The organism is Actinoplanes sp. NPDC021490, assembly GCF_055562135.1.
On record NZ_JBVHFW010000020.1, the window covers coordinates 75,951 to 131,207 of the forward strand.

At 70.2% G+C, this 55,257-nt stretch carries 57 protein-coding genes and 1 tRNA gene (1 of these 58 cut by a window edge); 33 read left to right on the top strand and 25 right to left on the bottom strand.

The window, feature by feature from the left end:
- Positions 1-734: DedA family protein (locus tag ACZ3I4_RS39010; protein WP_465387147.1), on the bottom strand; the 734-nt coding region annotated here is incomplete at its 3' end.
- An 87-nt stretch (positions 735-821) separates the two neighbouring features.
- On the opposite strand from ACZ3I4_RS39010, the gene ACZ3I4_RS39015 reads away from it, so the two are divergent.
- The 6 genes from ACZ3I4_RS39015 to ACZ3I4_RS39040 all read left to right on the top strand — a co-directional run bounded on the left by ACZ3I4_RS39015 (position 822) and on the right by ACZ3I4_RS39040 (position 6,506).
- Positions 822-1,154: a PadR family transcriptional regulator gene (locus tag ACZ3I4_RS39015; protein WP_465387148.1), complete on the top strand. Its 333-nt coding sequence runs from the start codon at positions 822-824 to the stop codon at positions 1,152-1,154.
- On the top strand, positions 1,151-2,059 hold the full coding sequence (locus ACZ3I4_RS39020) for a hypothetical protein (protein ID WP_465387149.1): 909 nt from the start codon (positions 1,151-1,153) through the stop codon (positions 2,057-2,059). The genes ACZ3I4_RS39015 and ACZ3I4_RS39020 overlap by 4 nt, the downstream gene beginning before the upstream one ends.
- A 52-nt stretch (positions 2,060-2,111) precedes the next feature.
- Entirely contained in the window at positions 2,112-3,758 is a 1,647-nt protein-coding gene (locus tag ACZ3I4_RS39025; RefSeq protein ID WP_465387150.1) for an alpha-amylase family protein, read from the top strand.
- A gap of 63 nt (positions 3,759-3,821) precedes the next feature.
- Positions 3,822-4,586 (top strand): 3-oxoacyl-ACP reductase FabG, encoded by a 765-nt coding sequence (gene fabG / locus ACZ3I4_RS39030; RefSeq protein WP_465387151.1) that lies wholly within the window; start codon positions 3,822-3,824, stop codon positions 4,584-4,586.
- 49 nt (positions 4,587-4,635) lie between these two features.
- Positions 4,636-5,040: a hypothetical protein gene (locus tag ACZ3I4_RS39035; RefSeq protein ID WP_465387152.1), complete on the top strand. Its 405-nt coding sequence runs from the start codon at positions 4,636-4,638 to the stop codon at positions 5,038-5,040.
- Between the two features lie 2 nt (positions 5,041-5,042).
- Positions 5,043-6,506, top strand: a complete 1,464-nt coding sequence (locus tag ACZ3I4_RS39040; protein WP_465387153.1) for a glutathionylspermidine synthase family protein — start codon at positions 5,043-5,045, stop codon at positions 6,504-6,506.
- On the opposite strand, the gene ACZ3I4_RS39045 is transcribed toward ACZ3I4_RS39040, so the two are convergent.
- Both ACZ3I4_RS39045 and ACZ3I4_RS39050 read right to left on the bottom strand, forming a co-directional pair.
- Entirely contained in the window at positions 6,503-6,922 is a 420-nt protein-coding gene (locus ACZ3I4_RS39045; RefSeq protein WP_465387154.1) for a hypothetical protein, read from the bottom strand. The two genes, ACZ3I4_RS39040 and ACZ3I4_RS39045, sit on opposite strands and share 4 nt — an antisense overlap.
- Positions 6,915-7,280 carry a hypothetical protein gene (locus ACZ3I4_RS39050; RefSeq protein WP_465387155.1) on the bottom strand — a complete coding sequence of 122 codons (366 nt, stop codon included), beginning with the start codon at positions 7,278-7,280 and terminating at the stop codon, positions 6,915-6,917. Before ACZ3I4_RS39050 ends, ACZ3I4_RS39045 begins: the two co-directional genes overlap by 8 nt.
- 70 nt (positions 7,281-7,350) lie before the next feature.
- On the opposite strand from ACZ3I4_RS39050, the gene ACZ3I4_RS39055 reads away from it, so the two are divergent.
- The 5 genes from ACZ3I4_RS39055 (at position 7,351) to ACZ3I4_RS39075 (ending at position 11,895) form a co-directional block, all read left to right on the top strand.
- Complete coding sequence (locus tag ACZ3I4_RS39055; protein WP_465387156.1) at positions 7,351-8,256, top strand: Gfo/Idh/MocA family protein; 906 nt, start codon at positions 7,351-7,353, stop codon at positions 8,254-8,256.
- A gap of 100 nt (positions 8,257-8,356) precedes the next feature.
- Positions 8,357-8,977, top strand: a complete 621-nt coding sequence (locus ACZ3I4_RS39060; protein WP_465387157.1) for a sigma-70 family RNA polymerase sigma factor — start codon at positions 8,357-8,359, stop codon at positions 8,975-8,977.
- A complete protein-coding gene (locus tag ACZ3I4_RS39065) occupies positions 8,974-9,717 on the top strand; it encodes an anti-sigma factor (RefSeq protein ID WP_465387158.1) in 744 nt (247 codons plus the stop codon). The genes ACZ3I4_RS39060 and ACZ3I4_RS39065 overlap by 4 nt, the downstream gene beginning before the upstream one ends.
- A 73-nt stretch (positions 9,718-9,790) precedes the next feature.
- A complete protein-coding gene (locus tag ACZ3I4_RS39070) occupies positions 9,791-10,432 on the top strand; it encodes a fasciclin domain-containing protein (protein WP_465387159.1) in 642 nt (213 codons plus the stop codon).
- Complete coding sequence (locus tag ACZ3I4_RS39075; protein WP_465387160.1) at positions 10,432-11,895, top strand: molybdopterin-dependent oxidoreductase; 1,464 nt, start codon at positions 10,432-10,434, stop codon at positions 11,893-11,895. Before ACZ3I4_RS39070 ends, ACZ3I4_RS39075 begins: the two co-directional genes overlap by 1 nt.
- Positions 11,896-11,898: 3 nt before the next feature.
- Here the strand turns inward: ACZ3I4_RS39075 and ACZ3I4_RS39080 are convergent, their stop codons facing one another.
- Positions 11,899-12,189, bottom strand: a complete 291-nt coding sequence (locus ACZ3I4_RS39080) for a hypothetical protein (RefSeq protein WP_465387161.1) — start codon at positions 12,187-12,189, stop codon at positions 11,899-11,901.
- Positions 12,190-12,457: 268 nt separating this feature from the next.
- On the opposite strand from ACZ3I4_RS39080, the gene ACZ3I4_RS39085 reads away from it, so the two are divergent.
- Positions 12,458-12,826, top strand: coding sequence for a hypothetical protein (locus ACZ3I4_RS39085; protein ID WP_465387162.1), 369 nt, complete (start codon positions 12,458-12,460; stop codon positions 12,824-12,826).
- Between the two features lie 13 nt (positions 12,827-12,839).
- Here ACZ3I4_RS39085 and ACZ3I4_RS39090 read toward each other — a convergent pair whose 3' ends face one another.
- Positions 12,840-13,844, bottom strand: a complete 1,005-nt coding sequence (locus ACZ3I4_RS39090; protein ID WP_465387163.1) for an AraC family transcriptional regulator — start codon at positions 13,842-13,844, stop codon at positions 12,840-12,842.
- Positions 13,845-14,128: 284 nt separating this feature from the next.
- Between ACZ3I4_RS39090 and ACZ3I4_RS39095 the strand changes: the two genes are divergently transcribed.
- Positions 14,129-14,479 (top strand): STAS domain-containing protein, encoded by a 351-nt coding sequence (locus ACZ3I4_RS39095; RefSeq protein ID WP_133874633.1) that lies wholly within the window; start codon positions 14,129-14,131, stop codon positions 14,477-14,479.
- 51 nt (positions 14,480-14,530) lie between these two features.
- Here ACZ3I4_RS39095 and ACZ3I4_RS39100 read toward each other — a convergent pair whose 3' ends face one another.
- The 3 genes from ACZ3I4_RS39100 to ACZ3I4_RS39110 all read right to left on the bottom strand — a co-directional run bounded on the left by ACZ3I4_RS39100 (position 14,531) and on the right by ACZ3I4_RS39110 (position 17,831).
- A complete protein-coding gene (locus ACZ3I4_RS39100) occupies positions 14,531-16,174 on the bottom strand; it encodes an MDR family MFS transporter (RefSeq protein WP_465387164.1) in 1,644 nt (547 codons plus the stop codon).
- Positions 16,171-16,806, bottom strand: coding sequence for an acyl-CoA-like ligand-binding transcription factor (locus tag ACZ3I4_RS39105; RefSeq protein WP_465387165.1), 636 nt, complete (start codon positions 16,804-16,806; stop codon positions 16,171-16,173). The genes ACZ3I4_RS39100 and ACZ3I4_RS39105 overlap by 4 nt, the downstream gene beginning before the upstream one ends.
- 62 nt (positions 16,807-16,868) lie before the next feature.
- Positions 16,869-17,831, bottom strand: coding sequence for an ArsR/SmtB family transcription factor (locus ACZ3I4_RS39110; RefSeq protein WP_465387166.1), 963 nt, complete (start codon positions 17,829-17,831; stop codon positions 16,869-16,871).
- Positions 17,832-17,901: 70 nt separating this feature from the next.
- On the opposite strand from ACZ3I4_RS39110, the gene ACZ3I4_RS39115 reads away from it, so the two are divergent.
- Positions 17,902-18,678: an isocitrate lyase/PEP mutase family protein gene (locus tag ACZ3I4_RS39115; protein WP_465387167.1), complete on the top strand. Its 777-nt coding sequence runs from the start codon at positions 17,902-17,904 to the stop codon at positions 18,676-18,678.
- Here the strand turns inward: ACZ3I4_RS39115 and ACZ3I4_RS39120 are convergent.
- Positions 18,666-18,977, bottom strand: a complete 312-nt coding sequence (locus ACZ3I4_RS39120; protein ID WP_465387168.1) for a hypothetical protein — start codon at positions 18,975-18,977, stop codon at positions 18,666-18,668. The genes ACZ3I4_RS39115 and ACZ3I4_RS39120 overlap by 13 nt on opposite strands.
- A 138-nt stretch (positions 18,978-19,115) precedes the next feature.
- Here ACZ3I4_RS39120 and ACZ3I4_RS39125 point away from each other — a divergent pair, with 138 nt between their 5' ends.
- A complete protein-coding gene (locus ACZ3I4_RS39125) occupies positions 19,116-20,087 on the top strand; it encodes a helix-turn-helix domain-containing protein (protein ID WP_465387169.1) in 972 nt (323 codons plus the stop codon).
- Between the two features lie 8 nt (positions 20,088-20,095).
- Here ACZ3I4_RS39125 and ACZ3I4_RS39130 read toward each other — a convergent pair whose 3' ends face one another.
- Complete coding sequence (locus ACZ3I4_RS39130; RefSeq protein WP_465387170.1) at positions 20,096-21,769, bottom strand: serine/threonine-protein kinase; 1,674 nt, start codon at positions 21,767-21,769, stop codon at positions 20,096-20,098.
- Positions 21,770-22,010: 241 nt separating this feature from the next.
- On the opposite strand from ACZ3I4_RS39130, the gene ACZ3I4_RS39135 reads away from it, so the two are divergent.
- A complete protein-coding gene (locus ACZ3I4_RS39135) occupies positions 22,011-24,197 on the top strand; it encodes a CocE/NonD family hydrolase (protein WP_465387171.1) in 2,187 nt (728 codons plus the stop codon).
- Here ACZ3I4_RS39135 and ACZ3I4_RS39140 read toward each other — a convergent pair whose 3' ends face one another.
- Complete coding sequence (locus ACZ3I4_RS39140) at positions 24,198-24,554, bottom strand: YybH family protein (protein ID WP_465387172.1); 357 nt, start codon at positions 24,552-24,554, stop codon at positions 24,198-24,200. It abuts the gene before it with no gap.
- A 53-nt stretch (positions 24,555-24,607) separates the two neighbouring features.
- The gene (locus ACZ3I4_RS39145; protein WP_465387173.1) at positions 24,608-25,777 is read right to left on the bottom strand and encodes a serine hydrolase domain-containing protein; all 1,170 of its coding nucleotides are present in this window, start codon (positions 25,775-25,777) and stop codon (positions 24,608-24,610) included.
- A 68-nt stretch (positions 25,778-25,845) separates the two neighbouring features.
- Between ACZ3I4_RS39145 and ACZ3I4_RS39150 the strand changes: the two genes are divergently transcribed.
- Positions 25,846-26,343 (top strand): hypothetical protein, encoded by a 498-nt coding sequence (locus ACZ3I4_RS39150; protein WP_465387174.1) that lies wholly within the window; start codon positions 25,846-25,848, stop codon positions 26,341-26,343.
- A gap of 46 nt (positions 26,344-26,389) precedes the next feature.
- Positions 26,390-26,764 (top strand): VOC family protein, encoded by a 375-nt coding sequence (locus tag ACZ3I4_RS39155; protein WP_465387175.1) that lies wholly within the window; start codon positions 26,390-26,392, stop codon positions 26,762-26,764.
- Here the strand turns inward: ACZ3I4_RS39155 and ACZ3I4_RS39160 are convergent.
- Positions 26,742-27,089, bottom strand: a complete 348-nt coding sequence (locus ACZ3I4_RS39160; protein WP_465387176.1) for a winged helix-turn-helix transcriptional regulator — start codon at positions 27,087-27,089, stop codon at positions 26,742-26,744. The genes ACZ3I4_RS39155 and ACZ3I4_RS39160 overlap by 23 nt on opposite strands.
- A gap of 67 nt (positions 27,090-27,156) precedes the next feature.
- Here ACZ3I4_RS39160 and ACZ3I4_RS39165 point away from each other — a divergent pair, with 67 nt between their 5' ends.
- The gene (locus tag ACZ3I4_RS39165) at positions 27,157-27,972 is read left to right on the top strand and encodes an alpha/beta hydrolase (protein ID WP_465387177.1); all 816 of its coding nucleotides are present in this window, start codon (positions 27,157-27,159) and stop codon (positions 27,970-27,972) included.
- Positions 27,973-28,052: 80 nt separating this feature from the next.
- Here the strand turns inward: ACZ3I4_RS39165 and ACZ3I4_RS39170 are convergent, their stop codons facing one another.
- The 4 genes from ACZ3I4_RS39170 to ACZ3I4_RS39185 form a co-directional block, all read right to left on the bottom strand.
- Positions 28,053-28,475 (bottom strand): nucleotidyl transferase AbiEii/AbiGii toxin family protein, encoded by a 423-nt coding sequence (locus ACZ3I4_RS39170; RefSeq protein WP_465387292.1) that lies wholly within the window; start codon positions 28,473-28,475, stop codon positions 28,053-28,055.
- A gap of 97 nt (positions 28,476-28,572) precedes the next feature.
- Positions 28,573-28,749, bottom strand: a complete 177-nt coding sequence (locus tag ACZ3I4_RS39175; RefSeq protein ID WP_465387178.1) for a hypothetical protein — start codon at positions 28,747-28,749, stop codon at positions 28,573-28,575.
- Entirely contained in the window at positions 28,746-29,351 is a 606-nt protein-coding gene (locus tag ACZ3I4_RS39180) for a type IV toxin-antitoxin system AbiEi family antitoxin domain-containing protein (protein ID WP_465387179.1), read from the bottom strand. The genes ACZ3I4_RS39175 and ACZ3I4_RS39180 overlap by 4 nt, the downstream gene beginning before the upstream one ends.
- A gap of 287 nt (positions 29,352-29,638) precedes the next feature.
- Positions 29,639-29,710, bottom strand: a tRNA-Arg gene (locus ACZ3I4_RS39185).
- A 187-nt stretch (positions 29,711-29,897) separates the two neighbouring features.
- Between ACZ3I4_RS39185 and ACZ3I4_RS39190 the strand changes: the two genes are divergently transcribed.
- Both ACZ3I4_RS39190 and ACZ3I4_RS39195 read left to right on the top strand, forming a co-directional pair.
- Positions 29,898-30,761: a helix-turn-helix domain-containing protein gene (locus ACZ3I4_RS39190; protein ID WP_465387180.1), complete on the top strand. Its 864-nt coding sequence runs from the start codon at positions 29,898-29,900 to the stop codon at positions 30,759-30,761.
- A 230-nt stretch (positions 30,762-30,991) separates the two neighbouring features.
- Positions 30,992-31,405, top strand: a complete 414-nt coding sequence (locus tag ACZ3I4_RS39195; protein WP_465387181.1) for a hypothetical protein — start codon at positions 30,992-30,994, stop codon at positions 31,403-31,405.
- A 59-nt stretch (positions 31,406-31,464) separates the two neighbouring features.
- Here ACZ3I4_RS39195 and ACZ3I4_RS39200 read toward each other — a convergent pair whose 3' ends face one another.
- Positions 31,465-32,130: a DUF305 domain-containing protein gene (locus tag ACZ3I4_RS39200; RefSeq protein WP_465387182.1), complete on the bottom strand. Its 666-nt coding sequence runs from the start codon at positions 32,128-32,130 to the stop codon at positions 31,465-31,467.
- Positions 32,130-32,936: a DUF3105 domain-containing protein gene (locus ACZ3I4_RS39205; protein ID WP_465387183.1), complete on the bottom strand. Its 807-nt coding sequence runs from the start codon at positions 32,934-32,936 to the stop codon at positions 32,130-32,132. Before ACZ3I4_RS39205 ends, ACZ3I4_RS39200 begins: the two co-directional genes overlap by 1 nt.
- Positions 32,937-33,021: 85 nt before the next feature.
- On the opposite strand from ACZ3I4_RS39205, the gene argS reads away from it, so the two are divergent.
- From argS to thrC, 4 genes are all read left to right on the top strand, one after another.
- Entirely contained in the window at positions 33,022-34,686 is a 1,665-nt protein-coding gene (argS, locus tag ACZ3I4_RS39210; RefSeq protein WP_465387184.1) for an arginine--tRNA ligase, read from the top strand.
- Positions 34,687-34,688: 2 nt separating this feature from the next.
- The gene (lysA, locus tag ACZ3I4_RS39215; RefSeq protein WP_465387185.1) at positions 34,689-36,074 is read left to right on the top strand and encodes a diaminopimelate decarboxylase; all 1,386 of its coding nucleotides are present in this window, start codon (positions 34,689-34,691) and stop codon (positions 36,072-36,074) included.
- A complete protein-coding gene (locus ACZ3I4_RS39220) occupies positions 36,071-37,384 on the top strand; it encodes a homoserine dehydrogenase (RefSeq protein WP_465387186.1) in 1,314 nt (437 codons plus the stop codon). The genes lysA and ACZ3I4_RS39220 overlap by 4 nt, the downstream gene beginning before the upstream one ends.
- Before the next feature lie 96 nt (positions 37,385-37,480).
- A complete protein-coding gene (gene thrC / locus ACZ3I4_RS39225; protein WP_465387187.1) occupies positions 37,481-38,530 on the top strand; it encodes a threonine synthase in 1,050 nt (349 codons plus the stop codon).
- Here thrC and ACZ3I4_RS39230 read toward each other — a convergent pair.
- Complete coding sequence (locus ACZ3I4_RS39230) at positions 38,522-38,959, bottom strand: MarR family winged helix-turn-helix transcriptional regulator (protein WP_465387188.1); 438 nt, start codon at positions 38,957-38,959, stop codon at positions 38,522-38,524. The genes thrC and ACZ3I4_RS39230 overlap by 9 nt on opposite strands.
- Before the next feature lie 145 nt (positions 38,960-39,104).
- Here ACZ3I4_RS39230 and ACZ3I4_RS39235 point away from each other — a divergent pair, with 145 nt between their 5' ends.
- The gene (locus ACZ3I4_RS39235) at positions 39,105-42,329 is read left to right on the top strand and encodes an efflux RND transporter permease subunit (RefSeq protein WP_465387189.1); all 3,225 of its coding nucleotides are present in this window, start codon (positions 39,105-39,107) and stop codon (positions 42,327-42,329) included.
- Between the two features lie 51 nt (positions 42,330-42,380).
- On the top strand, positions 42,381-43,613 hold the full coding sequence (locus tag ACZ3I4_RS39240) for an MFS transporter (RefSeq protein WP_465387190.1): 1,233 nt from the start codon (positions 42,381-42,383) through the stop codon (positions 43,611-43,613).
- Here ACZ3I4_RS39240 and ACZ3I4_RS39245 read toward each other — a convergent pair.
- Positions 43,593-43,967: a hypothetical protein gene (locus tag ACZ3I4_RS39245; protein ID WP_465387191.1), complete on the bottom strand. Its 375-nt coding sequence runs from the start codon at positions 43,965-43,967 to the stop codon at positions 43,593-43,595. The two genes, ACZ3I4_RS39240 and ACZ3I4_RS39245, sit on opposite strands and share 21 nt — an antisense overlap.
- Before the next feature lie 54 nt (positions 43,968-44,021).
- Between ACZ3I4_RS39245 and thrB the strand changes: the two genes are divergently transcribed.
- The 3 genes from thrB to ACZ3I4_RS39260 all read left to right on the top strand — a co-directional run bounded on the left by thrB (position 44,022) and on the right by ACZ3I4_RS39260 (position 48,679).
- The gene (gene thrB / locus ACZ3I4_RS39250; protein WP_465387192.1) at positions 44,022-44,933 is read left to right on the top strand and encodes a homoserine kinase; all 912 of its coding nucleotides are present in this window, start codon (positions 44,022-44,024) and stop codon (positions 44,931-44,933) included.
- A gap of 331 nt (positions 44,934-45,264) precedes the next feature.
- Positions 45,265-47,382, top strand: a complete 2,118-nt coding sequence (gene rho / locus ACZ3I4_RS39255; protein WP_465387193.1) for a transcription termination factor Rho — start codon at positions 45,265-45,267, stop codon at positions 47,380-47,382.
- Between the two features lie 130 nt (positions 47,383-47,512).
- Positions 47,513-48,679, top strand: a complete 1,167-nt coding sequence (locus ACZ3I4_RS39260) for a nitric oxide synthase oxygenase (protein ID WP_465387194.1) — start codon at positions 47,513-47,515, stop codon at positions 48,677-48,679.
- Here ACZ3I4_RS39260 and ACZ3I4_RS39265 read toward each other — a convergent pair.
- Together ACZ3I4_RS39265 and ACZ3I4_RS39270 are read right to left on the bottom strand one after the other, a co-directional pair.
- Positions 48,663-49,280, bottom strand: coding sequence for an RNA ligase family protein (locus ACZ3I4_RS39265; protein ID WP_465387195.1), 618 nt, complete (start codon positions 49,278-49,280; stop codon positions 48,663-48,665). The genes ACZ3I4_RS39260 and ACZ3I4_RS39265 overlap by 17 nt on opposite strands.
- 3 nt (positions 49,281-49,283) lie before the next feature.
- Positions 49,284-50,180, bottom strand: coding sequence for a phosphatase domain-containing protein (locus tag ACZ3I4_RS39270; RefSeq protein ID WP_465387196.1), 897 nt, complete (start codon positions 50,178-50,180; stop codon positions 49,284-49,286).
- 200 nt (positions 50,181-50,380) lie between these two features.
- Between ACZ3I4_RS39270 and rpmE the strand changes: the two genes are divergently transcribed.
- On the top strand, positions 50,381-50,605 hold the full coding sequence (rpmE, locus tag ACZ3I4_RS39275) for a 50S ribosomal protein L31 (protein WP_465387197.1): 225 nt from the start codon (positions 50,381-50,383) through the stop codon (positions 50,603-50,605).
- 78 nt (positions 50,606-50,683) lie between these two features.
- Entirely contained in the window at positions 50,684-51,775 is a 1,092-nt protein-coding gene (prfA, locus tag ACZ3I4_RS39280; RefSeq protein ID WP_465387198.1) for a peptide chain release factor 1, read from the top strand.
- 3 nt (positions 51,776-51,778) lie between these two features.
- Here the strand turns inward: prfA and ACZ3I4_RS39285 are convergent, their stop codons facing one another.
- On the bottom strand, positions 51,779-53,116 hold the full coding sequence (locus tag ACZ3I4_RS39285) for an outer membrane protein assembly factor BamB family protein (RefSeq protein ID WP_465387199.1): 1,338 nt from the start codon (positions 53,114-53,116) through the stop codon (positions 51,779-51,781).
- 8 nt (positions 53,117-53,124) lie between these two features.
- Entirely contained in the window at positions 53,125-54,648 is a 1,524-nt protein-coding gene (locus tag ACZ3I4_RS39290; RefSeq protein ID WP_465387200.1) for a GGDEF domain-containing protein, read from the bottom strand.
- 80 nt (positions 54,649-54,728) lie between these two features.
- On the opposite strand from ACZ3I4_RS39290, the gene prmC reads away from it, so the two are divergent.
- On the top strand, positions 54,729-55,257 hold the 5' portion of the coding sequence (gene prmC / locus ACZ3I4_RS39295; protein WP_465387201.1) for a peptide chain release factor N(5)-glutamine methyltransferase. Its footprint extends 344 nt past the window's final position; 529 of the gene's 873 nt are visible here — the first part of the coding sequence; it begins with the start codon at positions 54,729-54,731; the stop codon falls past the right edge of the window.

Below are 55,257 nucleotides of genomic sequence, written 5' to 3' on the forward strand. Positions count from 1 at the left end.
CCGGGTCGGCCCCGGCCGCGGCCCGGCCCGCGGGGCACAACCCCCCCACCCCCGGTGTTTTCAACCCCCCCCCCCCCCCCCCCCGCGCCCCCCCCCCCCCCCCCCCCGCGTCGCCGTTTGCGCACCTTCTTGGTGACCCAGCTCGCGATCGTGACGATGAAGAAAGCCCAGATCGCGTAGTCGAAGTACTGGCTGTACGTCTCGAGATCCTGGAAGCGCGAGCCCAGCAGGTAGCCACCGCCGACGAACAGGGCGTTCCAGACGCCGCTGCCGATCGCGGTGAAGATCGTGAACTGGGCCAGGTTCATGTGGTTGGCGCCGGCCGGGATCGACACCAAGCTGCGGACCACCGGGGCGCAGCGTCCGAACAGGACGGCTGCCTTCTCGTGCTTCTCGAACCAGCGGTCGGCCTGGTCGAGGTCGTCGGCGTCGACCAGCGGGATGCGGTCGAGCCAGCGGCGCAACCTTTCCTCGCCCAGGCCGTAACCCAGCCAGTAGAGCAGCAGCGCGCCGCCGACCGAGCCGGCCGTGGCCGCCAGGAAGACCAGGATCAGGTTGACCCGGCCCTCACTGGCCAGGTAGCCGCCCATCGAGAGCACGATCTCGCTGGGAATCGGCGGGACGAGGTTTTCCAGGGCGACAAGCAGGCCCACCCCCACTTCGCCCCACGACTCGATGACGGACGCCACCCACCCTGTCAGCCCACCTTGCTGACTCAGACCCGCTTCAGCCATCGCACCTTCATACCCGCCGCACCTGAAACCAACCTGAAGCGTGGTACGGCGGTTTGCATATGCCGACCGCCGGTATATGCTCCCGGCATGAACGAGCCGACCTTCCTCATCCTCACGGCGCTGGCCGGCGAGCCGATGCACGGCTATGCCGTGATCGAGGACGTCGAGCGCATGACCGGCGGCCGCGTTCGGCTGCGCACCGGCACGCTCTACGCCGCGCTCGACCGCCTGCGCGGCGAGGGTCTGATCGAGGTCGACCGGGAAGAGGTCGTCCAGTCCCGGCTCCGGCGTTATTACCGGCTCACGGGGGCCGGCGAGCAGAGCTTCGAGGCCCAGACCAGCCGCCTGCGCGAGCAGGCCACGATCGCGGAGGGCCGGCTGCGTGCCCGCCGCACCAACTTCGGGGGAGCCACCGCATGAGCGAGATCCGCTATCGGCGCCTGCTCGCGCTCTATCCGCGCGACTTCCGGCGCGAATACGGCGACGAGATGCTCGGCGTCCTGATGGCCGACCCGCGACCGGGCCCGGCCCAGGCGTTCGACGTCGTGTGCGGGGCGATCGCCGCCCACCTGCGTCTGATGGTCACCGGCCAGAGCCGGGTGGCCCGCACCGTGCAGGTCTTCGGCGCGATGCTGCTGTTCGCCGTCGCGCTGGGCCGGGTCGCGGTCGAGGTCCGGGCGATGCTGATCTATCCCGAGTTCGCGCCGCCGGTCGAGACGGTTCACTGGGCGCGGCTGGCCGGCTGGGGTGTCGCGCTGATCGCGGCCTTCGTGGGGTGGCGCCTGCTCGGAGCGGCCGGAGCGACGGTCGGGCTGGCCGGCGAGATCGCCGCCCCCGCGCGGTCCTATCTGGACACTCCGGCCACCCTGCTGTACGCATACTGGCTGATCGTCGCGGCGGCGATCGTGCTGATCGCGGGCCTGGTCGCCGATCGTGGCGGCCGACAGTTACGCGGTCTGCCCTGGGTGATTGCGGCGAGCGTGCTACTGCTGGCCGAGGTCACGGTGTTCCCCCATTGGCTCGGCCCGGCCGGCACGATCCTCGTGCTGGTCGCAGCGGTGCTCGTCGCCGTGGCCGTCCTGCGGCAAGAGCCCGAGACCCGCGCCCGGCTGCTGTGCTGGGCCGCGCCGGTGATCGTGACCGTGCCGCTGGTGCAGTGGGGCTTCGGTGGCCTCATCAAATACAACATGGGCCACCCCGAGTCGCTGCAGCTGATCAGCCCGCTGCAGTGGGTCGTCCTCGTGCTGGTGCCGCTGGCCGCCTTCGCCGGTGTCTCGGCCCTGAGCCGCCGCGACATCCCCGGTCTGACTGTCGCCCGCCGGTGATCCTGAGCGGTTCCCGGTTTCGCGGCCCGGAGTCACGGTGAAGTAGAGGGACATGACTGACCGGTGGTATCGGAAGGCCGTTGTCTACTGCGCCGACATCGACACGTTCGCCGACTCGAACGGGGACGGATGCGGCGATATTCGCGGACTGATCGAGCGTCTCGACTATCTGGCCCGACTCGGCATCAACTGCTTGTGGCTCAACCCGATCCACCCGACGCCGGATCGTGACGACGGCTACGACGTGTCCGACTTCTACAACATCGACCCGCGGTTCGGAAACCTCGGTGACTTCGCCGAGCTGCTGCACCAGGCCGACAACCTCGGCATCAAGGTCATCATCGACCTGGTCGTCAACCACACCTCCGACCAGCACCCGTGGTTCCAGTCGGCCCGGTCGTCGCCCGACTCGCCGTATCGCGACTGGTACGTCTGGTCGGACACCGAGCCCAGCGACCGCAAGCAGGGCATGGTCTTCCCCGGCGAGCAGAACGAGACCTGGACCTACGACCGCACCGCGAAGTCCTGGTATTACCACCGGTTCTACAAGTTCCAGCCCGACCTCAACATCAACAACCCGGAGGTCCGCGAGGAGATCAAGAAGATCTGCGCGTTCTGGCTCCAGCTGGGCGTGGCCGGGTTCCGCATGGACGCCGTGCCGTTCATCATCGAGCAGACCGAACCGGGCAACCCCAACTCGCCCAAGGATTTCGACTTCCTCTCCGACCTGCGGCAGCACGTGCAGTGGCGCAAGGGCGACGCCGTGCTCCTGGCCGAGGCCAACGTCGAGCCGGCCCAGCTGGTCGACTTCTTCGGCGACAAGGGCGGCTCGAACAACCGCATCCACATGCTGTTCGACTTCATGCTCAACACCCGGCTGATCCTGGCCCTGGCCCGTGAGGACGCCGAGCCGATCATCGACGGCCTGCGCGACACCCCGCAGCTGCCCCCGGGCGGCCAGTGGGCGACGTTCCTGCGCAACCACGACGAGATCGACCTGTCCCGCCTCACCGCCGAGCAGCGCGAAGAGGTCTTCGCCAAGTTCGGTCCCGAGCCCGAGATGCAGCTGTACGGACGGGGCATCCGGCGGCGGCTGGCCCCGATGCTCGGCAACGACCGGCGGCGCATCGAGCTGGCCTACGCCCTGCAGTTCAGCCTGCGCGGCACCCCGGTCATCCGCTACGGCGAAGAGATCGGCATGGGCGAGGACCTCACGCAGGACGGCCGCAACGCGATCCGCACCGCCATGCAGTGGTCGGGCCTGCCCAACGGCGGCTTCTCCACCGCGAAGCCCAAGGATCTGGTGCGCCCGGCCATCACCGGCGGCGAGTTCGGGTGGGAGACGGTCAACGTGACCCTCCAGCGCCACAACCCGCAGTCGCTGCTTTCCTGGTTCGAGCGCATGATCCGTACGCTCCGGGAGGCGCCCGAGGTCGGCACGGGCAGCTGCAAGCATGTCGATATTCCGGCGCCGACCAGTGTGTTGGTCCATCGCGCGGACGGCGAGACGGGCACGATGGTCTTCGTGCACAACCTGGGACCCGACGCGGCGACCCTGGACCTCAGCTCGCTCTATCCCGAGGCCGAGATGCCGAACGACGTCCTGGCCGACCAGGAGTATGCGGACCTCGGCAAATGCGACAAGATCGAGGTCGCCGGACACGGATACCGGTGGATCCGCCTACGCCGTACGGCGTGATCCTAGGTTAAAGTGCACTCCGAGTGCAGATAGTTTGTGGTAGCAAGCCCCGTGGAGGCCATCGTGTCGCAGTCCGTTCCCACCCGCGTCGCCATCGTCACCGGGGCCGCCCGGGGCATCGGTGAGGCCACCGCCCGCAAGCTCGCCGCCGACGGCATGGCCGTGGCGGTCGTCGACCTCGACGAGGGCGCCTGTGCCAACACCGTGACGGCGATCCACGACGCGGGCGGGACGGCGCTGGCCGTCGGCGCCGACGTCTCCGACGCGATCCAGGTCGGTGCGGCCGTCGAGCGGGTCAAGGCCGAGCTGGGCACGCCCACCGTGCTGGTCAACAACGCCGGCGTGCTGCGCGACAACCTGCTGTTCAAGATGACCGACGACGACTGGGAGACCGTGATGGCGGTCCACCTGCGCGGCGCCTTCCTGTTCAGCCGGGCCGTCCAGAAGCACATGGTCGACGCCGGCTGGGGCCGCATCGTCAGCCTCTCCAGCACCTCGGCCCTCGGCAACCGCGGTCAGGCCAACTACGCCGCGGCCAAGGCCGGTCTGCAAGGCTTCACCAAGACCCTGGCGATCGAGCTGGGCCGCTTCGGCATCACCGCGAACGCGGTGGCCCCCGGTTTCATCGTCACCGACATGACGGCGGCCACCGCGGCCCGCGTCGGGGTGGATTTCGCCCAATTCGAGAAGGCTGCGGTGGCTCAGATTCCCGTGGGGCGGGCTGGCCGGCCCGAGGACGTGGCGAACACCGTATCCTTCCTCGTCAGCGAGGGTGCCGGTTTCGTGTCCGGGCAGGTCATCTATGTTGCCGGAGGCCCGCGCGCATAGTGCAGCGGTTGCCGGGAGGCGGTACAAAGAGATGATGATGAACCGACGCATGAGCTCCCGCAGCGTGTCGCTCACCAGCACGTTCTTGCTCCTCGCGGCGGGCGGAGCGGCGGCGTGCGACAACGACGACGACTACCAGGACGCCGGGTTCTACTGCGCCGACGCCAACGGCACGGTTGTCGACGAGGACTACTGCGACGACGACGACAACAACGGCGGGTCCGGCATCGGCGCGCTGCCGTTCTTCATCTGGTATTCGTCGGGTTACCGCTCGGGCTACCCGGTGGGCTACCGGCTGCCGCCGGGTGGCAACAAGTTCGCGTACAACGACCGGGCGGCCCGGCAGTCTTTCGGGCTGCCCGCCAGCGGCAAGATCGGCAACGGCACGATCAAAACCAGCGTGGTCGGCAAGGGCGGCGCCGCGCGCGGCTCCAGCAAGAGCTCGGGCGGCTGACTGTGCGCCGAGTTCCGTACGGTCCGGTCCGCGACGGCTGGAAGCTCACCAACTACAGCCTCGGCCTGACCTACAACGACACCGAGCTGCCCGACGGGTCCATGGTCTCGTACTGGCAGGAGGGGCCGTTCTACGACTTCACCGCGGGCGAGATCGAGGAGCTCGAGACGGCCACCGCGGCGATCTACGAGATGTGCCTCGAGGCCGGCGACTGGATGGTCAAGCAGTGCCCGCGCCACACGGTGCAGGGCCGCAAGGACGGCTTCTTCGCCTCGGTCTGCAACCCGTCGTCGTGCTTCCTGGCCAAGATCGGCATCCCGGAGTTCGCGCACGAGCAGATCATCCGGACGTGGTTCGACGGCGACGCCGAGACCTGGACGCACTACGACAAAGATCCCGACATGCGGCTGCCGATGGAGACGCCGGACTACTCGCCGAGCGTCTACGGCCGCTTCGATCTCTGGTACAACGGGGCCGGCAGCACGCCCAAGCTGCTCGAGTTCAACGCGCAGACGCCGACCTCGCTGGTCGAGAGCGCGGTCATCCAGTGGCACTGGGCCGACCAGACCAATCTCACCAAGCACGAGTGGCGTCAGTGGAACTCGATTCACGACCGGCTGGTCGGCTGGCCCGCGAGCCCCGGTGAGCCGGCCGAGCCCGGGGCCTGGCGCCGCAACATCGACAAGCTGCGCGAGGCCCGCACCTGGCTCCCCGAAAAGCCCAAGATCTTTTTCGCGTACGAGACCTCGGAGCGCACCGGCGAGGACCGGATGAACGTCGCCTACCTGATGGCGACCGCCGAGGAGGCCGGCTATCCGGTCGAGCTGATCGCGATGAGCCAGATCGGCTGGGACGTCGCCGGTGACCGCGTGGTCTTCGTGCCCGGCCCCGGCCAGGAGCACAAGTCCGAGCCGATCGACATCATCTTCATGCTCTATCCGTGGGAGTGGTTCTGGAGCGAGGAGGGCGGCAAGGCCTTCTTCCGCAACATGGCCGACCCCACCAAGCACGGCACGGTCTGGATCGAGCCGCCGTACAAGGCGGCGCTGCTCGGCAACAAGGCCCTGCTGCCGGTGCTGTGGATGCTCTTCGGCGAGCACCCGGAGCGCAGCAAATACCTGCTCCCGGCCTATTTTGCCGAGTCCTCCAAGGCGGCCACGCTCACCAGCTACGCCAAGAAGCCCATCTGGGGCCGCGAGGGTGGCTCGGTCACCCTGGTCAAGGACGGCCAGACGATCACCGACAACCCTTCCGAGTACGGCTCCGACGGGCGCTTCGTCGTCCAGGAACTCTGCGAGCTGCCGTCCTTCGAGGGGCTGGAGGGCACCGTCCACCCGGTGATCGGCTCGTGGCTGATCGACGGCGAGCCGGCCGGCATGGGCATCCGCGAGGGCCTCGGCGTGAAGGGCCTGGTCACCAACGACGCCAGCTTCTTCGTGCCGCACGTCATCGAGGCGGACGACTAGTCGCGGGGGCGGTGCCGCCAGATCCACCAGAGGCCGATGAACGGCAGCACCAGCGGCACGTAGCCGTAACCGCTGCCGAAGCGCGACCACACGGTGTCGTCGGGGAAGGCCACCGCGTCGGCGATGCTCAGGATGCCGACCACGAGCACGCCGAGCAGCTCGATGCTGCAGCTGACCAGCGCGATCATCCGGCCCCGGGTGCCGCCGACCGCGAGCCCGGCGGTGGCCGAGATGTAGACCAGGCCCGCGAACGCCGAGAGCAGGTAGGCCAGCGGGGCCTCACCGAAGTGCGTGGTGATCTGCACGAGCGCGCGGGCGCTGGCCGAGAGCGCGAAGATCCCGTACACCAGCAGCAGCACCCGGCCGAGGCCGGTGCCGAGCGCGGCGTCGGTGGGGCGGGCGGACGCTTCAGGCACCGGTCACCGACGCAATCTGCTGCAGCCGCAGCACGAGAACCGGGATCACCAGGCAGGCGATGCCGAGGATGAGGCTGCCCCAGCGGGTCGGCTCCAGCCGGGCCAGATAGGCGCCGACCGGCACGAAGGCGATCGTCGTGATCAGATAGCCGCCGAACGTCGCGGTGTCGCTCGGCCGGGAGTCGCCGAACAGGCCGACCACGGCGGTCACGACCAGGACCGCGACCAGCGCGCTGAAGACCCCCGCGGCCAGCAGGTCGAAGCGGGTCGGCGCGCGGTTGAGGGCGGAACGCAACAGGTACCACGCCGCCAGCACCAGGGCGGCGACGATCGTCACCACCGACAGAGGACCGTTCACCCGGCACAGCGTACTGATGGATCTCCGCCTGGTAGCTTGCGGCTGGACCCAGAGAGAGGCAGGCGACCCCATGCGCTTCGGACTGTTCGGCACCGGCCCCTGGGCCCATCAGGCACACGCCCCGGCGCTGGCCGCGCATCCGGATGTCGAGTTCGTGGGAGTCTGGGGCCGCAATCCCGACAAGGCCGCCGAACTGGCCGGGCAGCACGGCACCCGCCCGTACGCCGACCAGGACGAGCTGATCGATGCCGTCGACGCCGTCGCCATCGCCCTCCCACCCGACGTGCAGGCCCCGCTCGCCCTGCGGGCCGCCCGTGCGGGTCGTCACCTGCTGCTGGACAAGCCGGTCGCGTTCACCAACGCCGAGGCGGCCGAGATCGTCGCCGCGGTGGCCGAGCGTGATCTCGCCTCCGTGGTCTTCTTCACCCGCCGGCTCATGCCGCAGCTGGCCGAGTTCCTGACCGACGCGGCCGCGACCGGTGGCTGGACCGAGGCGCGGGTCGACCACCTCGGCTCGATCTTCACCGACGACAACCCGTTCGGCGCGTCGCCGTGGCGCAAGCAGAGCGGCGGCCTGTGGGACGTCGGCCCGCACGCGCTCGCCCTGGTGCTGCCCGTGCTCGGCCCGGTCACCGAGGTGACCGGTCTGGCCGGCCCGCGCGACACGACCCACCTGCTGCTGCGCCACACCAGCGGCACGATCAGCAATCTCACCCTCTCGGTGGACGCGCCGCCCGCCGCCGAGCGCGAAGACGCCCTGCTCGCGGGCGAGGCCGGCCTGCGCGTCCCGCCCAGCATGCCGTGGTCGCCGGTCGACGCCCTGGGCCGCGCCATCGACGCGCTGATCGCCCACGCCGGCGGCGGACCGGCCTCCGAGCTCGACGTCCGGTTCGGCGCCGAGGTGACCGCGATCCTGGTCGCGGCCCAGGAGGCGATCACCTCGGGCCGCAAGGTCACGATCGCCGATCACGCCTGATCGGCGGTTCGCGGGCAACTTTGATCGGCCGATGACCAGTCCGGGCGTACGGGCGTGCCGAATCGGGGTTTGAATGACTGCGACGGCGAAAGGCGGATCCATGGCGGAGCGCGGAGCGAACCGTCGCCCGGAACACCTGGCGGCGGTGCCGGACAGCGGCGCGCCGCCCCCGGCCGACGCCGGTGAGCTGCTGCGCGAGGTGGCCCGGGGCGACGAGAAGGCGTTCGGGCGGCTCTATGACCTGGTCGCGCCGCGCGTCTACGGGCTGATCCGGCGGGTGCTGCGTGATCCGGCCCAGGCCGAGGAGGTGGCCCAGGAAGCGCTTGTCGAGGTGTGGCGCTCGGCCGCCCGCTTCGACCCGGCGCGCGGTTCGGCCACCTCCTGGATCTTCACGATCGCGCATCGCCGGGCGGTCGACCGGGTGCGTTCCGAGCAGGCGTCGACCGAGCGGACGATGCGGGTCGGGGCGGCGTCGGTCGACACCCCGTACGACGCGGTGGCCGACGAGGTGTCCGGCCGGCTCGAACGTCAGCAGGTCCGGCGGTGTCTCGAGAACCTCACCGAGCTGCAGCGGCAGGCGGTGACGCTGGCCTACTACCAGGGCCATTCGTATCCGCGGGTGGCCGAGCTGCTCGGCACGCCGCTGCCGACGGTGAAAACGAGAATGCGCGACGGCCTCATCCGGCTGCGCGACTGCATGGGAACGGGGGTCTCGTCGTGACCACGGAGATCCATACCCTCGTCGGCGCGTACGCGCTCGACGCGGTGGACGACATCGAGCGCGCGTCGTTCGAACGCCACCTGCGCGAATGTGACAGCTGCCGGGCCGAGGTCGACGAGTTCCGCGAGACCACGGCCCAGCTGGCCCACGACACGTGGTCGGCGCCGCCGCCCGGGCTGCGCGACAACGTGCTGGCCGAGATCTCCCGCACCCGCCAGACGCCCCCGGTGGTTTCCGACACCCAGGCGCTCCCGGTCCGCGGGGTGTCCCGCCGCCGGTGGCTCGGGGCCGCGGCGGCCGCGGTGGTGGCGGCGGCCGGGGCCGGAACCGCGGTCTATGCGGTCCAGGACCAGCGTGTACGCGATCAGAGGCAGATCGCCGAGGCCGCGCGGCTCAACGAGGCCCGGGTCCGGCAGATCCTCGCGTCGCCCGACGTCGTGCTCAAGGAGCAGCCGGTGTCGACCGGCGGCCGGGTGACGGTGGCGACCTCCCGCCTGCACGGCGCGGGTGTCGTGCTGCTCGCGGCCGGGGCCGCCCCGTCGGACCGGGTCTATCAACTGTGGACCATCCACCCCGGCGGCGATCCGGTCAGCGCGGGGGTCCTGCACGAGGGCCAGGAGGCCGACGTCGTCCTGGTCGAGGGTCTGCCCGGGGCGACCGACGTGGGCCTGACCATCGAACCGCCGGGAGGCTCGGCCGCCCCGACGACCCCGATGGTGGCCGACGTGAAACTCCTCTGAGGTTCGACCCATCCGGCGCATGGTTCGCCACGAATCAGGAGCGAAGGTAAATAACGCTCCGAAGGGACGAACCATGCGTGCAACGAAGCTCACCGCGGTCGCAGCCGCCGCCCTGTTCTCGATCTCCCTGGCGGCTTGCGGCAGCGACTCGTCCTCGGACAGCGAGGGCACCGGCGCCGCTGCGGCGCCGAGCATGACCACCGCGGCGCCCAGCTCGGCGCCCGCCGACATGACCATGACCACGTTCGGCGCCGGGTGTGCGGCCGTGCCCACCGACTCGTCGGACCCGGGCAGCTTCCAGGCGATGGCCCAGGTGCCGGTGGCCACCGCGGCCTCGGGCAACCCGCTGCTGTCGACGCTGGTCACGGCGGTCAAGAAGGCCGGCCTGGTCGACTCGCTCAACTCGGCCGACGGGATCACCGTCTTCGCGCCGACCAACGACGCGTTCGGCAAGATCCCGAAGGCCACGCTGGACAAGGTGCTGGCCGACAAGAAGACGCTGACCAGCATCCTGACCTACCACGTGGTGCCGGGCAAGCTCGCGCCCGAGGCGCTGGCCGGCGCGCACAAGACGCTGCAGGGCGGCGAGGTCACCGTGACCGGCAGCGGCGAGGAGTTCAAGGTGAACGGCGCCGCCTCGGTCATCTGCGGCAACGTGCAGACGGCCAACGCGACCGTCTACATCATCGACTCCGTTCTGATGCCGAAGAGCTGATGCGGGCCCTCGCCGGGCTCCTGTCGGCGGGATTGGGAGTGGCGGTCGCCGAACTGCTGGCGGCCGCCACCCGCCCCGCGGCCGGGCCCCTGGTCGCGGTGGGCGGCGCGGTCATCGACGCGACGCCGACGGCGGTGAAGGAACTCGCCGTACGGGAACTGGGCACCTCCGACAAGCCGGTGCTCCTGACGGTCATCGGGCTGGTCGTGGCGCTGTTCGCGGCGGCGACCGGCATCCTCGGCCGCCGGTGGCGCCCGGCCGTGATCGCCGGGCCCGCGCTGTTCGGCCTCGCCGGTGCGGCGGCGGCGTTGTCGAGGCCGGCCGCCGAGTTCTACGACGTGGTGCCGTCGCTGGCCGGTGCGGCGCTGACCGGAGTCACCCTGTGGTGGCTGTTGCGGCGGAGCGCTCCGGCCGGCGTACGGCTGGATCGCCGGGGTTTTCTGCGTGCCGCGGCGCTCGTGGCCGGGGGAGCGGTGGTCGCCTCGGGCAGCGCGTTGGCCGTGGGGCGCATCGCGAGCGGCAACCGGGCACGAGCCCGGGCCGATGTGCGGCTGCCGGCCGCCGCGGATCCCGGACCGCCCGTGCCGCCGGGCCTGGTGACCCCCAATCGGGACTTCTATCGGGTCGACACGGCGCTCACCGTGCCCCGGATCGACCTCGGCAGCTGGTCGCTGCGGGTGCACGGCATGGTGGACCGGGAGCTGAAGGTCTCGTTCGCCGACCTGCTCGCGATGCCGCTGATCGAGCGGCCGGTGACCATGACCTGCGTGTCGAACGAGGTCGGCGGGCCGTACATGGGCACCGCGACCTGGCTCGGCGTGCCGCTGGCACCGCTGCTGCGCTCTCTGGGGGTGTCGTCCGGCGCGGACCAGCTGGTGGCCCGCTCGGTCGACGGCATGACGATCGGCACGCCGGTGGCGACCCTGCTCGACGGGCGGGACGCGATGCTGGCGGTAGGCATGAACGGCGAGCCGCTGCCGCTCGAGCACGGGTTCCCGGTGCGCATGGTCACCCCCGGCCTGTACGGATACGCGGGCTCGTGCAAGTGGCTGACCTCGATCGAGCTGACCACGTTCGACCGCTTCGACGCGTACTGGGTGGAGCGCGGATGGGCCGCCGAGGCGCCGGTGAAGACCGGTTCGCGGGTCGACCGGCCGCGTCCGTTCGCCCAGGTCGAGCGGGGCCAGGTCACGGTCGCCGGAGTGGCGTGGGCGCAGCGGCGGGGGATCGCCTCGGTCGAGGTCCGGGTCGACGACGGCCCCTGGGCGCGGGCGGAGCTGTTGCCGGCGCCGTCGGTGGACACCTGGGTGCAGTGGCGTTACTCGTGGCGGGCCACGCCGGGGCCGCACTCGATCGCGGTGCGCGCGACCGACCGGTCGGGGGCCGTGCAGACCGGCGACCGGGCCACCCCGTTTCCCAGCGGGTCCACGGGGTGGCACACGATCACCGTGACGGTCTCGTAGTTCTCAGGGGACGGTGCGCTCGATGGCGGCCGCACCGTCACGCTCGAGCTCCTCGCGGGCGCGCTCGACGTTTTCGGGAGTGGGGTCACGGCCCTCGGCCACGGCCAGGTCCTCGGGGTCCCAGGGCTGGTCGGCGCCCGTACGGTAATGGGGCTCCGCGCCGGGCTCCAGAAACTCGGGGGTGTCGGGGTCCGTGCCGCCGCCGGTGATGAACGCGTCGACCGCCACGTCGTCCTCGATGGCGTCCGCGACCTCCGGAGTCTCCTCCAGCGGCGGTCGCATCTCGTCAGTCATGATTTCCTCCCTGTTTTTGCTCCACCCGGGTAGTACCCCGCAGACGTGGGTATGCACCCCGGGCCGGAAAGGGACGATCATGTCGTCCGCCGGTCAAACTGAGCGCTAATTGGACAGCGTCCGCGCGTTACGGATGGACGCTTAGTAGTGGGCCGAATACATTTTCGCCTTGACGCCCGTTCGCGGGGGCCCGGTGGGATGCGCCGGACCCGCCATGAGCGGGTGGGGTGAGGGGGAGACGCATGACCGAGAGCCGGGGAGGGCGGTCGTGACCAGCCTGTCCGATGCCGAGCGGGACGCGTGTGACGTGATACAGGCTCTCGCGGGCCTGGCCGCGCTGCTGCGCCGCCCCGCCACGGACGTGCCGGGCCTCGACGCGGCCGGTCCGGCGGCGGCCGACGACGCCCGTCGCCTGCTGCTGACTCTGGCCGAGGACGGTGGCCAGGCCGCGGCCCGGGTGCTGGCCTATCTGCGCACCCAGCGCGGGGCCGGCGACGGCGACCTGGTGGCCGTTCCGCCGCGGCTGGGTCCGTGGCGCGAATGGGTGCCCCCGCGCGGTCACCTCTTCGGTCTGGCCCCGGCCCGGCCGGCCCCCAACGAGGTGCCTCAGCCGCGCCGGAGCGATCCGGGCGAGTAAGCCCCGCGGTTGGTCAGTTCGGCGAGCGCAGCGTTTCCGACGGGGACTCGCCGAACCGGGCGCGGTAGGCCGACGCGAAACGGCCCAGGTGCGCGAAACCCCACCGGTGGGCCACGGAGGCGACCGTCATCCGTACGGGATCGGCCCGGCGCAGCGCCTCGTGCACCCGCCCCAGCCGCACCTGCTGCAGATAGGTCATCGGGGCCGTGCCCAGGTGCCGGCGGAAGCCCTCCTGCAGCGACCGGACACTCAGGTTGGCGATGCGGGCCAGGTCGGTCACCGTGAACGGGCGTTCCGGCTCGCTCTGGATCGCGTCGACCACGCGGCGGATCGCCCGGGGCGGCCCTGTGGCGACGGGACCGGTCAGCTCGGCGTGATAGCGGTGCGGCAGGCTCAGCAGCAGGCCGCTGAGGATGGTGCTGCGCAGTTGCTCGACCATCATCGGCTCGGCGAACAGGCTCGACTCGTATTCGAGCTCGTCGCACAGGAGCCGGAGCAACCGGGTCCAGCTGTGCCCCGGACCGGTGGAAAGGTCCACCTCAGGGGGGAGGCCGAGGGGTCCCTCGATCGGGTGACCCAGCAGTCCGGCCAACTCCTCCTCGAGGGCCTTGCGCTCGATCTTGATCGCCAGTTCGGCCGAATTCGCCTCGCGCGAGGTGTAGACCGGGCTGCCGGGACCGAAGATGACCCCGGTCGACGGCCCGGCGAAGACCTCGTGACCGGCGTGCCGTGCGTGCAGGCGGCCCATCGTCGGGATGGTCACGTGATAGGCGTCGAGCTCGGCCACGAGAAGCGTGACCGGGCTCGCAAAGGTTAATTGTCCGACCGTTAGAGGTCCGAGTTGGATCACTCCAACACCCAGCCGGAAGTCGCCGCCGTCCTCCGGCGATCCGACTGCCACGGGATAGTAGAAACGATTTAGCACCGACCGTGCCGCATCGATATCAACCCCGCTGAAGTGGGCAATATCCGGCACATCGGGGAACGCGTTGGCATACCTCGGGAAGACGTCAACCATGCCGAGAGGCGCTCCATCGCATACCGTGAGTATTCGACCCGGACACGTCGAACGTCAACGTCACCGCCCCTCGCTGACCGTTCCAGCACATTCAGGCCATATGAACTACTCTGGCGTTCCGCGCCTACGTGGCGTAACTTGCAGACCAGCGGATTGTTGTAGGAACGCGGTTGGAGAGGCGCCCGGGCGGGGCGTCGGATACCTGTCAGAGCCTGTCTGGGGCCGGCGGTGTTCTCCTCGCGGAAGTCGGCGTCGGCCCGCTCGATGCCAGGAAGAGGGCAGCCGTGTATCTGCCGATCACTACGCGCCAGTTGGCCGATGGCACCGTCGAGATCGCACCCAGTGGGGAGATTGATCTCGACAATGCCCACGTGATGCGGGATGCGGTGAACGATGTGCTCACCAGTTCCACGCCGGGCAAGATCTGCCTCGACCTCCAGCGGGTGATGCTGATCGACAGCATCGGGATCGGCATCCTGGTCGCCTGCTTCCATACCGCCGCCGCCAGCGGCATCAAGCTGGTGGTCAGCCACCCCAGCCCGACGGTCTATCGCCAGCTCTGGGTCTCGGGCCTGGTCGGCCTGCTGGGTTGCGCCGAGCCCCCGTCGCCGCGCACGTCGGTCAACCTCCACTGAAACGGCTGAGCGGCCACCCCGATCCCGGGGCAGCCGCTCAGATGTCCGTTCTCAGTGCACGTTCAGTGCCGCTTCCTCCCGGGCGCGACGCTCGTCGCCGCTCAGGTCGGACAGCGGCTTCTCCTTGATGAACAGCACCGCGATGATCGCCAGGAACGCGATCGGCGCGCCGACCAGGAACAGCTCGGCGGTCGCGGTGCCGTAGATGTCCTTGATCACGTCGAGCACCTGCGGTGGCAGGGTGCTCAGGTCGGGCACCTCGGAGGTGCGGCCGGACGCCGCGGCTCTACCCAGCTTCTCGGCCGTCAACGACGTGACCTTGCTGGCCAGCACGGCGCCCAGGGCGCTCACGCCGATAGCGCCGCCCATGCTGCGGAAGAAGGTCAGCGTCGAGGTGGCCGCGCCCAGCTCGGCCGCGGGCACGTCGTTCTGCGCGGCCAGCACCAGGTTCTGCATCAGCATGCCGACGCCGATGCCCAGCACGGCCATGTGCAGCGACAGCACCAGCACGCTCGTGCCCGCGCCGATCGTGCTCAGCAGCAGCATCCCGACCGTCATGATGACGGCCCCCGCGACCAGGAAGATCTTCCATCGGCCGAACTTCGTGATGAGCGCTCCGGCGACAATCGAGGAGACCAGCAGACCGAAAATCATCGGCAGGCTCATCAAGCCGGCGACCGTCGGGGACTTACCCAGCGCAACCTGGAAGTACTGCGACAGGAACACGGTGCCGCCGAACATCGCCACGCCGACCAGCACGCTGGCGATGATCGTCAGGGTCACGGTGCGGTTGCGGAAGAGGCCGAGCGGGATGATCGGCTCCGCGGCCCGCGACTCGACCCACACCGCCAGGGCCAGCAGCACGACGCCGCCGGCCACGAACGCCGCCGTCTCCCAGGACGCCCAGTCGAAGTGCTGACCGGCCAGCGTCGACCAGATCAGCAGCGTGCTCACGCCGGCCGTGATCAGGAACGCGCCGAGCCAGTCGATCTTCACACCCTTCCGGCGTACGGAGGGAAGGTGGAGGGTCTTCTGCAGAAGGGCGATCGCGGCGATCGAGAACGGGACCCCGATGAAGAAGCACCAGCGCCAGCCCAGCCACGAGGTGTCGACCATGACGCCGCCGATCAGCGGGCCGGCGATGGTCGCGACACCGAAGACCGCGCCGAACATGCCGGAGTAGCGGCCCATCTCGCGCGGCGGGATGATCGCCGCCAGGACGATGGTGGCCAGCGCGGTCATGCCGCCCGCGCCGATGCCCTGCACCACGCGGCTGACGATCAGCACGCCGACGTCGGGGGTGAACCCGGCGATCAGCGAGCCCGCCACGAACAGCATCAGCGAGATCTGGATCAGCAGCTTCTTGTTGTAGAGGTCGGCCAGCTTGCCCCACAGCGGGACGGTGGCCGTCATCGCCAGGAGCTCGGTGGTGACGATCCAGGTGTAGACGGACTGGCTGCCGTCGAGGTCGGCGATGATCCGGGGAAGCGCGTTGGAGACGACGGTCGAGGCCAGGATCGCCACGAACATGCCGAGCATCAGGCCGGACAGCGCCTGAACGACCTCGCGCCGCGACATCTTGGCCGGCGCGGCGCTCTCGTCGGCGGACTCGGCGGGCAAGGGCGAGCCGCTCAGCGCGACGGCGTCCTCGGCGACGACGGATTCCGGCCCGTCGGACGGACTGGTGAGTGTCATCGGGTGACTTCCTCGTGAGTAGGTGCCGGCTCGGTCAGCCCGGAGCCGAGAATGTCGAAGGCCTCGCGTACGAGGTCGAGGAGCTCGCGGTCGTCGTCGGCGGCCCACCGCATCATCGAAGTGCGGAAGACGGCGCCCACCGTTGTGGCGACGAGCTGCGGAAACAGGTTGTCCGAGGCAATCCCCGTACGCGCGGCGACCGCGGCGACGGTCTCCTCCTCGGCGCACTCCCCGCGCGCGATGAGGATCGGCAGCAGCGAAGGATTGCTCTTGATCACGCGGAGCCGCAGCAGCCAGACCTCCCGCTCGGCCTGAATCTGCGCGATGTCCGGCTTCATGGCCTCGAACAGGGCCCCGACGAGCGGCACCCCGTCGGGCACGGCGAGCAGCCGATCGTGGATCGAGGGCCCGTCCGGAAGCGGCCCGCCGAGCAGAGCGTCGTCCTTGGTCGCGAAGTAGTTGAAGAACGTACGCGGCGACACGTCGGCCGCCTCGGAGATCTCCTCGACCGTCACATGGTCGCGCCCGCGCTCGTCGACCAGCCGCAGGGCCGCCGCCACCAGCGCGGCCCGGGTCTGCTGCTTCTTCCGGTCCCGCCGGCCGGGGACGGCCTCGGTCGCTGAACTCTCCACGGGAGCAGGCTAGGCCCGAAGTTGCAGCCTCTGCAATCTTTTATCGACTGCAGTGATGTGGGTTACGGGACCGCGCCCGCCGCCGTGAGCAGGGCCGTGGCGGCGGCCGTTCGCGTGTTCAGGACCGCACGGCCCTCGCGGTGGGCGATCACCAGACCGGCCGCTCGCAGCGTGGCCAGATGCTGCGAGACGCCGCCCGGAGTCATGCCCAGCCGGTGCGAGAGCTCGGTCGTCGACAGCGGAGACGTCAGCTCGGACAGCAGGCGGGCCCGGCCCCGGCCGATCAGCGCGGCCAGGGCGTCCGGAACGGTGGCCGCCTGCTCCCACAGCGTCGCCACGCCGGAGGCGGGATAGGCCAGCTGCGGCACCGGGCCGGCCGAGACACTCATCACCGACGGCCAGACGAAGACCGACGGAACCAGGACCAGGCCGGAGCCGGTGGGCACATCGGGAGCCGTGCAGTGCGGCTGATCGACATGCAGGACGCCCTCCCGCCAGGTGACCGCCGGATGCAGGTCGGCCAGGACGCCCTCGGCGCCGGCCGTGGCCAGCCGCTGGGCCCGGCGGTGGACCTCGGCGTCGAGCAGGGCCTTCATGCGGGGCCACCGCGGAGCTATGGCGATGGACCAGAAATCGTCGATCTCGTCGGAGAGGGTGGCCAGACCCGCGGCGGGGTCGTCGTAGAGGACGCCGATCGCTGCGGCGCGAACCCGGGGCAACAGGTCGAGGTGGGCGCGAACGGTCTTCGCAGGTGTCGCTCGCAGTGCCGACAACTCGGCGCGAAGGTCGGCGGTCAGACCCGACGGCGCCGGGGTGAGGAAGTCGGGAGTGTAGGAGCCGGCCGGAGCGACCAGGCAAGCGAGCAGGCCGCCGGCCGGAAGGGTGACGCCGGACGCCCACGGGCGGTAGATCGCGGGCACGCCGGGGGAGCGCAGGATGCGTACGGCGGCCACGGTTTCCCACAGGCACGACACCGCGAAACGGATGCGGGTGGCGGACGCGGCCGAGAGGGCGATCGAGACCAATTCCGGCTCCGTGGATTTAGCTGGGGCTCAAACCTTACGGCCTGCGGGGAGCCCCGCGAAGACTGTGCGGGTGAACGAAAACTTCCGCTCTCTGCACATCCCGGGTAAGCCTCTGGTGCTGGTCAACGCGTGGGACGCGGCCAGTGCGCGGATCGCCGAACGGGCCGGGTCGCGAGCCGTGGCCACCACCAGCGCGGGCGTCGCATGGAGTCTGGGCGCACCGGACGGGGATGCGCTCAGCCGGGACGACGCCGTCGCCCTGGTCCGCCGGGTCGTCCGGGCGGTGAGCGTGCCGGTCACGGCCGACATCGAATCCGGCGGAACCACCCCGGACGAGGTCGCGGCGACCGTGCGCGCGGTGGTCGAGGCGGGCGCGGCCGGGGTCAACATCGAGGACGGCGCCCGGGGCGTCGAGGAGCAGAGCGCCCGGCTGGCGGCGGCCCGGGCGGCGGCCGGGCCGGAACTGTTCATCAACGCGCGGCTCGACGCCTATCTGCGCGGGGCCGGCGAGATCGACGAGGTCGTGGCCCGGGCCGCGGCGTATCTGGAGGCGGGCGCGGACGGGATCTTCGTGCCGGGCGTGGTCGACCCGGGCACGGTCGGGACGCTCGCGGCCAAGATCCCGGCGCCGCTGAACGTGCTCGTGCGGGCGGACGGGCCGGCCGTGGCCGAGTTCGCCGCCCTGGGCGTGGCGCGGGTCAGCCTCGGATCGGTCGTGGCCGAGGCGGCGTACGCGGTGGCCCGTCGCGCCGCCGAGGAGGCGCTGACCACCGGCACGTACGCCGCCGTCGCCGATGCGCTGGACTACGGCTGGCTGAACGATCTGATGAAGGATTATTCGGCGTAGCGGGTGGGCGGGAACGGGTTGTCCTCGGTCAGGGGCGCGGTCTCGCCCTCCGCCTCCTGCCGTGCGGTGACGCTCTCGATGTCCTGCTCGTCGAGGTCGGTGTCCGGGTCGTAGGGCACCGGGTCGTCGGTGGCCGGCGGCACCTCGGCCCGGTCGTAGTCGGTCACCCCGGCCTCGGCCCGTTCGGCCTCGGTGCGGCGGGCCAGTTCGTCGTCGTCGAGGTGGGCGGGGGCGCCGCCGTGGAATCGGCGGTCGCGATCGCCCTCGGCCGCCTCGGTGTTCACGTTGTCCCTAGTCATGGAGTTCCCCTTCCCATCAACGGTTCCGGGTAATCGCAGCGTGCCACGGATCGCAGCGGTCGTGGATGATCCACAGTGTCCGGTCTGCCATCCTGGGGTAGTCGTGCCGCTCCGCCTATGCACGGCGAAGGGGTTCAGATGGCACTTGCAACAAAGCCGGAGCGATTGGACGTACGCACCCAGGACCGTGACGTCGCCGCCGAGGCGATCAACCGCGTCGCCGCGCACCGGGCCAGCATCTCCTTCAGCGATCCGTCCGCGGTCGACCTGCGGATTCACGAGAGCCGGTACGGCGACATCGACACCGCCCTGATCCGGTTCGGTGGTGTCCGCTACCAGTCCCAGGCCGACCCGATGCCCTTCCTGCTGGCCGGGTTCGTGGCCGAGGGTGGCGCCCGCATCCAGTCCCGGGGCGAGACCATCGCGGTGCGCCGCATGCAGGGTGTGCTCTTCCCGGTCGCGGCGCCGACGTCGGGCGAGTACGGCGATTCCACGTTCGTGTTGCTGCGGCTCCCCTTCGGCCTGGCCGCCGATGTGGCTGCGACCGTCACCGGCCACCCCGCCGACGAGTTGCGCTTCCACGGCATGACGCCGGTCTCGGAGGAGATGCGCCGCCTCTGGGTGCAGACCGCCGACTTCGTGTGGCGCCAGCTGAGCACGCCCGGCTCCGAGCCGCCGATGTTGGTGACCGACCAGCTCGTACGCCTCCTGGCGTCCACGGTGATCGCGGTGTTCCCGAACTCGGCCATGACCTCGTCGCACGTCGGCGACGGCGGTCACGTGGCCCCGGCCGTGCTGCGCCGCGCGACCGCCTTCATCGAGGAGCACCCGGAGAGGCCGATGACCGTGGGCGAGATCGCGGCGGCGGCCGGCGTCGGCATTCGGGGGCTGCAGACCGCGTTCCGCCGGCATCTCGAGGTCACGCCGATCACCTATCTGCGACGCGTACGGCTGGATCGGGTGCACCGGGAACTGCTGGCCGGCCACCCGCACGACGGCGTGACCGTGCAAGAGGTGGCCCGGCGATGGGGTTTCGCCAACCTGGGCCGGTTCGCCGCCGAATACCGCACCGAATACGGGCGCCCGCCGAGCGAGACCCTGCGCGGCTGAAGTTTCGCTCAGAGCGGCAGCACGACCGGCGTGGGGGTCTTCCCGACGCACGTCACGGCCATCCGATATTTCGCCTTGGCCGCGCTGAACAGCACCCGCGCGGTCAACGCCGGACCCGGCTCGATCGGCTGCGCGGTGAAGCCGTCGGCCGGCTCGAAGCCGGTCAGCGATGCCTTGCCCTGCTCGCAGACCGCGAACGCGGCGCCGCCGGGCGACTCCAGCCTGCGGCCCGGCGGGGGCACATACGTCGAGGGTGTCACGTCGATCGAGGCGCTGGGCACGACCGGTGCGCTGGTCACCGTGGGGGAGGCCGCCGCCGAACCGGTGGGGGCCACGGCCGGGGGCGCCGAACCACTGCGGCCGGCGACCGGTCCCGGCCCGGGCACGCCGGTGGTGGCCGGAACGGTTGCGTTGCCGCGCGCGGAGGGCGACGGGGACGCTCCCGCGCTGGTCGCGGTGGGGGCGATCGAGGGCGGCGCGACGACGGTGCGCTGCCGGTCGGCCGCGTCCGGGTCGTCGGCCAGCCAGACCAGCAGCACGACGGCGATGGCGATTGCGAGGGCGGCGGCCCCGGCGGCCAAGGCATGTTTCCGCCGTACGCCGGACCAGCTGCCGGCCGCACTGGGCCGCCGCCTCGACGCGTGCGCCGGACCGTCGGTCATGGTGGCCGGCCAGGCCGAGTTGCGAGCATGTTCGCCGCTCATGGTGCCCCGCGCCGCCGGTCCGTCGTTGTTTCCGCCCCCGGCCGGCGGGGCGGTGTTGCGCACCGTGCCGGCCGGTGTGGCGGCGTAGCGCGGGGGCTCAGTCGGCGGCGGGGCGGGCCGGGGCACGCGGAACGCCGACGGCTGGTTGTCATCGCGTACGGGATCCAGCACCGCGGCGGCCTCGGCCGCGTCGGCCAGCGTGGCCGACACCTGGGCCGCGCTAGGACGGTCGGCCGGATTCTTGCGCAGGCACTCGTGGATCAGGTCGGCCACCGTGGCGGGCACGCCCGGCAGATCCGGCAGCGGCTCGGGCTCCACATAGACGTGGGCCTGCAGCATCTGGGTGGTGCTCTCCACACTCCACGGCGACTCGTGGGCCAGCAGCCGATAGAGCAGCACGCCGAGCGCGTAGACGTCGGACGCCGGCTCGACCGCGTCGCCGGTCAGACGTTCCGGCGCGAGATAGGCCGGGGTGCCGACCAGCACATCCTCCGGGGCGGCGGGACCGGCCACGGCGGCGATGCCGAAATCCACCACCTTGACACCGGACGGCGCGATCATGATGTTGGCCATCTTGATGTCGCGATGGACCAGGCCGTCCTCGTGGGCGACGGCGAGCGCGGCCGCCACCTCGCCGCAGATGCGGAAGATCGTGCGCGGCGGCAGCGGCCCGGACGACATCCGCTGCTGCAGCGTCGGCCCGTTGACCAGCTCCATCACCACGTACGGCAGGTCGTCGGCCTCGCCGTAGTCGTAGACCTGGGCGATGTTCGGATGCGAGAGGGTGGCGGCGGCCCGGGCCTCGTCGCGGATGCGGGCGCGCGACTGCGGATCACCGGCGAACCGGCCCGCGAGCACCTTGACCGCGACCGGGCGGCCGAGCACCTCGTCGCGCGCACGCCACACCACGGCCATGCCGCCATTGCCGAGCTCGCTCAGCAATGTGTAGCGGCCACCGAGTGCCTGCCGAACTTCCACCGTGGCAGTCTGCCAACCCGGAGGCGAATTCGCACATCCGAGTACGGTTCGAATCGCGCTCGCATTCACATTCGGGCATTGTTTGTTCGCGTCACTTTGATCGTCCGCATGGATCCGCTTTGCTCGTCCGCTTGTGCCCGTTTTGCTGGCCCCGTTGTGCCTGCTTGCTCGCCCCGCTCGTGTCCGTTTTGTTAGCTCGTTCGTGTTCTTTGCGCACCCGTGCATTTGATCAAGGAGCGGTATGGCCAACTCGATCCGGCAGCGACTCGCCGACGCGGCGTTCTCGCGCCTCCTGCGTCGGGGCCCGGCGGCGAACGACTACGTGCTGGCGACCGCGCGCACCCCGATGCGCGACGGCGTGGTGCTGGTCGGTGATCACTACGCTCCGGTGACGGCCCGTCCGCGGGGAACCGTGCTGATGCGCACCCCGTACGGGCGAGGGTTTCCGGCTTCGGCTCTGAACGGGCGGCTGTTCGCGGCGCGCGGCTACCACGTGATCATCCAGAGCGTCCGCGGGACGTTCGGGTCGGGCGGCCAATTCGTGCCGATGGCCCAGGAAGCCGACGACGGCCTCGACACCGTGGCCTGGCTGCGCCAACAGCCCTGGTTCGACGGGCGCCTGGCCACCCTGGGCGCGTCCTACCTGGGCTGGGCACAGTGGACGATGATGCAGGACCCGCCGCCCGAATTGCGAACCGCCGTCGTTTATGTCGGTCCGCACGACTTCCGCGAGGCGGTCTTCGGCACGGGCGCTTTCACGGTCGGCGACTTCCTCGGCTGGAGCGACATGATCGCCCGTCAGGAGGACGGCGGCCTGCTGCGCCGCGTGCTCAACGGCGCGTCGGCCGGCCGTCGCCTGCGTCCCGCGCTCGAGGGCGTGCCCCTGGCCGAGGCGGCCGACCCGGTGCTGCGCGGGCGCGCCCCCTGGTACCGCGAGTGGCTGACCCATCCCGACGGCGACGACCCGTGGTGGCTGCCCTACCGGGCCGGAGACGCCCTGAGCCGGGTCGACACCCCCGTCCTGATCATCAGCGGCTGGCAGGACCTGTTCCTCGACCAGTCCCTGCAGCAGTACGAGACCCTGCACGCCCGCGGCGTCGACGTGGGCCTGACGGTCGGCCCGTGGACCCACATGCAACTGGGCCTGCAGGGCGCGATGACGCTGGCCCGGGAAAGCCTGGCCTGGCTCGACCAGCACATGGCCGACGGCCCGGCAAGCCGCCGATCCCCGGTCCGCGTCTACCGAACCGGCGAACGCCGCTGGCACGGCCTGGCCGCCTGGCCGCCGCCCTCGGCTCCGGCGGTCTTCCAGCTGCACGCCAACCGAACGCTGACCCTCTTGGCCGGCCCCGCCCCCGCAACACCTTCCAGCGGCGATCCCCACGTCACACCAGCCACCGCCCAGTCCGCAGGCTCACCCGGCAGCGCCCCGCCGCCCGCCGACGCCGGCTCTTCACTCTCCACCGCGCCGCCGTCCGCCGACGCGGCCTCTTCACCCGCCAGTGCACTCTCTGCCGCGCCGTTGTCCGCCGACGCCGGTGCCTCGCTGGGCAGTGCGTCCTCCATCTCGCCGTCGTCCGCCGACGCCGGCTCTTCGCCCACCCGTGCACTCTCCGCCGCGCCGCTGTCCTCCGACGCCGACGCCGACGCCGCGCTGAGCGGTGCGTCCTCTGCGGCGCCGTTGTCGGCTGGCGCCGGTGCCTCGGTGGGCGGCGAGTCTTCCGCATCGCCGTTGTCAGCCCAGGCCGGCGCCTCGCCGGGCAGCGCGTCCTCCGCTGCGCCGCTGTCAGCTGACGCCTCGCTGAGCAGCGCGCTTTTCACCTCGCCGCTGTCAGGTGACGCCGGTGCATCACGTGGCGGCGAGTCCTCCGCACCTGTTGGCGACGGGGCGGCTTCGGCGGGCACGACGGTGAGTTTCTGGTATGACCCCGCGGATCCGACGCCGACCGTGGGCGGCCGGACGCTCACCGGGTCGATGGGGGTCAAGGACAACCGGGCGCTCGAGGCCCGCGCCGATGTGCTGACCTTTACGACCGATGCGTTGCCGACGGCGGTCGACGTGATCGGAGCGCCGGTGCTGGAGCTGGCCATGGCGGTCGAGCCGGAATTTGCGGACGTCTTCGTGCGGCTCTGTGACGTGGACAAACGTGGGCACTCGCGGAACTTCGCCGACTGCATGCTGCGGCTCGACCCCTCGGTGCCGGCCGGGCAGGTTCAGCGGCTGTCGCTCACGCTCGACCCGTGTTTCCACCGGCTCGCGGCCGGCCACCGGCTGCGCGTGCAGGTGTCCGGCGGGTCGTTCCCGCGTTTCGCCCGCAACCTGGGCACGCCGGACGCTCCCGCCGGGGAACACGCGCTCCGGCGGCAGGAACACATCGTCCACTGTGCCGAATCGCGTCTCGTGCTGCCGGTGGCGGCCACTAATTGATCAAGCCGGGTGTTTCATCCACCATTCGGTGAATTGGCGCGCCTGGCCGAGATTGTCGAGCCGGAGGACCCACAAATTGCTGTACGTGTCCTCCGGATAGATCGTCTTCGCCTCGATGATCGCGAGATCCTCGGTGACGATCAGCGGATGCCACTCGAACGTCGTACTTCCCGGTTCGTCTTTGATCTTCAACCATTGCTCGACGATCGCCTCGCGGCCGAGCCACGGTTTTGCGAACGGTTCGGTGAAATACGCCGCGTCCTCGGCGAACAGATCGGCGATGTGGCGCGGATCGTTGGACTCCCACGCCTTGCGGTAGTTGGCGACCCACGCCGTCACCGCGTCGAGACTGGTCATCGAGCCTCCCCAGGCCGGCCCCGCCCAGCCGTTGGCCGGGGCCCGTGTCGAACCTACAGACCTTCGGAATACGCCAGCTTGCCGAACTCGGTCACTGCCCCGTTCCACAGCAGGTCGCTGACCTGGCTGAGCACGATGAAGATCAGCCCCTCGTGCGGGTCGGTGAACCAGTCCGTGCCGTATCCGCCGGCCCACCCGTAACGTCCCGCTCCGCCCAGCTCGTCGTCCTTGACGGTGACGGCGAGACCGTAACCCCAACCCGAGCCGCCGAGGAAGAACCCGCCGCTCTCGATCAGCTCGGGCGTCAGGTGGTTGGTGGTCATCGCCGCGACCGACTTCTCGGACATCAGCCGAGTGCCGCCGTGGACACCGCCGTGCAGAAGCATGCGCGCGAAGGCCAGATAGTCGTCGGCGGTGGAGAGCAGGCCGGCCGACCCGCTCGGGAAGACCGGCGGCCTGGTCCACGCCTCGGGCGGCTCGCCCGGCGGCCGGGACAGCCGCCCGTCCTCGCCCAGGTAATGCGGGGGCAGCTGCGCTATGCGCTCGGCCGGCAGCCAGAAACCGGTGCTGGTCATGCCGAGCGGAGCGAAGACGCGCTCGTGCAGGAGGTCGCCGAGCGGCCGGCCGGCCGCTCGGGCCAGCAGGACGCCGAGCACCAGGGTGCCCGTGTTGTACATCCATGTCTCGCCCGGCTGGTGGATCAACGGCAGCGAGCCGAACCGGCGGATCCACTCGTCGGGCTCGAGCGTGCTGCGGGGCTCGGGCTCGGCCAGCCGCAGACCGAGGTCGCGCCAGGCTTCGACGATCGGGAAGGGTGGATCGACACTGCCGTCGGGCCCGAGCACGTGGCCGAAGCCGAGTGTGAAGGTGAGCAGGTCTTCGACCGTCACGGGGCGTACGGCGGGAAGAGTCTCGTCGAGAGGAGCGTCGGGCCGGGCCAGAACCCGCTGACCGGCCAGCTCGGGCAGGAAATGGGCCACCGGCTGCTCGAGGTCGAGCACGTCGTCCTCGGCCAGCATCATCGTGACGGCGGCCAGCACCGGCTTGGTCATCGAGGTGATGCGGAAGGGCGTGTCGCGTCGTATCGGCACGTCACCGCCGAACTCGGTGACCCCGATCGTCTCGACCAGCACGTCGTCGTCGCGGGCGACCAGCGCCACGAGGCCGGGGAACTCACCGCGCTCGACGCGCGCGGCCATGGCTTGCCTGAGCTGACTCGACATGGGGATGAGCCTGCCACTACCCCCTGACATTTTCCGTTCCTGTCGGAGGCCATGGTTAAGGTCTGGCCATGAATCAGAACTGGCGGCATCTGCCGGCACCGGCCCGGCCGATCGCGGCCGCGGCCACCACGGCGGTGGCGGCGGCGCGGGCGCACGACGCCGAGGCGCTCGACGCGGCCACGGCCGAGCTGGCCGCCCTCGATCCCGCGCAGACCGGGCTGATCCTCGGCACGGCCGTCCGCCTGCTGCTCGAGCAGACCCACCCCGACGGTCTCGACGGCGATGCCGTGCGCGAGATTCTCCAGAGGTGCGTCCGCTCGTCCGCCGTGTGGCATCCCGGCACCGACCCGCATGTGGTGCTCTATCTGCTGGCGGGCGCCCTGGGCGTGCTCGACGAGGATTCGGCCGACGTCCCCAAGCCCGACGCGCTGGCCCGGCACGCCGCGCTGCTGCTGGCCGACCTGCTCGGTGTTCCGGCGGGCGCTGATCGGCCCGCCGGGCGTACGCCGGAAGCGATTCTCACCGCGGCCCTGTCCGAGATCGAGCACACCCAGTTGAACGACTGAGTCGTTGACTCATCGGCAACTCAAGTGACAGAGGCGGTGGGCCGAGATGGTGACGCGAACGGATCCGGGGCTGCTGCTGCGCCCGATGCTGCATGTGGCCGACCTGGCCGCCTCGATCGCGTTCTACCGGCTGCTCGGCGCCGAGGTGGTCCACGGCGGCGACGACAGCGACTGGGTGCTCATGCAGCTCGGCACGATCCAGATCCGACTGCTGTCACGTCCGCCCGACCGCGAACGCGGCGAAGACACGATCGAGCTCACGTTCGACGCGTCGATGCCGCTGGCCGAGCTCGAGGCGCACCTGCACGGCGCCGGTTTCCCAGCCGTCGGGCTGGCCCACGACCGCCATTACGGCGACCAGCTCCACGTACGTACGCCGGAAGGTCTGCTCCTCAAGATCAGTCGACGGGAGCCGGCCTGACCGGGTGCCGTGCGGCCCAGTCGCAGATCGCGGCGAGCGGTTCCCGCAGCGTGCACCCGAGCTCGGTCAGCCCGTATTCGACATGCTGCGGCGCGGTGTGCTTCATCACCCGGCGCTCGACCAGCCCGTCGGCCTCCATGCCCCGCAGCGTCTCGGTCAGCATCTTCTGCGTGATGCCCGGCACCCGCCGCCGCAGCTCAGCCGGGCGCTGCGGCCCCGCCATCAGCGAATAGATCAGCAGCACCCGCCATTTCGCGGACAGACGCTCCAAGGCCTGCCGGGTGGTGCAGCTTTCCTCGAGCACGTCCGGGACGACCAGATCCATGACAGCCCTCATGGGTACGCGAAAGTGCCTTCTGCCCTCCCGTCGCGTAGCAGCTTAATGTCGCGGCGTGACCGAACGCGTGACTGTCCACAGCGAGGGCCTGGCCCTCTCCGGCGTCCTCCACGAGACTTCCGGCCCGCGGGCCATCGTCCTCACCGGACCCTTCACCGGTGTGAAAGAACAGGTGACAGGCCGGTACGCCGAACTGTTCGCGGCCGAGGGATTCACCACGCTCGCCTTCGACCACCGCGGCTTCGGCGAGAGTGAGGGCCGTCCGCAACACGAGGACAGCCAGGGCAAACTGGCCGACCTGCGCGCCGCGGTGAGCTTCTTGACCAACCGTCCCGGCGTTTCCGGGGTCGCCGTCGTCGGCATCTGCCTGGGCGGCGGTTACGCCATGCGCGCCGCCGCCACCGACCCGCGCATCATCGCGGCGGCCGGCATCGCCGGCGCCTACAACAGCCCCACATGGTTCGCCGAGCAGATGGGCCGCGACGCGTACCGGAAAGCCTTGACCGACATGATCGACCGCTACGACGACTTCCTGCCCGCGGTGGCCGAGACCGGCGAGGCGGCAATGCCCGGCGACGAACCATACGAGTACTACTCGAAACACCCGGAAAACTGGACCAACCGAGTCACCCGCGGTTCCCTGCACAGCCTGATGACCTTGGACGTCCTGGCCATCCGCCCGCTGTTGCCCCCCAGCCTGATCATCCACGGCCGCCGCGACGACTATTGCTCCCCCGACTTGGCCCGGGCCATGAAAGCCGACAAAACCCTCTGGCTGGACAGCACCCGCCACACCGACTTCTACAACAGCGACCCCCACGTGACCGAGGCCGTAGCCGCCACCACCAAGTTCCTGAACAACCTCCATTAACCTCCGCAGCGGCCCAGCCGTCTCGGAGGGCTGCCGAGGACCGGAGCTCTTTGTGCGCTCTCGCCCCTGGAAGGCGACGCTCATTTGGCGGAGGAGGCGGCTCTCTGTGATGAGGGCGATTTCGGGAGCCACGTAAGACGTACCGCGTTCCAGGCCTGATCTGTCGCGTCGTCTTGAAGGGCCGGATCAGCGAACTCGCCGATCGCACTGAGGAGCGAGCCGAAGTCGTCGGGGACCTGGTCAGTGAGGCGTTGCTTGCGAAGCCAAGCGGCCCAGCGCCGCTGAGCGTGGACCGCGTAGTCGCCCAACGCCTCACCTAGCGGAACGAGTCGCGCCTTGCGGTACTCGGCAACCTTCTTGATGGCGGATGTCAGATCATCACCGTCGATGTCGTGGCGCCGAGAGAGGGCATAGATGTCGACGAAGTCGCGCCAGCGGGTGTTCGCAGCACCACGTTGGATCGCGGTGACCAGCTTTCGGCGTGCACCATGGCAAGTGGATATCCGACAACGCGGATATCGCCATCAAGCAGGCGAGGAAGCATCACAGGCTGGGGCGCCGGCCAGATCGTATCGCCGACGTTGACGTCGACGTGGAAGGTCAGGCGTGCTGCCGCCAGTTGAGCGCGTAGTCGGACTCGACCAGCCGAGCGAGGAAGCCCTCCAGCGCGTAGAGCTGATGCAACTCGTCGGTCGGCCGTTTGGTCCGGCGAGCCAGGTTCTGCAGGTCCAGATATGCCCGGCCCGCGACAGTGGCGCGGGTTGGCCGATCGTTCACAGGAGGATCTCCATGGCTTCGCGTAGTGGCCGTTCGGCGTGGGGGAATTGGCGGGCCATCGCGAGAAGGTCCGATGGCGAGGACCCCGGTCGACTCAACCAGCGTCGTAGCGCCCCGTAGACGAGTTCGTTGCCTTCCCGGTGGCGCATGCGTGCGGCATCGATGATGCTCCGGGGCGCGTCGTACAGTCCGATCGTGACGTGCTCGTCGAGCGGCACCACCGTCCGTCCTGTTTCGAACGTGGCGGGATCGAAAAGGTGCCAGGTCACGGGCGCCTGGACCGCGGGGCGGTAGGTGCCGCGCGGAAGCGCCGCATCAATCGTCGAGGGGATCTCGTCGATCAACCCGTGTCGCGCCAGCGCAGTGGTCAGACATAGTGTGGCCAGAGGTGCCCGACGAGCGATCTCCAGGAGATCGACATCGGCGAGGGAGTCCACATCGGTGCGGCGGAACAGGCCCCGGCCGATGGTCTCGATGATCCCGTCATCTCGCAGGCGGTACAACTGGCGATCGGACAGCCCGCCCCGACGCGCTTCCGAGTACGTGAAGGTGGCAGGGAGCCGATGAAGGACGTCTATGCGCGAAATGCGCCCGTCAACCACGGAGGAAAGTCTACACACCTCGTGCTGGTCTGTAGTCATCTTCCTCCGGAAGCACGACGAGGGGTGGATGCTCGGTCGGGCCGAGGCTCAGACGTGGCCAAGCGGGGCCGAAAGAACCACCCGCGAGGGGGCGCGAACCGGTGCGGACCGACCTCGACGCACTGAGTGAGCGGTCAGATGGGGCTCCGGGGTGTCCCCGGCGCGGGGTCTGGGGCTCGGGCCCCAGGCCAGAAAGCACAATGGCGCCGGTTCGCGCGTTCCGCGGACACTCGACGCCTGCCTAATTGTGCCCCCGGCAGGATTCGAACCTGCGCTTTCGCCTCCGGAGGGCGACGCTCTATCCCCTGAGCTACGGGGGCTCAGCGAGGAAAGAGTAGCAGGCTGTCCCGCGCTCGGGCCAACCGGTATCCCCGGGCGGGTGGCGTCCCCCGGCCGGGCCCGCGCGGACCGCCTCGGTGCAATAGTTGCACGTCAATCCGTCTTTACTTCAGGTGTTATGCTCCCCGGGCAGCTCAATGGCGGCATTCTCACGGGGGAGATATTGTCATGGCGCGTGCGGCACCGCATGGCTTCGGCCGGTATGAAGCAGTGGAATTCTCGAATTGCGGGGACATCTTTATGTCTCGCACCCGCTGCTTTTCCAGTGGCGTGGTGGATCCGGTTCTGAAGGGGCGGGAAGGCGTCTCTTATCGTCTGTTCCTGCTCATCGGCGGGCGGATGGATCTGGTGCAGGGTGGTGGCACGCTCTCGCTGGCGCCGACCGACATGGCGCTTTGTGACGCCTCGCGGCCGATGGTCTGTGAGGTGCCGCCGGCGGGCGAAGCCGCTGGCCGGGGCGTTCTGGCGGATTGGCTCACGGTGCGGTTCCCGCGTGTGCTGGTCGGTGGGGGGATGGGTCCTGTGACGCCGGGGGTGACCCGGCTGTCGGGGCGTTCCGGGTCGGGGCAGGTTCTGCACCAGTCGTTGCATGCGCTCTTCAGTGAGTTGCCCCGGATCGGGGACGCCGAGCGGGTGCGTCTTTCCGGGGTGCTGGTCGATCTGTTCTCTATCGTTGTGAACGAGCACATCGGGGAACCGGATCGTGAATTGCAGCGCATTCAGCGTTTTGCCGAGGACAATCTGGCCGATCCGGATTTGACTCCGGCTTTTCTGGCGAAGGCCCACCATATGTCGGTGCGGCAGTTGCACAAGCTGTTTTCGGGGCAGGGAATCACGGTTTCGGCGTGGATTCGGGGGCGCCGGCTGCAGGGGTGGCGCCATGACCTGGCCGACCCGCGCAACCGGGATCGGCCGGTTCAGGCGATCGCCCGGGATTGGGGCCTGGCCAACCCGGCGCATGCGGGCCGATTGTTCCGCGCGACGTACGGCATCACGCCGGCGGCCTACCGCCGGACGGCGTTGCCGGAGTAGCGGAGCGCAAGGGCGAGCGGCGCCGGACGCTGGAGTGGCGGCCGCACAGAGCGCAAGAGCGGGCGAAGGCGTGCACGGACCGTCAATGGCCGTGCCCGCTTTCGCTACATCGACGCGTGCACATGGATCTACGTTGAACGAGCCGTTGACGCCACGGGGGCGACAGGGCGGCAACTCGGTGAGGCGTGCGCCAAACCGATGGTCCTCGTGGCCATACGAAAGGATCACGCATGAAGAAAGTCCTGAGCTACGTCGCTGCGGCCGCGATCGCGGCCACCGGCCTCACGGTGGCCACCGGTTCGCCGGCATTCGCCGCCGGAGGATGCAGCTCGTCCTCCCACCCGACCGTTTCTGTGTGCGTCAACCACGGCGCGGACGGCAACTCGACTCGGGGCGACTTCTACATGTACCGGTACGACTCGAGCATCTACACCTACAAGGAGATGTTCGTGGTGAACGGCGTCGAGCGCGCACCGCTGAAGTCGGGCCGCATCACGACGACCGGCCGGTTCTGCTGCAGCTACACCAACCTGCAGACCCTTCCCGTCTCGACCAAGACGGTGAAGAACCGGGTCAAGATCTACACGTCAAGCGGGGCGCTCCACATGACCGTGGACAGCCCGCAGATCAGCGTCCGCAACTAAGAAGCTGAAAAGCCCGGGCCACCTTGAGGTGGTCCGGGCTTTCGCTTGTTACCGAGACTTCAGCTGGCCTGCGCCTTTTTGAGCAGGTTGTCGATCAGGCCCAGCTCGGTCTGCTGCGAGGCGACCATGCTCTGGGCGATCCAGTCGATGTCCTTGTTGTCGGACAGCTTGACCGCTTCCTGGGCCATGTGGATGCCGCCCAGGTGATGCTGGCGCATCAGGGTCAGGAACTGGATGTTGAGTTCTTTGCCGCTGGCGGCGCGCAGCTCGGTCAGCTGTGCGGGGGTGGCCATGCCGGGCATGAGGCCGTTGACAATCGAGCCGGCCGAGTTCGGCATCCAGGCCATGGGTGGCTGGCTGCCGGTCGGGCTCAGGCCCCAGTCGCGCAGCCAGGCCTGCATGTAGCCGATCTGGCCGTGCTGGGTGAGCGCGATGTCGTTGGCCACGTAGACGATCTCGGGGTCGTCGGACTTCTGGTGGGCGATCATCGACATCTCGACGGCCTGGCCGTGGTGGGTCGACATGTCGCGCAGGAAGCCGGCCTCGACCGAGTCGTCACCGGGCTTGGTGAAGTGGGGGATCGACAGGCCGATCCCGATGCCGAGCGCGATGCCCAGCACGAGCGTCAGCACGAGCCACAGCGGGCCGCGGGAGCGCCGGGCCGGTTCCTCCCCGTCGAGCGGCGCGGCGGCGTCGGCCGCCGCGCCGTGCGTCGAGACAGTCATTACTTGTTCATCACGGCGCCGTTGCCGGCGGCCTGGACCGGGCCGGTCGTCGTGTTGCCGCCGGAGCACGAGATGCCGGGCTCGAGGGCGGAGACGAGGCGGGTGTCCTTGATGAATTCGTCAATCTTGGAGTCGTTGACGTCGTCGGTCTTGAGCTGGAAGCCCCAGACCTGCACGGACACGTTCTTGTCGAGGCCCGGGTACGGCGACATCAACGTGTAGTCCTGGCCTTCGACCTTCTTCTTCAGAACCTCGACCTGGTCGGCCGGGAGGCCCTGCTTGTAGGTGATCCAGACGGCGCCGTGCTCGAGGCTGTGGACCGCGTGCTCGTTGGCGATCGGCTCGGTGTAGACGTCGCCGTTGCAGTTCTGCGGGGTCGCGTTGTGCGCCCCGCCGACCGGCGGGCTGGTCACGTACTTCTGCGGGCCGTCCTTGTGCGAGGTGTCGTTGATCGCCGCGTTGTCCTGCTTGCGGTAGTTGACCACGCCGGCGATCTCGGAGGCCTTGTCCTGCCAGTCGCGTGAGCCCTGCACGGCCGCGTAGACGCCGTAGCCGATGATGCCGACGGCGAGCAGGACGACCACGCCGGCCACGGCGATCGGGCCCCAGTTGCGGCTGCCCGCGACCTTGACCGGGGTGACCGGCTTGCGGCCCTTGCCGCCGCCCTTGCCGGCCGGGCCTTTGGCGCCGGGCTTCTTCCCGGCGGGAGCGGTGGAAGCGCCGGACGGCGGCTTGCCCTGGCCGGAGGTCTTGGTGACCTTGACTGAGGACGGGACCCGTTCGGGACCCGGCGTGCTCATGCTCATCGTGCCTCGTCGATTCCTTGAAAGAGGGAGGGCGGGGCTCGGGTGGCCACCGAGCGACGAAGTCTACCCCCGATAGCATGGCTGGGTGACTCCCGCCAAGCTTGCTGCCACCGTTCTCTCAGCTGCTCGTAGCGTGTTCGAGACCCGCGGGCTCGACACGTCGGCTCTGCCCGAGGCCACCACGGTCGAGCGACCCCGCAACCCCGAGCACGGTGACTACGCCTCCACGCTAGCCCTGCAGCTGGGCAAAAAGGCCGGAGTGGCGCCGCGGGAGCTGGCCGCCGCCCTGGCCGGGGAGCTGAGCCGCCAGCCCGGCGTCAAGTCGGTGGAGATCGCCGGGCCCGGCTTCCTCAACATCCGGCTCGACGCGGCCGCCGCCGGTGTCCTGGCGCGTGACATCGTGCTGGCCGGCGCCGAATACGGGCACACCGACACTCTGACCGGCGAGCGGATCAACCTCGAGTTCGTCTCGGCCAACCCGACCGGGCCGGTGCACATCGGCGGCGTGCGGTGGGCCGCGGTCGGCGACGCCCTTTCCCGGCTGCTGCGCGCGGCGGGGGCGACGGTCGGCACGGAGTACTACTTCAACGACGCCGGGTCCCAGATCGACCGGTTCGCGAAGTCGCTGTACGCGAGCGCGAAGGGCGAGCCCGCCCCCGAGGACGGCTACGGCGGGGAGTACATCGCCGAGATCGCCGCCGCCGTGGTGGCCGAGGCGCCCGACGTGCTGCGGCTGGGGGAGCCGGAGGCACTCGAGACGTTCCGGCGGATCGGCGTCGAGCTGATGTTCGCCGAGATCAAGCAGTCGCTCACCGAGTTCGGCGTGCACTTCGACACGTATTTCAACGAGAAGGACCTGCACGACCGGGGCGAGCTGCAGGAGGCCCTCGACCGGCTGCGCGAGCAGGGGCACGTGTTCGAGGCCGACGGCGCGACCTGGCTGCGGACGACCGAGTTCGGCGACGACAAGGACCGGGTGCTGCGCAAGTCGGACGGCGACTGGACGTACTTCGCGGCCGACTGCGCCTACTACCTCGACAAGCGCAAGCGCGGCTTCGAGCGCGTCGTGATCATGCTGGGCGCCGACCACCACGGCTACATCGGCCGGATGAAGGCGATGTCCGCGTGCTTCGGCGACGACCCGTCGCGCAACCTCGAGATCCTGATCGGCCAGCTGGTCAACCTGGTGCGTGACGGCGAGCCCGTACGCATGAGCAAGCGGGCCGGCACGGTGGTGACCTTGGAGGACTTCGTCGAGGCGCTCGGTGTCGACGCCTCGCGGTACGCGCTGGCCCGCTACTCGTCGGACTCGCCGATCAACCTCGACATCGCCGTCTGGACCAGGGCCACCAACGACAACCCGGTCTACTACGTGCAATACGTCGCCGCCCGTACGTTCAACGTGGCGTTGCAGGCGTCCGAGATCGGCCTGACCCGGGGCGACGCGGCCGGCTTCCACCCCGAGCTGCTCAGCCACGAGAAGGAGAACGAGCTTCTCAAGGCGCTGGGCGAATACCCGGCCGTGGTGGCCCGCTCGGCCGAGCTGCGCGAGCCGCACCACGTCGCGCGCTATCTCGAAGAGGTCGCCGGCGCCTACCACCGTTTCTATGACAAATGCCGCGTGAAGCCGCAGGGCGACGAACCCATCACCGATGTCAACGTCGCGCGGCTGTGGCTCAACGACGCCACCCGTACGGTGATTGCCAACGGGTTGGGCCTGCTCGGCGTCTCGGCGCCCGAAAGGATGTAGGGATGCGAGCTCATGAGGCCGGGGCGCTGCACGGCGACCTCGGACAGCGGGGCCCGGCCTGGTTGCGTACGCCCGAGAACGTGAACGCCCTCGTGCCGGAGCTCTGGCCGCGGACCGTGCGCCGGGCCGAGGCCGGGCATCTCGAGATCGGTGGCGTGAGCGTCATCGACCTGGCGGCCGAGCACGGCACCCCGGCCTATCTGCTGGACGAGGACGATCTGCGCTCCCGCTGCCGTGATTTCGCCGCGGCGTTCTCCGACTGCGACGTCTTCTATGCCGGCAAGTCGTTCCTGTGCAAGGCCGTCGTCCGGATCATCGACGAGGAGGGTCTGCACCTCGACGTGTGTTCGGGTGGCGAACTGGCGGTCGCGCTCGCGGCCGGCTTCCCGGCCGAGCGGCTGGGCTTCCACGGCAACAACAAGTCCGTCTCGGAACTGCGGCGGGCGCTCGAAGCCGGAGTGGGCCGGATCATCGTCGACTCGTTCGACGAGATCGACCGGCTCACCGCGCTGGCCCGGGAAATGAACAAAGCGCCGGATGTCCTGGTTCGCGTCACGGTGGGTGTCGAAGCACACACTCACGAGTTCATCGCGACCGCTCACGAGGACCAGAAGTTCGGGTTCTCGCTGGCCGGCGGCGCGGCGTTCGCCGCCGCCGTCAAGATCCTCGACGAGGGCGTACTCAATCTGAAGGGTCTGCACTCGCACATCGGGTCGCAGATCTTCGACACCAACGGCTTCGAGGTGGCGGCCCGCCGCGTGATCGAGCTGCAGGCGCAGATCCGCGACGCGCGCGGCGTCGAGCTCGAGGACCTCGACCTGGGCGGCGGTTTCGGCATCGCCTACACCACCCAGGACGACCCCAGCAGCCCGGGCGACCTGGCCAAACGACTCCACAAGATCGTCGAGTCGGAGTGCGAGCAGGCGCAGCTGCGCAAGCCGCGTCTCTCGATCGAGCCGGGCCGGGCCATCGTCGGGCCCGCGGTCCTCACGCTGTACGAGGTCGGCACGGTCAAGGACGTCGACGGCATCCGGACGTACGTGAGTGTCGACGGCGGCATGAGCGACAACATCCGTACGGCGCTCTACGACGCGTCCTACTCGGCGACTTTGGCCGGGCGGGCCAGCCCGGCCGAGCCGTTGCTGGCCCGCGTGGTGGGAAAGCATTGTGAATCCGGGGACATCGTCGTGAAGGATGAATTCCTGCCCGCCGACGTGCAGCCCGGAGATCTTCTTGCCGTGCCCGGCACCGGCGCCTATTGCCGGAGCATGGCCAGCAACTACAACCACGTCCCTCGGCCGCCCGTGGTGGCCGTGCGCGATGGCGCCTCGCGCGTCGTCGTGCGGCGGGAGACCGAGGACGACCTGCTCGCATTGGATGTGGGATGAGCCAGCCTGAAAAGAGCGTCCGCCTGGCCCTGCTGGGCTGTGGCACGGTCGGGTCGGAAGTCGTACGCCTGCTGAACGCCCAGGCCGAGGACCTGACCGCCCGGATCGGCGCCCCTCTCGAGATCGTCGGGATCGCGGTGCGCCGGCTCGGCCGCGAGCGCGGTGAGCTGCCCGTCGACCCCGAGCTGTTCACCACCGACGCGCTCGGCCTGGTCAAGCGCGAGGACGTGGACGTGGTGGTCGAGGTGGTGGGCGGCATCGAGCCGGCCCGCACCTGGCTGGTCGAGGCGCTGCGGGCCGGCAAGAGCGTGATCACGGCCAACAAGGCGCTGCTGGCCGAGGACGGCGCGGTGCTGCACGACGCGGCGGCCGAGGGCGGCGCCGACCTCTACTACGAGGCGTCCGTGGCCGGCGCGATCCCGCTGCTGCGCCCGCTGCGCGAGTCGCTGCACGGCGACCGGGTCACCCGGGTCACCGGCATCGTGAACGGCACGACGAACTTCATCCTCTCGTCGATGGACTCCTCCGGGGCCGGGTTCAACGAGGCGCTCGACGAGGCCACCGAGCTGGGGTACGCCGAGGCCGACCCGACGGCCGACGTCGAGGGCTTCGACGCCGCGGCCAAGGCGGCCATCCTCGCCTCGCTCGCCTTCCACTCGCGGGTCACTGCGGCCGATGTCTTCCGCGAGGGGATGACCGGCGTGACCGCGGGCGACATGGCCAGCGCCAAGGAGATGGGCTGCACGATCAAGCTGCTCTGCATCGCCGAGCGCGGCCCCGACTCGTCCGGGCAGGAATCGGTGAGCGTCCGGGTGCACCCGGCGATGATCCCGCGCAGCCACCCGCTGGCCGGGGTGGGCGACGCCTTCAACGCGGTGTTCGTCGAGGCCGAGGCGGCCGGTCAGCTCATGTTCTACGGCCGTGGGGCGGGTGGCACGCCGACCGCAAGCGCGGTGCTGGGCGACATCGTGGCGGCGGCCCGCAACCGGCTTTCCGGCACCCGCGCGCCGAGCGAGAGCAATTACGCCCATCTGCCCGTACGCCCGATCGGCGAGGCCGTGACGAGGTATCACATCAGCCTCGACGTGGCCGAACGGCCGGGCGTGCTGGCCAGTGTGGCCGGTGTCTTCGCCCAGCACGAGGTGTCGATCGCGACCGTACGCCAGTCCGGCCGCGAGGAGGACGCCAAGCTGGTCATCGTGACCCACGGCGCGCCCGACGCCAACCTGGCCGCGACCGTGGAGGATCTGTCGCGGCTGGACATCGTGCGGTCGATCGCCAGCGTCCTGCGGGTCGAGGGTGGTGCCTGAACCGCCCACCCTGTCCCAGGAAGTGAACTTTCTGTCCCAAGATTCGGCAACCTGCGCCACTCTTGGGCGTCGAGGCCAACCGTGAGGAGCACAGTCATGTATCGGGGACTCATCGAGGCATATCGGGACCGGCTTCCGGTCACCGACAAGACCCCGGTGATCACGCTGCACGAGGGCAACACGCCGCTCGTGCCCGCGCCGGTGCTCTCCGCCCGTACGGGGGCCGACGTCTACCTCAAGGTCGAGGGGGCCAACCCGACCGGCTCGTTCAAGGACCGCGGCATGACCATGGCCGTGTCCAAGGCCGTGGAGGAGGGCGCCAAGGCGATCATCTGCGCGTCCACCGGCAACACCAGTGCCTCCGCCGCGGCGTACGCGGCCCGGGCCGGGGTGACGTGCGCGGTGCTCGTGCCGCAGGGCAAGATCGCGCTGGGCAAGCTGGCCCAGGCCCTCGTCCACGGCGCGAAGCTGCTGCAGGTCAACGGCAACTTCGACGATTGCCTGGCGCTGGCCTCGAAGCTGTCCCAGGATTTTCCGGTCTCGCTGGTCAACTCGGTGAACATCTTCCGGCTGCACGGCCAGAAGACGGCCTCCTTCGAGATCGTCGAGGCCCTGGGGGACGCCCCCGACATCCACTGCCTGCCGGTCGGCAACGCCGGCAACATCTCGGCGTACTGGATGGGCTATCAGGAGGACAAGGAGGCGGGCAACAGCACCCGCCTGCCGCACATGTTCGGTTTCCAGGCCTCGGGCGCCGCGCCGCTCGTCTCCGGCCAGGTCGTGGACGAGCCTTCGACGATCGCCACCGCCATCCGCATCGGCAACCCGGCCAGCTGGACCAAGGCGCTCGACGCCCGCGACGCCTCGGGCGGCCTGATCTCCGCCGTCACCGACCGGGAGATCCTGTCGGCCTATCGGCTGCTCGCCCGTGAGGTCGGCGTGTTCGTCGAGCTCGGCAGCGCGGCCAGCGTCGCCGGCCTGCTGCAGCAGGCGGCCGCGGGCAAGATCCCGACCGGGTCGACCGTCGTCTGCACGGTCACCGGGCACGGCCTCAAGGACCCGGAGTGGGCCATCTCGACCGCCCCGTCGCCGACGACCATCCAGAACGACGTGCTGACCGCCGCGCGGGAGCTGGGCCTAGCCTGATTCGGCGGCCTTGACGATCAACGCGGTGGCCTGAGCCACCAGATCGAGCTCCTCGGCTGAGAGACGGCTGAGGAGCGTACGCATCTTCTCCTCACCGGCATTGAAGATGCTCCCGATGAGATCGCGGCCCGTGCGTGTCAGCGCGATCCGGCGGACCCGCCGGTCGTGCACGTCCTCCGTGCGTGCCACCAGATCCTGCACCACGAGCCGATCGATCATGCCGGTCAGCGCGGCCGCGCCGACTCCGAGCATGCCGGCCAGTTCGCTGCCCGAGACAGAGCCGTGGCGGGCGAGCAGCATGAGGATTTTAAGCTGCGACAGGGTCAGATGCGACGAGAACAGCGGGTCGGCCCGGTCCTCGGCGATCAGGTCCTGCAGGCGCTGCTGCGCGCCCATAATGTCCGCGATGAGTTGTTGTCTATCGGCCACCGCGGCGGACCCTCCTCTGTGACGCGCTGATGGCCGGGCTGCGTCCATCTCATGACGGACCGTACCAGCGCACCCCGGCAGAAAACCATTTGTTCGTGTCGGGCAAACTATTTATGCTGGACGAACTATTACCGGGGGAGCGCACATGTCATTCCTGACCCGGCTGAGCCTGGCCAACAGAGGGCTCGTCGCCCTGATCGCCATCATCATCACCGGCTACGGCCTCTTCGCCATCCCATCGCTGAAACAGCAGCTGTTCCCGTCGATCGAGTTCCCCGCGGCCTTCGTCACGGCGACGTTGCCGGGCGCCGGTCCCGAGATCATTCAGGACCAGATCACGGAACCGCTCGAGGACGCGGCGAAGGGCCTCGACGGCATCGACAGCGTCACGTCGAGCACCCGCGAGGGCATCGCGACCGTGACCGTCGCCTTCGTCTTCGGCACCGACATCGACAGCGCGGTCAACCAGCTGACGACCGCGGTCAACCGGGTGCAGCCGAGCCTGCCCGACAACGTCACTCCGACGATCTTCGCGGGCGGCACGGACGACATCCCGGCGATCGTGCTGGCCGCCTCGGGCGGCGGTGACGAGAGCGAACTGCTCGAGAAGCTCAACGACACCGTCGTCCCGGAACTCAACGCGATCGAGGGCGTCCGGGACACGCAGATCACCGGCGCCCGCGCGGCGCAGGTCGTGATCACGCCCGACTTCGCCAAGCTCACCGCGGCCGGGGTCACCCCTCAGTCGATCACCACGGTGCTCCAGCAGAACGGCATCTCGGTGCCCGCCGGCGCGGTGGCCGAGGGCAGCCGTTCGCTGACCGTGCAGGTCGGCACGCCGCTCACCTCGATCGACCAGCTCAAGCAGGTCTACCTCACCGGTTCCCGCGGCCCGGTTCAGCTCGGCTCGGTCGCCACGGTCGAGAGCAAACTGCCCGCGGCCACCTCGTACACCCGCACCGACGGCCAGGACAGCCTGGGCATCGCCGTCACCGCGCGGCCCGACGGCAACCCGGTCGACATCTCGCACGCGGTCCGCGACAAGCTGGCCGACCTGCAGACCGCCTCCGGGGCCACGCTGACCGTCGTCGTCGACCAGGCGCCGTTCGTCGAGCGCTCGATCGAGAGCCTCACCACCGAGGGTCTGCTCGGCCTGGTGATGGCCGTGATCGTCATCCTGGTCTTCCTGCTGTCGGTGCGCTCGACGCTGGTCACGGCCGTGTCGATCCCGCTGTCGGTGCTGATCGCCCTGATCGCGCTGTGGATCGGCGACTTCACCCTCAACCTGCTCACCCTGGGCGCGCTGACCATCGCGGTCGGGCGGGTGGTCGACGACTCGATTGTCGTCCTCGAAAACATCAAGAGACATCTCGAGTACGGGGAACCGAAGGTCCACGCGATCATCTCGGCCGTCCGTGAGGTCTCCGGCGCGGTGACCGCGTCCACCCTGACCACGGTGGCCGTGTTCGCCCCGATCGCCCTGGTCGGCGGGTTCGTCGGGCAGATCTTCTCGTCGTTCGCCATCACTGTGACCGTGGCCCTGCTGGCCTCGCTGTTCGTGGCCCTGACCGTGGTGCCCGTGCTGGCGTACTGGTTCCTCAAGCCGCCGCCGGCCGGGGCCGACTCCGAGGCCGTCCGTCAGGCCGCCGAGGAGAAGGAGCGGCGCAGCCCGCTGCAGCGCGGTTATCTGCCGGTGATCAACTTCGCCACCAAGCGGCGCTGGACGACGCTGGCGATCGGCCTCGCCGTGCTGATCGGCACGCTGGGCCTGTCCACCCGGCTCGAGACGAACTTCCTCGACCAGTCGGGCCAAGACTCGCTCTCGATCTCGCAGGAGATGCCGGTCGGCACCAACCTGGCCGCCACCAACGCCGCGGCCAAGCAGGTCGAGCAGGTGCTGGCCGACACCGAGGGCGTCAAGACCTACCAGGTGTCGCTGGGCAGCGGCGGCGACTTCAACCCGTTCGTCGGCGGTGGCGGCGCGAGCACGGCCAGCTTCAACGTCGGGCTCGAGGAGGACGCCGACGCGGTCAAGCTGACCGACGAGCTGCGCGACAAGTTCGCCGGCATGAACGGCGTCGGCGAGGTCAGCATCGGTGGCGACAGCTCCGGTCTCGGTGGCGGCAACGAGCTCTCCGTCCAGGTGAAGGCGGCCGACCTCGACGTGCTCACCCAGGCCAGTGAGCAGGTTCAGCAGGCGATGTCGGCCACCGGCGGCGTCATCGAGGTGAAGAGCTCGCTCGCGGCCAGCGTGCCGCGGCTGCAGGTGTCGGTGAAGCGCGAGGTGGCGGCCCAGTACGGCCTGACCGAGGCGGGCATCGCGCAGAGCGTCGCCGGCGCGTTCCGGTCGGCGCCCGCGGGTCAGATGTCGGTCGACGGCTCCGGCCAGGACGTCGTGATCTCGTTCGGCTCGGCGCCCGCCGACCCGGCCGCACTGCGCCGCATGCCGATCACCTCGGCCCGCGGCATCGTGCCGCTCGGCACGCTGGCCGAGGTCAAGGAGGTCAGCGGCCCCGAAGAGGTGACCCGCGTCGACGGCGACCGCACGGTCACCGTCACCGGCACGGCCACCGGTTCCGACCTCGGCGCGTCCACCCGTGAGCTGCAGAAGAAGCTGGACGACCTGACCCTGCCGGCCGGCGCCTCGGCGTCCATCGGCGGCGCCAGCGCCGACCAGGCCGAAGCGTTCCAGCAGCTGGGGCTGGCCGTGCTGGCGGCGATCGCGATCGTCTTCATCATCATGGTGGCGACGTTCCGCAGCCTGATCCAGCCGGTGATCCTGCTGGTCTCGATCCCGTTCGCGGCCACCGGCGCCATCGCCCTGCTGCTGATCACCGGCACCCCGCTCGGCGTGCCCGCGCTGATCGGTGTGCTGATGCTGGTCGGCATCGTGGTGACCAACGCCATCGTGCTGATGGATCTGATCAACCACTACCGAGCGGCCGGCATGGGCGTGCAGGAGGCGGTGATCGAGGGTGGCCGGCACCGTCTGCGGCCGATCCTGATGACCGCCATCGCGACCATCTTCGCGCTGATCCCGATGGCGCTCGGCCTCACCGGTGAGGGCGGCTTCATCTCGCAGCCACTGGCCATTGTGGTCATCGGCGGTCTGATCAGCTCGACGCTGCTGACCCTGGTGCTGGTGCCGACGCTCTACACCATGGTCGAGAACCGCAACGAGAAGCGGCGGCTCAAGCGGCTGGCCAAGCGGGGTCAGGTCAGCCCGCCCGAGGAGCCGGTGGCGCCGGACGCCGACGGGCCGGTCGAGGCCGACGAGCCGAAGCCCCAGCCGAGCGGCGCGCTGCGCGGTTACACCGACCAGTTCGAGGTGCTGAAGATGCCGAAGCGCCCCGACCCGTCCACGGAGTAGAGACCCCGGGCGGCCGGATCACGATCCGGCCGCCCGGTAACGTCCGTGTACGTGGCAGCAGCGTTTTCGGTCGTTACTCGTAACCGGGACTTCCGGCGGCTCTTCGCGGCCGAGCTCGTCGTCTTCGGCGCCGACTGGTTCGTGATGGTTCCCTTGCTCGTGCTGTTGCCCGAGCTCACCGGCAGCGGCATCTGGGGCGGCCTGGTGCTGGCCGCCGACACCGGCATCAACGCGCTGCTTCTGCCGTACACCGGCACGATCGCCGACCGGTTCGACCGGCGGAAGATCCTGATCAGCGCCAATCTGGCCGCGGTGGTGGCCGTTCTCCTGCTGTTCACGGTCCGCTCGGCCGCCACGGCGCCACTGGCGCTGGTCGCCATCGGGGCGATGGCCGTGGCGAAGGCGTTCTACTCCCCGGCCGCCTCGGCCGCGCTGCCCAACGTCGTCGACCCGGACGACCTGGCCGCGGCCAACACCGTCTCGGGCTCGGCCTGGGGCACGATGACGATCGTCGGCGCCTCGCTCGGCGGCGTGATCGGTGCGGCCTTCGGCCCGTACGCGTGCTTCGGCATCACCGCCGGGCTGCTGATCCTGGGCGCCGCGCTGACCGCCACGATCCGCCGTCCCCTGCAGACCGGCCGCGAGGCGGGCACCCCGGCGCCGCGCACCCGGCACGCGTTGCGCGAGTCGTTCGGCTATCTGCGGCAGAACCCGCGCATCCGGGCGCTGGTCACCGTGAAGATGGCGGCCGGCCTGGGCAACGGGGTGCTGACCGTCTTCCCGCTGATCGCCGGGCTGCACGGGGCCGGTGTGCTCGGCGCCGGCCTGCTTTTCGCCGTACGCGGGGCCGGTGCGCTGGCCGGCCCGTTCGTGCTGGGCCCGGTCATCCGCCGCCGCTCGTGGCTCTTTCCCGGGCTGGCGCTCTCGATGGCGCTCTACGGGATCGGCTATCTGGGTGTGGCCGTGGCCGCGTGGTTCCCGCTGGTGCTCGCGCTCGTCTTCGTCGCGCACCTCGCCGGCGGCGCGAACTGGGTGCTCTCGAATTATGCGTTGCAGGGCGAGGTGCCCGACCGGCTGCGCGGACGGGTCTTCTCGACCGACCTGATGCTGGCCACGCTGGCCATCGCGGTCAGTCAGCTGGGCGCGACCGCCGTGGTCGACCTGGTCGACGAGCGAGTCATTCTGGCCGGCTGCGGCCTGGTCACCCTGCTCTACGCGATCGGCTGGCGGATCGCCGTGCGCAACGTGGCCCGCTCGGAACCGTCAGCGGTCGGGACCGACTGATGGCGGGACGGTGACCCGGGCCGCCTCGGACCGGATCGTCGCGAACGCCCCGACCAGCAACCCCAGCCCGGCCGCGAAGAACACCGCGAGCATGAAGCCGACGATGCTGCTGATCAACCCGAACTGCGTCGCCGACCAGCCGGAGCGGCCGACAATCTGGACGAACGCGATGTTCCAGATCAGCGACGTGAGGGTCTCGGCCAGCAGCACGATCAGGCCGGCGCGGGCCAGCGTGTGGCTGCGCCCGGGCAGCCGGCGGGCCGGTGACGCCAGCACGATCAGGCCACCGGCCAGCACCGCGAGCACCGGGAACTGGACGACGAAGAACCCGATGAAGGATCCGAACTCAATCACGGCGCCGAACCTACCGGCCGGGTACGACAGAAGATCAAGCCCTAGCATGTGGCGATGGGCCTGACCTTCGTCACCGAGCCGGTTTCCGTACGCACGCCGGCCACCAGCGCCAACCTCGGTCCCGGCTTCGACGCCCTGGGCCTCGCGCTGACGCTCTACGACGACCTCACCGCCCGGGTCACCGAAAGTGGCTTCACGGTGACGGTCAGCGGCGAGGGCGCGGGCGAGTTGCCCGGCGACGAGACCCATCTGGTGCTGCGGGCGATGCTGGCCACCTTCGACGAGTTCGGCGAGCGCCCGCCCGGCCTGGCCGTGGAGTGCGTCAACCGCATCCCGCAGGCGCGCGGGCTCGGCTCGTCGTCGGCGGCCATCGTCGGCGGCGTGCAACTCGCCCGCGGTCTGGTGGCGAACGGCCGGCAGACGATCGGCGACGAGGCCGCGCTGGCCATCGCGGCCCGGCTCGAGGGTCATCCCGACAACGTGGCGCCGTGTCTGCTCGGCGGTTTCACCATCGCCTGGACCGAGGCGACCGGCGCGCGGGCCGTACGCATCGAGCCGGCGAGCAACGTACATCCGACAGTCTTCATTCCGGCCGAGCGCGGATACACGTCCTCGGCGCGCGCCGCGCTGCCGTCCACCGTGCCGCACGCCGATGCCTCCTTCAACGCCGGCCGCGCGGCGCTGCTGACCCATGCGCTGACCAGCGATCCCGACCTGCTCTGGGCGGCCACCGAGGACCGTCTGCACCAGGGTTACCGCGCCGTCGGAATGCCCGGCACGGCGTCGCTCGTGGCGTCGCTGCGTTCGGTCGGCGTGGCCGCCGTGGTGAGTGGCGCCGGGCCCTCGGTGCTGGCATTGACCCAGGTGCCCGCCGATTTCCACCCGGGAACAGAATGGCGCGCCGAGTCGTTGGGCGTGGATGGCGCCGGAGCTCTTGTCAAAGGGAGTATGGTGGAACTCGCCTAGCGGGGCCCTGTTGCCGCAGGTCGCACGAGTTGACTACGCTCATAGACCTAGCACAGCCGCGAAGCAAGCGATCTCTGCTATTCGGCGCGCACCCCGAGACTCCCATGGCCTTCCTGGCCGTCTCACCTCTCCACAGGCACACGCCGGGCAGCAGCAGAAATGTCGCTGCACTCGCCGAGACCTACTCGTCATCCCCTGACGGGCAGGGACACCGTCGAGCTGCCGTGCTGCACAATTTTCCCGCGCCGCTTGGCGAGGCGGGTAACCGGAACTCCCGGCCACCAGGCTGCAGAACCGGGAGTCTCGGGCTTTTTCCGACGGAAGGAATCCATTGAGCGACACCACCGACGTGACGTCGGGTGTTTCTGACGTCGCTGACGCCGGCGCCGGCCCCACCGCGACGGCCACGAAGCGCCGCCGTGGCGGCACCGGCCTGTCCGCGATGCTGCTGCCCGAGCTGCAGAGCCTCGCCGCGTCCCTCGGCATCTCCGGCACCGCGCGCATGCGCAAGGGCGAACTGATCACCGCGATCACCGAGCGCCAGAGCGGCGGTGCGCCCGCCGAGAGCGCACCGGCGCCGCGCCGCAGCCAGGCCGCCAAGGCCGCCACCGCTGCGGCCGAGCCCGCCGCGACCGCCCCGGCCCCCGTCGTCGCCACGGCCCCCGTGGCCGCGTCGGCCAAGGCCGAGCCGCCCGTCGTGCAGACCGCTCCGGCCGACGCCCCCACCGGTCCGATCAGCGCTGCTCCGGCCGAGGTGACGCCGATCGCTGCCGCGCAGCCGGAGGCGGCCCCGGTCGCCGAGGGTGGCAGCCGCCGCGGCCGCAACCGCGACCAGCGTGACTCCCGCGAGCCCCGTGAGTCGCGGGAGCCCCGTGAGTCCCGCGAGCCGCGGGAGTCCCGCGAGACGCCGGCTCCGGTCGCCGAAACCGAGACGGCCGAGCGCATCGAGCGTCCGGAGCGGGGCGAGCGCAACCGCGACCGCCAGCGCAACGACCGGCAGCGCGACGACCGCCCCCGTGACGACCGGTCCCGTGACGACCGCCCCCGTGAGGACCGTCCTCGTGAGGACCGTCCCCGCGACGACCGTCCCCGCGACGACCGTCAGCGCGACGAGCGTCCGCGCAACGACGGCCGCGATCAGGGCCGCAACAACAACAACGACGAGGACGACGACAACGACGGTGGCGAAGGCGGCCGCCGGAGCCGGCGCAGCCGCTTCCGCGATCGCCGGCGTGGCCGTGACCGCGACGGCAACGAGGGCGGTCAGCGCGACAGCGGCGGCCGCGAGCCGCACGTCAACGAGGACGACGTGCTCGTCCCGGTGGCCGGCATCCTCGACGTGCTCGACAACTACGCGTTCGTCCGCACAACCGGTTACCTCTCCGGCCCGAACGACGTGTATGTGTCGATGTCGCAGGTCAAGAAGCACGGCCTGCGCCGCGGCGACGCGGTCACCGGCGCCGTGCGGGCCGCGCCCCGCGACAGCGGCCAGGGCGACCAGCGCCGTGACAAGTACAACCCGCTGGTCCGGCTGGACACGATCAACGGGATGGAGCCCGAGGAGGCCCGGCGCCGTCCGGAGTTCTACAAGCTCACCCCGCTGTACCCGCAGGAGCGTCTGCGTCTCGAGACCGAGCCGCACATCCTGACCACGCGCGTCATCGACCTGGTCATGCCGATCGGCAAGGGCCAGCGGGCACTCATCGTCTCGCCGCCCAAGGCTGGCAAGACGATGGTGCTGCAGGCGATCGCCAACGCGATCACCCACAACAACCCCGAGTGCCACCTGATGGTCGTGCTGGTCGACGAGCGGCCCGAAGAGGTCACCGACATGCAGCGCTCGGTCAAGGGCGAGGTCGTCGCGGCCACGTTCGACCGTCCGCCGCAGGACCACACCACGGTCGCCGAGCTGGCGATCGAGCGGGCCAAGCGCCTGGTCGAGCTCGGCCACGACGTGGTCGTCCTGCTCGACTCGGTGACGCGGCTCGGCCGGTCGTACAACCTGGCCGCGCCGGCCTCCGGTCGCATCATGTCGGGTGGTATCGATTCGACGGCTCTCTATCCGCCGAAGCGGTTCCTGGGTGCGGCGCGCAACATCGAGAACGGTGGCTCGCTCACCATCCTCGCGACCGCGCTGGTCGAGACCGGCTCGATGATGGACACGGTGATCTTCGAGGAGTTCAAGGGCACGGGTAACGCCGAGCTCAAGCTCGACCGCAAGATCGCCGACAAGCGGGTCTTCCCGGCCATCGACATCGACCCGTCCGGCACGCGTAAGGAAGAGATCCTGCTCGGCAAGGAAGAGCTGGCGATCATCCACAAGCTCCGGAAGGTGCTGCACTCGCTCGACTCGGGGGCGGCGCTCGACCTGCTGCTCGACCGGCTCAAGCAGACCCGCACGAACGTCGAGTTCCTGATGCAGATCGCGAAGTCGACGCCCGGCGAGTAAACGCACAAATCAGGACGCGGCCTCTCTTAACGGAGAGGCCGCGTTTTTATGTCGCACAGGCTGTCTGTCCGATACCGGGCCGGACCGTGCGAATCTCCCATACCGATCAGCGACACGGTGGGAGGCGCCGATGAACGTGCCCGGCTATCGGGACACACCGATCGAACCCTGGGACCCGACGGCGCCCGCGGATCCCGGTGAGGCCGAGGACTTTCTGCGGCAGTGCTACACGGAGAACCTGCGGCTCGGACCGGTCGAGCCCCGGCTGGCGATCGTCCGGGCGCAGATCGCGGCCACCGGCACCTATGTGCACACCACCGAGGAACTCGCCTACGGCGCCAAACTGGCCTGGCGCAACGCGAGCCGATGCATCGGCCGTCTCTACTGGCGCAGCCTCGTCGTTCTGGATCGCCGCCGGGCCCGTACGGCCGATGAGATCTTCTCGTTGCTGGTCAATCATCTGCAGACGGCGGGCAGCAACCAGATCCGCCCGGTCATCAGCATCTTCGCTGCCGCCGAGCCCGGCCGGCCGTACGCCCGCATCTGGAACGAGCAGCTCATCCGCTACGCCGGTTACCGCGGCGCCGACGGCTGCCCGGTCGGCGACGCCCGGCAGGAACAGTTCACCGCCGCGATGCGGGGTTTCGGGTGGCGCGGCAAGGGCGACCAGTTCGACGTGCTGCCGCTCGCGATCGAGACCCCGTACGAGGGCGTACGCCTCTACGAACTGCCGGAGCGGGCCATCCGCGAGGTCCCGCTGACCCATCCCGAATACGGCTGGTTCGCCGAGCTGGGCCTGCGCTGGCACGCCGTCCCGGCCATCTCGAACATGCGGCTCACCATCGGCGGCGTGCACTATCCGCTGGCGCCGTTCAACGGCTGGTACCTCGGCACCGAGATCGGCGCCCGCAACCTGGCCGACGGCGACCGCTACGACATGCTGCCGACGATTGCGTCCCGGATCGGACTGGACACGAGCCGGGAGTCGACGCTGTGGCGGGACCGGGCGCTGGTCGAGCTCAACCGGGCCGTGCTGCATTCGTTCGAGCAGGCCGGCGTGAAGATGAGCGACCATCACACCGAGTCGCAGCGGTTCCTCAAGCACATCGGCAACGAGGAGAGGGCCGGCCGCCGGGTGCCCGCCGACTGGACCTGGATCGTGCCGCCGATGTCGGGCGGGATCACCCCGGTCTTCCATCGGTACTACGACGAGGCCGACCTGCGGCCCGCGTTTTATCTCGACGACGAGGCGTCCGCGCTGGCCCGCGAGGGATGCCCGGTCAGGCGAACTCATTGACGGCGAAGTCGTCGCGGCGCCGCCAGCTGTCGGGGGTGCGTACGTGCCCGGCCCGCACCCACTTGAGCACGCGGACCGCGAACTCGTCGGCGGGGATGCGCCCGGCCGACCGTACGACGAAGCCCTCGGAAGTGTCGGCGTCACGGCGGGCCGCCCACGCCGCCCGGGCCTCGGACAGACTGCCCCCGCGATAGAGGACCGGCACCACCGGCAGTTCCAGGCGTGTGGCCCAGTCCACCGTGTCGTCCCAGCCCAGCAGGGTGTCGGTCTCGTCCCAGATGCCGAAGACGATGAACACGCCGGGCAGGTCGGAGTAGGCGATGCTGCGGCGGGCCCACATCGACTCGCCGCAGACCCGCCAGTCGTCCGGGATCCGGTACGCCGTCATGGCCCACAGCGCCTTGGCCGGACGATCCCACGGCTGGGTCCCGGAGTCGAGCGACCGGCCGTACATGGCGTCGCGCGTGAAGGTCAGGTTGCCGCCGTCGAGCTTCTCGGTCACCACCAGCTCGCCGTCGAGCCAGGTCAGATCGTGCTGCACCTTGTCGTCGTCCGTGGCGCCGGGCGAGTCGGGCAGGTGGTAGGTGCGTGGGTACTTCACCGCTCAGAAGTCTCCCTCCGCCACCTGGAACACGGTCAGCCCGAGCTCGCGCCACATCCGCACCACCTGTTGCCGGTCGTCGAAGACCCCGGCGATGCGCCAGCGTTCGCTGATCTCCCTCTCGAAGATCTCCCGTTTGACCACCGCGTCCTTGCGGTTGTCGCCCTCGGGCCGCATGAATAGTGCTTCGTACGGCACATCCACGTAAAGATCCAGCCAGGCCTCGGTTTCCGGGCGGGCCACCTCGTCGCGTCCCGAGCAGAAGACGATCGCGTTCCCGGCCGCGTGCATGGCCCGCACCGCCTCGATGACGGCCTGGTTGGGGGTGTCCTCGCCGACCCGGTGCCAGTCGTACGGGCGGCGGCCGTTCATCAGCGCGACCGTGCCGTCGATGTCGACCAGGATCGCCGGCGGCAGCTCCGGGGGCGGGTCGTAGAGCACGCCCGGGCCGCCGGTTTCCGCGTACGGGATGGGCAGCGGAAGGTTCTTCCCGGCCAGATACCGGTCGTACATGCGGCGGATGCCGGCCTCGCCGACCCGTTCGTCCTCCCCGCGCGCGGCGTCCCGCCGGATGCACTCGTCGAGCGGCACGTCGGTGAAGTCGTGCACCTCGAAACTCGCCCGGTGCCGCGCGGCCATCTCGGCCCACCGCTTGACGGTCTCGCCGCGCAGGTTGGTGTCGTCGACGATCACGCCGGCCCCCTTGCGCAGCAACGCGTCGACCGTGGTCCGCTGAATCAGGCTGACCTGAGCCTCGGCCCACTCGGTGTAGAGCCGCCGGCCGTGCAGCATGCGCCGCAGGTCGTCGCGGTTGACCCGGACAACCCCGGGCTGGAGCTTGCGGGCAAAGGTGGTCTTGCCGGACGCCGGCAGCCCCCGGGTGATCAGAAGTCTCGTCATCAGCTCGCTCCGGACAAAGCAGGGCAAACGCCCCGGGAATAGGTCGCCGGCGGCTTATGTTGAAGCCCAGGTCACGCCGATTTCGCCAAGACGCGGCGACATGGCAGACTAGTACATCGGCCAGTAAAGGTTCCGGTTCACGCCCCAGCTTTTCGCTCGGCGACCCGGCGACCGTTTTCCATTGAGGGAGACCGAGTTACATGAAGAGCGGCATCCACCCGGAGTACACGTCCACCGAGGTCGTCTGCTCCTGCGGCAGCACCTTCACCACCCGCAGCACCGCCAAGGGCGGCGAGATCCGCGTCGAGACCTGCAGCGCCTGCCACCCGTTCTACACCGGCAAGCAGCGCGTCCTCGACACCGCGGGCCGGGTCGCGAAGTTCCAGGCCAAGTACGCCAAGGTCAACGCCGCGAAGAAGAAGTAACTGCTTCAACGGCGCCCGCACCCCGTCCAGGGGGCGGGCGCCGTTCGCATGCCGGGGCCATTTCGATTGGGAGAGACCGTGAGCAACGATCGGCTGGGCACCCTTCTCGCCGAGTACGCCGACCTCGAGAGGCAGATGGAGGACCCCTCCATCCACTCCGACCAGGCCCTCGTGCGCCGGGTCGGCCGGCGTTTCGCCGAGCTGGCCCCGCTCTATGCAGCCCACGCCGAGCTCGAGGCGGCCCGGGCCGACCTGGTCGCGGCCAAGGAATTGGCCGCCGAGGACCCGAGCTTCGCGGGCGAGGTCGAGGCGGTCGCGGCCGCCCTCGCCCCGCTCGAGGAGAAGCTCGGCGAGATGCTCATCCCGCGCGACCCGCACGACGCCAAGGACGTGATCATCGAGATCAAGGCGGGCGAGGGCGGCCAGGAGTCCGCGCTGTTCGCCGGCGATCTGCTGCGCATGTACACGCGCTACGCCGAGCGTCACGGCTGGGTGGTCGAGGTGATCGACTCGCAGGAGTCCGACCTGGGCGGCGTCAAGGACATCTCGGTCGGCGTCCGCACCAAGGGCCTGCCCCAGGGCGGCCACGGCGTCTGGTCCCGGATGAAGTGGGAGGGCGGCGTGCACCGGGTGCAGCGCGTGCCGGTCACCGAGTCGCAGGGCCGCATCCACACCTCGGCCGCCGGCGTGCTGGTGCTGCCCGAGGCCGAGGAGGTCGACATCGAGATCGCGCCGGGCGACCTGCGCATCGACGTCTTCCGCTCGTCCGGCCCCGGTGGCCAGTCGGTCAACACCACCGACTCCGCCGTGCGCATCACCCACCTGCCCACCGGCACGGTCGTCAGCTGCCAGAACGAGAAGAGCCAGCTGCAGAACAAGGAATCGGCGCTGCGCATCCTGCGCTCCCGGTTGCTGGCCATCGCCCAGGAGCAGGCCGACGCGGCCGCTTCCGACTCCCGCAAGGCCCAGGTGCGTACGGTCGACCGTTCCGAGCGCATCCGGACGTACAACTTCCCGCAGAACCGGATCACCGACCACCGGATCGGCTACACCGCCTACAACCTCGACCTGGTGCTCGGCGGGGAACTCGACGCCGTGCTCGACGCGCTGGCCGAGGCCGACCGCGCGGCGCGACTGGGCGACGGGTCCGAGATCAGCCGCCGGCCGTAACGCTCACTTGACCGCGACGATCTGATAGTCCTCGCCGACCGTGCAGGCCAGAAAGCCGGGCACGGACGAGCAGGGCCGGCCCACCATGGCCCCGATCGTGCCCAGCATCCGCTGCCGGCCGGTGGCCAGATCCCAGCGGATGACGGCCGTACGGTCCGGGGGCGTGACGGTCGAGCGCAGCAGCATCACCGAGCGCTCCGGCGAGTCGTTCCAGGCCAGGGTGCCGTTGGCCGGCTCGCCCACGGTCGCGCCGGTCTCGGCGTCGACCAGCAGGTTGCGGCCGTCGTCCAGGCCCTCGCCGAGCACCAGCCGGTCGGGGCTCACCTGAAACGCGTTGACGGCGCCGTCGAGCCGCCATCGGTGGGCGCCGGTCAGCGGGTCGTAGGCGACCAGGCCCCCGCCGTCGTTGAGGCACAGCGCGGAGCCGCACGGGAAGGCGTACCCGTTGGTGTCGGGAGCCTTCCACAGCTCGGTCATCGTGTCGGCGCGATAGACGCTCATGTCGAAGACCTCGCGCCGCGACCGGTTGACCACCAGGACCTCGCCGGTGCCGCTGAGGTCGTTGAAGTAGCCCTCGTCGGGATTGCCCTTCACCCACGGCACCCGGGCCGAACTGACCAGCGCGCCCGACGCGTACGCGAAAATGCTGATCACCCCCGAGTCGGTGGCGGTGATGATCTTTTCGGGACGGTCGGTCGGCGTGACGGTGTAGTTGCCGGCGCCCGGGGTGTCGCGGCTCCAGATCGTGCCGTGGTCGCTCAGCCGGATCAGGCGCATCCGGGCCAGATCGGCGCTTTCGGTGTATTCGGTGAGCAGCGCCGTCCCGTCGGAAACCGTGTACGGCTCGCCCAGCGTGCGCCACAGTTCGGCGCCGGTCGCCGTCGAGATCGCGATCGTCTGCCGGTGGAACTCGGCGTGGAAGGCGGATCCGTCGCCGAGCGACGGCAGCTCGACGACGTGGCCCTCGGTCGGCACGAGCAGCATGCCCGCCGACTCGGCCGCCTGCAGATAGCCGATCGTGCTGTCGAACGAGCGCTGCCAGCGGATCGCGCCGGTGGCCAGCTCGTACGCGGTGATCGAGGCGAGACCGTCGGCCGATCGGTGCACGAAGACGCCGTCGCGGGTCAGCGTCGTGCCCTGGGCCTGCGCGATCGAGACGCTCCACACCGGACGGACACCGAGCGGCTCGGGAACCTGCGACCCGGTCAGGCCGGCCAGGCAGAGGACGGCCACGAGGCCGGCGCCGGCCTGTCGCACCAGCCGGCGGTTCCACCTCGGCGAGCCGGCGGGCACCGGACCGTCGTGGGCCGGGGAGATCTCGCCGAGCTCGATCGTGCTCATGGCGGTGGCTACGTCATCTCGGAGATGGGCCGGGTCGGAAGCCGGTTGGCCGCGGCCGCGGCGAGCGCGGCGCTGAGCGTACGCCCGTTCGCGCCGACCTCGGACCAGCCCGCGGCCAGGCTGATCGGCGTGCCCGGCACCAGGATCTGCCAGTTCTCGGCCGTGGCGGCCGCGGTGATCCGGCGCGACACCTCGGCCGCCTGGGCCGTGCCCGCGCCCGGCAGCACCACCACGAACTCGTCGCCGGCGAACCGGGCCACGAAGTCGCCGCGGCGCATGACCCGGTTGAGCACGCCGGCGATCCGCTGCAGCACCAGGTCGCCGCAGTGCCGCCCGTGCCGGGCGTTGACCTCGGTGAAACCGATCAGGTCGCACACGCCGATCGCCGCCCGCTCGCCGCGTTGCAGCATCGTGGCGACGTACCGCTCGAGCTGACGCCGGTTGGGCAGGCCGGTCAGCGGGTCGGTGAGCGACTCGTCGCCGTAGCGGCCGGGATCGCGCTGGGTCTCCTGCGCGTCGAGCCGGGCCGCGACGCCGTCGAGATAGCCGTCGCGCAGCCGGTCGATGCGCTGGGCGGCGAGCCGGAACGCGTACCGGTCGGCGGCGTGCGCGGCCGCGTGGTCGCCCGCGGCGGCGTGACAGATGCTGCGCAGCCGGGCCGGTTCGGCCGCCCCCAGGATCTCGGCCGACACCGGCACCGAATCCAGCAGGGACAGGGCGTGTGCGGGCCGGCCGGCGGCCATCGTGAGACACACGTGACCGAGATGCTGCAGGTCGCGGGTGCGAACGCTGTCGCCGCCACCGGTCAGCCACTCGGCCGCGTTGGCCTCGGTCTCCTCGCCCAGCGCGGCCCGGCGGGCCAGCGAGTATCCGTACGCCGCCCGGCTCCCCGGTCGCATGTGGTCGGCGCCGATCGCGACGTACCGGGTCAGCTCGGCGTCGATGTCGCGCAGCACCCGCAGGCAGCCGTCGGTGTCGCCCTGGTGGTCGAGCGAGACCGCGTTGCGCAGCCGGATGCCGGGCGCCGCGAAGATCTCGGGGGCCAGGCCGGCCCCGGCGCCGACCTGCCGGGCCTGCTCGATCGCGGTCAGCGCGTGGCCGTGGAAGCCGAGGTACGAATAGGCCATCGCGAGGTCGTGCCAGCCCCACGCGGTCTCGGAGTCGCTTTGCTGCACCGCCGCGAGGGCGCGGGACGCCTGCACGAGGTGGGTCACGCCGCGGTCCAGATTGCGTTCGAGGTGGGCGCCGAGGGCGGCGAAGGCGTGCATCTGGCCGCGCAGATAGGCGTCCGGGATCTCGCGTACGGCGTTCTCGGCGACCGTCATCGCGGTGGCCAGTTCGGCTATCCGGCCCAGGTTGATCAGCGCGCCGAACCGCTGCACCAGCGCGTACGCCCGCGTCGTCGGATCGGTGGCGACCGCGAGCACTTTGTCGAGGATCGGCAACGCCTCCGCCGAGCGGCCGTTCTGCTGGAGGCGTCCGGCGCCGCGCAGCTCCTCGGTGTTCTCCGCGAGCTGGTCCAACCAACTCACCAGGCGCCTCCCACTGGTGCCGCGCGTCTGTGCACCGACCCGGCCGATCGGCGCCGCACGTGACGTTTGAAGATTATGCCGTGGACAAGGACTCCGAAGACACCTCCCGGCCCACGGTTCGGACGCCGCTGAGCCGCGCCCTGGCCACGGCGGTCGTCGATCTCTCGGCCGCCGGGGTGGAATCGCCCCGCGTCGACGCCGAGCTTCTGGCGGCGCACGTGCTGGGAGTCTCACGTGGGCGGTTGCTGCTGGTCGACTCGTTGCGGGCCGACGAGCTCGGTCGTTTCACCGCGCTCGTGGCCGAGCGTGCGCGGCGGATTCCGCTGCAGCACCTGCTCGGGACGGCCGCGTTCCGGCATCTCGAACTTCAGGTCGGCGACGGCGTCTTCGTCCCACGACCCGAGACGGAGCTTCTGGCCGGCTGGGGCATCGAGCACACCGCGCCCGGCGCGACGGTGGTCGATCTGTGCAGCGGCTCCGGGGCCATCGCGCTCGCGGTGGCCGACGAGGCCGCGCCGGGCCGGGTGATCGCGGTCGAACGGTCGGCCGCCGCGTTGTCCTATCTGCGCGCGAACGCCGCCGGCTTCCCGGCGGTCGAGGTCGTCGAGG

Excerpts from the sequence above, each read along its gene's own strand:
- ACZ3I4_RS39200 (WP_465387182.1), bottom strand. The coding sequence starts at position 32,130 with ATGACTGTCTCGACGCACGGCGCGGCGGCCGACGCCGCCGCGCCGCTC.
- ACZ3I4_RS39220 (WP_465387186.1), top strand. The coding sequence starts at position 36,071 with ATGAGCCAGCCTGAAAAGAGCGTCCGCCTGGCCCTGCTGGGCTGTGGC.
- ACZ3I4_RS39035 (WP_465387152.1), top strand. The coding sequence starts at position 4,636 with ATGAGCTCCCGCAGCGTGTCGCTCACCAGCACGTTCTTGCTCCTCGCG.
- ACZ3I4_RS39055 (WP_465387156.1), top strand. The coding sequence starts at position 7,351 with ATGCGCTTCGGACTGTTCGGCACCGGCCCCTGGGCCCATCAGGCACAC.
- ACZ3I4_RS39145 (WP_465387173.1), bottom strand. The coding sequence starts at position 25,777 with ATGTCGAGTCAGCTCAGGCAAGCCATGGCCGCGCGCGTCGAGCGCGGT.
- ACZ3I4_RS39135 (WP_465387171.1), top strand. The coding sequence starts at position 22,011 with ATGGCCAACTCGATCCGGCAGCGACTCGCCGACGCGGCGTTCTCGCGC.
- lysA (WP_465387185.1), top strand. The coding sequence starts at position 34,689 with ATGCGAGCTCATGAGGCCGGGGCGCTGCACGGCGACCTCGGACAGCGG.
- ACZ3I4_RS39155 (WP_465387175.1), top strand. The coding sequence starts at position 26,390 with ATGGTGACGCGAACGGATCCGGGGCTGCTGCTGCGCCCGATGCTGCAT.
- ACZ3I4_RS39100 (WP_465387164.1), bottom strand. The coding sequence starts at position 16,174 with ATGACACTCACCAGTCCGTCCGACGGGCCGGAATCCGTCGTCGCCGAG.
- ACZ3I4_RS39120 (WP_465387168.1), bottom strand. The coding sequence starts at position 18,977 with ATGACTAGGGACAACGTGAACACCGAGGCGGCCGAGGGCGATCGCGAC.
- ACZ3I4_RS39195 (WP_465387181.1), top strand. The coding sequence starts at position 30,992 with ATGAAGAAAGTCCTGAGCTACGTCGCTGCGGCCGCGATCGCGGCCACC.
- ACZ3I4_RS39060 (WP_465387157.1), top strand. The coding sequence starts at position 8,357 with ATGGCGGAGCGCGGAGCGAACCGTCGCCCGGAACACCTGGCGGCGGTG.
- ACZ3I4_RS39015 (WP_465387148.1), top strand. The coding sequence starts at position 822 with ATGAACGAGCCGACCTTCCTCATCCTCACGGCGCTGGCCGGCGAGCCG.
- ACZ3I4_RS39150 (WP_465387174.1), top strand. The coding sequence starts at position 25,846 with ATGAATCAGAACTGGCGGCATCTGCCGGCACCGGCCCGGCCGATCGCG.
- ACZ3I4_RS39160 (WP_465387176.1), bottom strand. The coding sequence starts at position 27,089 with ATGGATCTGGTCGTCCCGGACGTGCTCGAGGAAAGCTGCACCACCCGG.
- ACZ3I4_RS39260 (WP_465387194.1), top strand. The coding sequence starts at position 47,513 with ATGAACGTGCCCGGCTATCGGGACACACCGATCGAACCCTGGGACCCG.
- ACZ3I4_RS39090 (WP_465387163.1), bottom strand. The coding sequence starts at position 13,844 with ATGGTTGACGTCTTCCCGAGGTATGCCAACGCGTTCCCCGATGTGCCG.
- ACZ3I4_RS39075 (WP_465387160.1), top strand. The coding sequence starts at position 10,432 with ATGCGGGCCCTCGCCGGGCTCCTGTCGGCGGGATTGGGAGTGGCGGTC.
- thrB (WP_465387192.1), top strand. The coding sequence starts at position 44,022 with ATGGGCCTGACCTTCGTCACCGAGCCGGTTTCCGTACGCACGCCGGCC.
- ACZ3I4_RS39080 (WP_465387161.1), bottom strand. The coding sequence starts at position 12,189 with ATGACTGACGAGATGCGACCGCCGCTGGAGGAGACTCCGGAGGTCGCG.
- ACZ3I4_RS39020 (WP_465387149.1), top strand. The coding sequence starts at position 1,151 with ATGAGCGAGATCCGCTATCGGCGCCTGCTCGCGCTCTATCCGCGCGAC.
- ACZ3I4_RS39070 (WP_465387159.1), top strand. The coding sequence starts at position 9,791 with ATGCGTGCAACGAAGCTCACCGCGGTCGCAGCCGCCGCCCTGTTCTCG.
- thrC (WP_465387187.1), top strand. The coding sequence starts at position 37,481 with ATGTATCGGGGACTCATCGAGGCATATCGGGACCGGCTTCCGGTCACC.
- ACZ3I4_RS39125 (WP_465387169.1), top strand. The coding sequence starts at position 19,116 with ATGGCACTTGCAACAAAGCCGGAGCGATTGGACGTACGCACCCAGGAC.
- ACZ3I4_RS39190 (WP_465387180.1), top strand. The coding sequence starts at position 29,898 with ATGGCGCGTGCGGCACCGCATGGCTTCGGCCGGTATGAAGCAGTGGAA.
- ACZ3I4_RS39270 (WP_465387196.1), bottom strand. The coding sequence starts at position 50,180 with ATGACGAGACTTCTGATCACCCGGGGGCTGCCGGCGTCCGGCAAGACC.
- ACZ3I4_RS39140 (WP_465387172.1), bottom strand. The coding sequence starts at position 24,554 with ATGACCAGTCTCGACGCGGTGACGGCGTGGGTCGCCAACTACCGCAAG.
- ACZ3I4_RS39025 (WP_465387150.1), top strand. The coding sequence starts at position 2,112 with ATGACTGACCGGTGGTATCGGAAGGCCGTTGTCTACTGCGCCGACATC.
- ACZ3I4_RS39285 (WP_465387199.1), bottom strand. The coding sequence starts at position 53,116 with ATGAGCACGATCGAGCTCGGCGAGATCTCCCCGGCCCACGACGGTCCG.
- ACZ3I4_RS39205 (WP_465387183.1), bottom strand. The coding sequence starts at position 32,936 with ATGAGCATGAGCACGCCGGGTCCCGAACGGGTCCCGTCCTCAGTCAAG.
- rpmE (WP_465387197.1), top strand. The coding sequence starts at position 50,381 with ATGAAGAGCGGCATCCACCCGGAGTACACGTCCACCGAGGTCGTCTGC.
- ACZ3I4_RS39235 (WP_465387189.1), top strand. The coding sequence starts at position 39,105 with ATGTCATTCCTGACCCGGCTGAGCCTGGCCAACAGAGGGCTCGTCGCC.